This is a genomic window from Luteococcus sp. H101, assembly GCF_038433155.1.
Lineage (GTDB): Bacteria > Actinomycetota > Actinomycetes > Propionibacteriales > Propionibacteriaceae > Luteococcus.
Map to the genome: position 1 here is coordinate 1 of NZ_JBCDMW010000039.1, position 57,671 is coordinate 57,671.

General features: G+C 65.9%; 47 protein-coding genes and 1 pseudogene (1 of these 48 running past the window's edge). 23 read left to right on the forward strand and 25 right to left on the reverse strand.

What is annotated here, in order from left to right; translation table 11 throughout:
* Positions 1 to 120: 120 nt before the first annotated feature.
* Genes AAEX60_RS14980 through AAEX60_RS14990 form a run of 3 tightly spaced genes read right to left on the reverse strand, consistent with a single transcriptional unit; the run spans position 121 to position 2,494 of the window.
* Positions 121 to 702, reverse strand: coding sequence for an arsenate reductase/protein-tyrosine-phosphatase family protein (locus AAEX60_RS14980; protein WP_342104518.1), 582 nt, complete (start codon positions 700 to 702; stop codon positions 121 to 123).
* 26 nt (positions 703 to 728) lie between these two features.
* Positions 729 to 1,328, reverse strand: coding sequence for a sugar transferase (locus AAEX60_RS14985; RefSeq protein WP_342104521.1), 600 nt, complete (start codon positions 1,326 to 1,328; stop codon positions 729 to 731).
* Entirely contained in the window at positions 1,328 to 2,494 is a 1,167-nt protein-coding gene (locus AAEX60_RS14990) for a DegT/DnrJ/EryC1/StrS family aminotransferase (RefSeq protein WP_342104523.1), read from the reverse strand. The genes AAEX60_RS14985 and AAEX60_RS14990 overlap by 1 nt, the downstream gene beginning before the upstream one ends.
* Positions 2,495 to 2,623: 129 nt before the next feature.
* Between AAEX60_RS14990 and AAEX60_RS14995 the strand changes: the two genes are divergently transcribed.
* Genes AAEX60_RS14995 through AAEX60_RS15020 form a run of 6 tightly spaced genes read left to right on the forward strand, consistent with a single transcriptional unit; the run spans position 2,624 to position 8,927 of the window.
* On the forward strand, positions 2,624 to 3,868 hold the full coding sequence (locus AAEX60_RS14995; RefSeq protein WP_342104524.1) for a glycosyltransferase family 4 protein: 1,245 nt from the start codon (positions 2,624 to 2,626) through the stop codon (positions 3,866 to 3,868).
* Positions 3,865 to 4,899: an SDR family NAD(P)-dependent oxidoreductase gene (locus AAEX60_RS15000; protein ID WP_342104526.1), complete on the forward strand. Its 1,035-nt coding sequence runs from the start codon at positions 3,865 to 3,867 to the stop codon at positions 4,897 to 4,899. Before AAEX60_RS14995 ends, AAEX60_RS15000 begins: the two co-directional genes overlap by 4 nt.
* The gene (locus AAEX60_RS15005) at positions 4,896 to 5,993 is read left to right on the forward strand and encodes a polysaccharide biosynthesis C-terminal domain-containing protein (RefSeq protein WP_342104528.1); all 1,098 of its coding nucleotides are present in this window, start codon (positions 4,896 to 4,898) and stop codon (positions 5,991 to 5,993) included. Before AAEX60_RS15000 ends, AAEX60_RS15005 begins: the two co-directional genes overlap by 4 nt.
* Positions 5,990 to 6,589, forward strand: a complete 600-nt coding sequence (locus AAEX60_RS15010) for a GNAT family N-acetyltransferase (protein ID WP_342104532.1) — start codon at positions 5,990 to 5,992, stop codon at positions 6,587 to 6,589. The genes AAEX60_RS15005 and AAEX60_RS15010 overlap by 4 nt, the downstream gene beginning before the upstream one ends.
* Positions 6,589 to 7,731: a non-hydrolyzing UDP-N-acetylglucosamine 2-epimerase gene (gene wecB, locus AAEX60_RS15015; RefSeq protein ID WP_342104535.1), complete on the forward strand. Its 1,143-nt coding sequence runs from the start codon at positions 6,589 to 6,591 to the stop codon at positions 7,729 to 7,731. Before AAEX60_RS15010 ends, wecB begins: the two co-directional genes overlap by 1 nt.
* Positions 7,728 to 8,927: a glycosyltransferase gene (locus tag AAEX60_RS15020; RefSeq protein WP_342104536.1), complete on the forward strand. Its 1,200-nt coding sequence runs from the start codon at positions 7,728 to 7,730 to the stop codon at positions 8,925 to 8,927. Before wecB ends, AAEX60_RS15020 begins: the two co-directional genes overlap by 4 nt.
* Before the next feature lie 1,040 nt (positions 8,928 to 9,967).
* Here AAEX60_RS15020 and AAEX60_RS15025 read toward each other — a convergent pair.
* From AAEX60_RS15025 to AAEX60_RS15035, 3 genes are read right to left on the reverse strand one after another with little or no spacing between them, the layout of a single operon-like run.
* Entirely contained in the window at positions 9,968 to 11,578 is a 1,611-nt protein-coding gene (locus AAEX60_RS15025) for a hypothetical protein (protein ID WP_342104537.1), read from the reverse strand.
* 39 nt (positions 11,579 to 11,617) lie between these two features.
* Positions 11,618 to 12,994, reverse strand: a complete 1,377-nt coding sequence (locus tag AAEX60_RS15030; protein ID WP_342104538.1) for a lipopolysaccharide biosynthesis protein — start codon at positions 12,992 to 12,994, stop codon at positions 11,618 to 11,620.
* Entirely contained in the window at positions 12,984 to 14,159 is a 1,176-nt protein-coding gene (locus AAEX60_RS15035; protein ID WP_342104539.1) for an O-antigen ligase family protein, read from the reverse strand. The genes AAEX60_RS15030 and AAEX60_RS15035 overlap by 11 nt, the downstream gene beginning before the upstream one ends.
* 403 nt (positions 14,160 to 14,562) lie before the next feature.
* On the opposite strand from AAEX60_RS15035, the gene AAEX60_RS15040 reads away from it, so the two are divergent.
* A complete protein-coding gene (locus tag AAEX60_RS15040) occupies positions 14,563 to 16,170 on the forward strand; it encodes a hypothetical protein (protein ID WP_342104541.1) in 1,608 nt (535 codons plus the stop codon).
* 120 nt (positions 16,171 to 16,290) lie between these two features.
* On the opposite strand, the gene AAEX60_RS15045 is transcribed toward AAEX60_RS15040, so the two are convergent.
* Positions 16,291 to 18,315 (reverse strand): acyltransferase family protein, encoded by a 2,025-nt coding sequence (locus tag AAEX60_RS15045; RefSeq protein ID WP_342104543.1) that lies wholly within the window; start codon positions 18,313 to 18,315, stop codon positions 16,291 to 16,293.
* A 219-nt stretch (positions 18,316 to 18,534) separates the two neighbouring features.
* On the opposite strand from AAEX60_RS15045, the gene AAEX60_RS15050 reads away from it, so the two are divergent.
* Positions 18,535 to 19,332: an SGNH/GDSL hydrolase family protein gene (locus tag AAEX60_RS15050; protein WP_342104544.1), complete on the forward strand. Its 798-nt coding sequence runs from the start codon at positions 18,535 to 18,537 to the stop codon at positions 19,330 to 19,332.
* Between the two features lie 195 nt (positions 19,333 to 19,527).
* The gene (locus AAEX60_RS15055; RefSeq protein ID WP_342104546.1) at positions 19,528 to 20,412 is read left to right on the forward strand and encodes a hypothetical protein; all 885 of its coding nucleotides are present in this window, start codon (positions 19,528 to 19,530) and stop codon (positions 20,410 to 20,412) included.
* Between the two features lie 84 nt (positions 20,413 to 20,496).
* On the opposite strand, the gene AAEX60_RS15060 is transcribed toward AAEX60_RS15055, so the two are convergent.
* From AAEX60_RS15060 to AAEX60_RS15075, 4 genes are all read right to left on the reverse strand, one after another.
* Positions 20,497 to 21,744: a HipA domain-containing protein gene (locus tag AAEX60_RS15060; protein ID WP_342104548.1), complete on the reverse strand. Its 1,248-nt coding sequence runs from the start codon at positions 21,742 to 21,744 to the stop codon at positions 20,497 to 20,499.
* A gap of 3 nt (positions 21,745 to 21,747) precedes the next feature.
* Positions 21,748 to 22,011, reverse strand: a complete 264-nt coding sequence (locus AAEX60_RS15065) for a helix-turn-helix domain-containing protein (protein ID WP_342104550.1) — start codon at positions 22,009 to 22,011, stop codon at positions 21,748 to 21,750.
* 210 nt (positions 22,012 to 22,221) lie between these two features.
* Positions 22,222 to 23,490, reverse strand: a complete 1,269-nt coding sequence (locus tag AAEX60_RS15070) for a M18 family aminopeptidase (protein WP_342104552.1) — start codon at positions 23,488 to 23,490, stop codon at positions 22,222 to 22,224.
* Between the two features lie 38 nt (positions 23,491 to 23,528).
* Positions 23,529 to 24,014, reverse strand: a complete 486-nt coding sequence (locus tag AAEX60_RS15075) for a hypothetical protein (protein WP_342104554.1) — start codon at positions 24,012 to 24,014, stop codon at positions 23,529 to 23,531.
* Between the two features lie 209 nt (positions 24,015 to 24,223).
* On the opposite strand from AAEX60_RS15075, the gene rmuC reads away from it, so the two are divergent.
* The gene (rmuC, locus tag AAEX60_RS15080; RefSeq protein WP_342104556.1) at positions 24,224 to 25,948 is read left to right on the forward strand and encodes a DNA recombination protein RmuC; all 1,725 of its coding nucleotides are present in this window, start codon (positions 24,224 to 24,226) and stop codon (positions 25,946 to 25,948) included.
* A 19-nt stretch (positions 25,949 to 25,967) separates the two neighbouring features.
* Positions 25,968 to 27,233, forward strand: coding sequence for a threonine ammonia-lyase IlvA (ilvA, locus tag AAEX60_RS15085; RefSeq protein ID WP_342104558.1), 1,266 nt, complete (start codon positions 25,968 to 25,970; stop codon positions 27,231 to 27,233).
* A gap of 155 nt (positions 27,234 to 27,388) precedes the next feature.
* Here the strand turns inward: ilvA and AAEX60_RS15090 are convergent, their stop codons facing one another.
* A complete protein-coding gene (locus AAEX60_RS15090) occupies positions 27,389 to 28,912 on the reverse strand; it encodes an MFS transporter (RefSeq protein ID WP_342104560.1) in 1,524 nt (507 codons plus the stop codon).
* Positions 28,913 to 29,333: 421 nt separating this feature from the next.
* Positions 29,334 to 30,302: a 4-hydroxy-3-methylbut-2-enyl diphosphate reductase gene (locus AAEX60_RS15095; protein WP_342104562.1), complete on the reverse strand. Its 969-nt coding sequence runs from the start codon at positions 30,300 to 30,302 to the stop codon at positions 29,334 to 29,336.
* A gap of 395 nt (positions 30,303 to 30,697) precedes the next feature.
* Here AAEX60_RS15095 and xseA point away from each other — a divergent pair, with 395 nt between their 5' ends.
* Complete coding sequence (gene xseA / locus AAEX60_RS15100; RefSeq protein WP_342104564.1) at positions 30,698 to 31,975, forward strand: exodeoxyribonuclease VII large subunit; 1,278 nt, start codon at positions 30,698 to 30,700, stop codon at positions 31,973 to 31,975.
* Positions 31,972 to 32,232, forward strand: a complete 261-nt coding sequence (locus tag AAEX60_RS15105; RefSeq protein WP_342104566.1) for an exodeoxyribonuclease VII small subunit — start codon at positions 31,972 to 31,974, stop codon at positions 32,230 to 32,232. The genes xseA and AAEX60_RS15105 overlap by 4 nt, the downstream gene beginning before the upstream one ends.
* Positions 32,233 to 32,445: 213 nt before the next feature.
* Here AAEX60_RS15105 and AAEX60_RS15110 read toward each other — a convergent pair whose 3' ends face one another.
* Positions 32,446 to 32,958, reverse strand: coding sequence for a DUF4245 domain-containing protein (locus tag AAEX60_RS15110; RefSeq protein ID WP_342104569.1), 513 nt, complete (start codon positions 32,956 to 32,958; stop codon positions 32,446 to 32,448).
* Between the two features lie 51 nt (positions 32,959 to 33,009).
* Here AAEX60_RS15110 and AAEX60_RS15115 point away from each other — a divergent pair, with 51 nt between their 5' ends.
* Positions 33,010 to 33,666, forward strand: coding sequence for a spermidine synthase (locus tag AAEX60_RS15115; protein WP_342104571.1), 657 nt, complete (start codon positions 33,010 to 33,012; stop codon positions 33,664 to 33,666).
* A 259-nt stretch (positions 33,667 to 33,925) separates the two neighbouring features.
* Here the strand turns inward: AAEX60_RS15115 and AAEX60_RS15120 are convergent, their stop codons facing one another.
* Complete coding sequence (locus tag AAEX60_RS15120) at positions 33,926 to 34,789, reverse strand: HpcH/HpaI aldolase/citrate lyase family protein (RefSeq protein WP_342104572.1); 864 nt, start codon at positions 34,787 to 34,789, stop codon at positions 33,926 to 33,928.
* A 150-nt stretch (positions 34,790 to 34,939) separates the two neighbouring features.
* Positions 34,940 to 36,277 carry a PhoH family protein gene (locus AAEX60_RS15125; protein WP_342104574.1) on the reverse strand — a complete coding sequence of 446 codons (1,338 nt, stop codon included), beginning with the start codon at positions 36,275 to 36,277 and terminating at the stop codon, positions 34,940 to 34,942.
* A gap of 367 nt (positions 36,278 to 36,644) precedes the next feature.
* Here AAEX60_RS15125 and AAEX60_RS15130 point away from each other — a divergent pair, with 367 nt between their 5' ends.
* Both AAEX60_RS15130 and AAEX60_RS15135 read left to right on the forward strand, forming a co-directional pair.
* Positions 36,645 to 38,981 carry a glycoside hydrolase family 31 protein gene (locus tag AAEX60_RS15130; RefSeq protein WP_342104576.1) on the forward strand — a complete coding sequence of 779 codons (2,337 nt, stop codon included), beginning with the start codon at positions 36,645 to 36,647 and terminating at the stop codon, positions 38,979 to 38,981.
* A 705-nt stretch (positions 38,982 to 39,686) separates the two neighbouring features.
* Positions 39,687 to 41,678: a fructose-specific PTS transporter subunit EIIC gene (locus tag AAEX60_RS15135; RefSeq protein ID WP_342104579.1), complete on the forward strand. Its 1,992-nt coding sequence runs from the start codon at positions 39,687 to 39,689 to the stop codon at positions 41,676 to 41,678.
* Between the two features lie 20 nt (positions 41,679 to 41,698).
* Here AAEX60_RS15135 and AAEX60_RS15140 read toward each other — a convergent pair whose 3' ends face one another.
* Positions 41,699 to 42,457, reverse strand: coding sequence for a DeoR/GlpR family DNA-binding transcription regulator (locus tag AAEX60_RS15140; RefSeq protein WP_342104584.1), 759 nt, complete (start codon positions 42,455 to 42,457; stop codon positions 41,699 to 41,701).
* 81 nt (positions 42,458 to 42,538) lie between these two features.
* Between AAEX60_RS15140 and AAEX60_RS15145 the strand changes: the two genes are divergently transcribed.
* The 5 genes from AAEX60_RS15145 (at position 42,539) to AAEX60_RS15165 (ending at position 48,611) form a co-directional block, all read left to right on the forward strand.
* Positions 42,539 to 43,498 (forward strand): Gfo/Idh/MocA family protein, encoded by a 960-nt coding sequence (locus tag AAEX60_RS15145; RefSeq protein ID WP_342104586.1) that lies wholly within the window; start codon positions 42,539 to 42,541, stop codon positions 43,496 to 43,498.
* Positions 43,499 to 43,525: 27 nt separating this feature from the next.
* On the forward strand, positions 43,526 to 44,194 hold the full coding sequence (locus tag AAEX60_RS15150; protein WP_342104588.1) for a transaldolase family protein: 669 nt from the start codon (positions 43,526 to 43,528) through the stop codon (positions 44,192 to 44,194).
* Positions 44,195 to 44,243: 49 nt separating this feature from the next.
* Positions 44,244 to 45,206 carry a LacI family DNA-binding transcriptional regulator gene (locus AAEX60_RS15155; RefSeq protein WP_342104590.1) on the forward strand — a complete coding sequence of 321 codons (963 nt, stop codon included), beginning with the start codon at positions 44,244 to 44,246 and terminating at the stop codon, positions 45,204 to 45,206.
* A gap of 80 nt (positions 45,207 to 45,286) precedes the next feature.
* Positions 45,287 to 47,659 carry a glycyl radical protein gene (locus tag AAEX60_RS15160; protein ID WP_342104592.1) on the forward strand — a complete coding sequence of 791 codons (2,373 nt, stop codon included), beginning with the start codon at positions 45,287 to 45,289 and terminating at the stop codon, positions 47,657 to 47,659.
* A 4-nt stretch (positions 47,660 to 47,663) separates the two neighbouring features.
* Entirely contained in the window at positions 47,664 to 48,611 is a 948-nt protein-coding gene (locus AAEX60_RS15165) for a glycyl-radical enzyme activating protein (protein ID WP_342104594.1), read from the forward strand.
* Positions 48,612 to 48,709: 98 nt separating this feature from the next.
* On the opposite strand, the gene AAEX60_RS15170 is transcribed toward AAEX60_RS15165, so the two are convergent.
* From AAEX60_RS15170 to AAEX60_RS15180, 3 genes are all read right to left on the reverse strand, one after another.
* A complete protein-coding gene (locus AAEX60_RS15170; protein ID WP_342104596.1) occupies positions 48,710 to 49,867 on the reverse strand; it encodes an FAD-dependent monooxygenase in 1,158 nt (385 codons plus the stop codon).
* 28 nt (positions 49,868 to 49,895) lie between these two features.
* Positions 49,896 to 50,345, reverse strand: coding sequence for a deoxycytidylate deaminase (locus tag AAEX60_RS15175; protein ID WP_342104598.1), 450 nt, complete (start codon positions 50,343 to 50,345; stop codon positions 49,896 to 49,898).
* Positions 50,346 to 50,522: 177 nt separating this feature from the next.
* The gene (locus tag AAEX60_RS15180; RefSeq protein WP_342104644.1) at positions 50,523 to 51,440 is read right to left on the reverse strand and encodes a cation diffusion facilitator family transporter; all 918 of its coding nucleotides are present in this window, start codon (positions 51,438 to 51,440) and stop codon (positions 50,523 to 50,525) included.
* 372 nt (positions 51,441 to 51,812) lie between these two features.
* On the opposite strand from AAEX60_RS15180, the gene AAEX60_RS15185 reads away from it, so the two are divergent.
* Positions 51,813 to 53,333, forward strand: coding sequence for a patatin-like phospholipase family protein (locus AAEX60_RS15185; protein ID WP_342104600.1), 1,521 nt, complete (start codon positions 51,813 to 51,815; stop codon positions 53,331 to 53,333).
* Between the two features lie 88 nt (positions 53,334 to 53,421).
* Here the strand turns inward: AAEX60_RS15185 and AAEX60_RS15190 are convergent, their stop codons facing one another.
* Complete coding sequence (locus AAEX60_RS15190) at positions 53,422 to 54,255, reverse strand: HAD-IIA family hydrolase (RefSeq protein ID WP_342104602.1); 834 nt, start codon at positions 54,253 to 54,255, stop codon at positions 53,422 to 53,424.
* On the opposite strand from AAEX60_RS15190, the gene AAEX60_RS15195 reads away from it, so the two are divergent.
* Positions 54,254 to 55,579, forward strand: a complete 1,326-nt coding sequence (locus tag AAEX60_RS15195; RefSeq protein WP_342104604.1) for a hypothetical protein — start codon at positions 54,254 to 54,256, stop codon at positions 55,577 to 55,579. The two genes, AAEX60_RS15190 and AAEX60_RS15195, sit on opposite strands and share 2 nt — an antisense overlap.
* A 217-nt stretch (positions 55,580 to 55,796) precedes the next feature.
* Here the strand turns inward: AAEX60_RS15195 and AAEX60_RS15200 are convergent, their stop codons facing one another.
* The 4 genes and pseudogenes from AAEX60_RS15200 to AAEX60_RS15210 all read right to left on the reverse strand — a co-directional run.
* Positions 55,797 to 56,369 (reverse strand): hypothetical protein, encoded by a 573-nt coding sequence (locus tag AAEX60_RS15200; RefSeq protein WP_342104605.1) that lies wholly within the window; start codon positions 56,367 to 56,369, stop codon positions 55,797 to 55,799.
* 222 nt (positions 56,370 to 56,591) lie between these two features.
* A pseudogene (locus AAEX60_RS16420) lies at positions 56,592 to 56,744 on the reverse strand (hypothetical protein); the annotation flags it as partial.
* Positions 56,745 to 56,934: 190 nt separating this feature from the next.
* Positions 56,935 to 57,555, reverse strand: coding sequence for a hypothetical protein (locus tag AAEX60_RS15205; RefSeq protein WP_342104607.1), 621 nt, complete (start codon positions 57,553 to 57,555; stop codon positions 56,935 to 56,937).
* A protein-coding gene (locus AAEX60_RS15210) for a hypothetical protein (protein WP_342104609.1) crosses the window boundary here: on the reverse strand, positions 57,555 to 57,671 show its final stretch. It continues 444 nt past the right edge of the window; only the last 117 of its 561 coding nucleotides appear in the window; its start codon lies off the right edge, out of view — the gene reads right to left on this strand; its stop codon occupies positions 57,555 to 57,557. The genes AAEX60_RS15205 and AAEX60_RS15210 overlap by 1 nt, the downstream gene beginning before the upstream one ends.

Consider the following 57,671-nt stretch of genomic DNA (forward strand, 5'->3'; position numbering starts at 1 on the left):
AAGAAAAAAAAAAAAAAAGCACCCAGCTCCCCCCCCCCTGGCCGTCCCCCCCCCACCGCTGTGTTGGCCTTCAACACGCTCAGGCGCACGGCACGGCATGCGCGCCTATGGTGCGGCCGGTCACGCCCCCAGAACGCGCAGAACCGGTGGTAGGGCGGCCTCGATCTGTTCCTGCATCCGGGAGAAGACCTCCGGACCCTGACCGATCGGATCCACCACCTCGGCCTCTGCTGCCGGCCGCGGCAGCTCCAGCCCTCGCTTGGCAGCCAGCACTGGCCCCAGCGCCGCCAGCCATCCGCGGGGTCCAAGCTCCCGGGAAGGAAGCTCGTCGTTGGAGACCTTGCCTGCAAGCTGAGCCAGGTCGATCAGGGTGTGGGTGCGGGCAAGCCCCTTGGGCCACATCCGGGTGACCAGTTTGCGGTGCTCTCGTGAGGCGACGATCACCAGCTGCTGGTCCGCAAGGATTTCTTTGCTGAGCTGGCGGGCAATGAAGTCCGCTCCGCTCCCACCCCGCCCCTCCAGCAGGGCCAAGGACTGCGGCTCCATTCCGGATCCCTCCAGGGCCCCGGTGCCGGCGCTTCGCACCTCGAAGGCCCCGGCGCCCCAGACCCGGTCAAGCTCGCCCTGCAGACGGCGCTCCAGATAGGGCGAGCGGCACACGTTGCCGGTGCAGACGGTGAGGATTCGCGCTGGGGAAGTCATGCCCCCACCCTAGTCGGCTGGCGTGGTCACGCGCGCTTCGTGACTACCGCGCGCACGGTCCCGAGGAGAATCCTCAGGTCTCCCACCAACGATCGGTTCGCCACGTACTCCGCATACCCTTGCGCCTTGCGGGGTAGCAAGACCTCCACGTAGTACCGCTCGGGGTCATCTTGCTGCGCCAGCAGCTCCGACTCGTTGCGGAACTCCACACTCATCGGATCGGTGATTCCCGGGCGGACGGAGAGGATCTGGTCCCGCAGTTCCTCAGGCCACTGGGCAACATACTTGGCCACCTCCGGGCGGGGGCCCACCAGGCTCATCCTGCCTTCCACGACATCAATCAGCTGGGGCAGTTCATCCAGCTTGCTGGCCCTCAGCAGACGTCCCACCCTGGTCACCCGGTTGTCACCAGCCACCGTCACCAACGCCCCACCAGCGGAGGGGCGCATGGTACGAAATTTGCGGATCCGGAAGGTCTCGCCGTGCAGGCCAACGCGCTCCTGGCGGAAGAAGACGCCGCCTCGGGATTCGGCTGCCACTGCGGCGGCTGACACGACCATCACAGGTGCCGTCACGGCCAAGAGCGCCGTGGCACCGCAGAGATCGAAGGCTCGCTTGGCATCCATCAGCCCAGCAACTCCCGGACCGCGCTGATCACCCGGCTGACCTGCTGGTCGGTCATGGTGGAGAAGATCGGCAGACTGACGGCTCGGGTGAAGGCGTCCGCGGCCACCGGGAACTGCTCCGGAGACAGCTTCCCGCTGTCCCGCCAGTAGGGGTGCAGGTGGAGCGGAATGAAGTGCACGCTGCACAAGATCCCGCGGGCGGACATCTGCTCGATGAACTCGTTGCGGGAGATGGGCGCCTCGTCCAACAGCCGCAGCACGAAGAGGTGCCAGGAGTGGCTGGATCCCTCCGCCGCATCCGCGTCCACCGGGAGCTGGACGGGCAGATCTGCAAAGGCCTCCAGGTAGCGCGCAGCGATGGAGGCGCGCGCATCCCGCATCTGCCCTGCCCGACGCAGCTGTACGCGGCCCATGGCTGCCGCGGTGTCGGTCAGGTTGTACTTGAAGCCGGGAGCCACCACTTCGTACTGCCACGAGGGCTTGTCACTGGTGTACCGGTCAAAGACGTCGCGGCTGATGCCATGAAGTCTCATGGTGCGCATCCGCGTGGCCAGATCCGAGTGCCGGGTGACCACCATGCCGCCCTCGCCGGTGGTCATGGTCTTGGTGGCGTAGAAGCTGTAGACAATGCAGTCGCTCTCCCCAAGACCGACCCGGACCCCCTTGTTGGTTGTCGGGTGGGCGTGGGCGGCGTCCTCCACCACCCGGAGCTTGTTGCACCGGGCGAAGTCGGCCAGGGCTTCCCGGTCCACGGCCAGCCCAGCAAAGTGCACCGGCATCACCAGCTTGGTGCGCTCGCTGACTGCCCGTTGGGCTGCCTCAAGGTCAATGTTCAGGCTTTCGGGAAGGACGTCCACCATCACGGGGGTAGCACCGCAGTAGCGCACCACCTCGGCCGTGGACGTGAAGGTCCAGTCCGGCACCAGGACCTCGTCCCCCGGCTGGATCCCCAAGGACTCCAGCGCCAGATGCAGACCGGCGGTAGCGGAGTTGACGGCGATGGCCTGCAGGGAGGGGTCCCCCAACTCCTCCACAAACTCCTTCTCGAAGGAGGCGGAGTTGGGCCCAGTGGTCAACCAGCCTGAGCGAAGGGTCTGCGAGACCGCTTCAATCTCTTCCTCACCGATGTCCGGTACGGCGAACGGAATTCGATCTTCTGCAGTCATTTCCAACCACCTCATCCTGGTCTGTCCCGAAGAACCCCCGTTCTTCTGGCTACACTAGCGATTGCCGACCTGCTGGCAAACACGACATACATAGTCGAGACGGCCCCTTACCCCCCGAGAGGAGGCCAGATGAGGCTTGGCCTGCTCACGCAGTGGTACGACCCCGAACCCGGCCCCGCGGCCCTTCCCGGAACCCTCGCCCGGGGGCTGCGGGAGCGCGGGCATGAGGTGCATGTGCTGACGGGATTTCCGAACTACCCCACCGGCCAGGTCGCGGAGGGTTATCGGATCCGTCCTTGGCAGCGCGAGGAGCTGGATGGTGTCCGGGTGACCCGGGTGCCGCTCTTTCCATCACACAAGGCTTCAGCTGCCTCACGGATGCTCACCTACGGCAGCTTCGGGGCCACCGCGGCTACCCTCGGGTTGCCCAGCCTGCGCGGACTCGACGCCCTCTGGGTGAACTACTCCCCGGTCACGCTGGCGCCGGCAATGCTCTTGGCCACAAAGGCACTGCGGGTACCCAGCGTGTGCCACGTGGCGGACCTGTGGCCCGACACTCTGGCCGCCTCCGGTGTTGACGAGTCTTCCGCCGTGGGCCGGTGGGCCATGAAGGGTAGTGGCGCTGCCGCCGACGCCATGTACCGGGCAGCTAGCTTCGTCAGCTACATCTCCCCAGGGGTCCACCAAGCGCTGCGAGACCGTGGCGTCCCGGAGGGGAAGTTGGCCTACACCCCGATGTGGGCCAATGAAGACCTCTTCCGGCCTGGCGCTGAACCGATGCGAGCGGAGCTCGGGCTGGGTGCAGACCAAACTGTGCTGATCTATGCCGGATCCATCGGAGAAGCCCAAGGTTTGCAGACCTTGGTGGAAGCCTGCGGCCTGGTGGATGATCCCCGCTTCGTCTGTTTGATTGCTGGCTCCGGTACCTCGGAACAGACGTTGAAGGATCGCGCCTCCCAGCTCCCCCGCCGCAACGTGCGCTTCTTGGGGAGAATTGCCCCGGAGCGAATGTCCAACCTGTTGGCCACGGCAGACGCCGCCTACATCGGGTTGAATGAGCACCCGCTGGCGCAGATGACCATGCCGAGCAAGACCCAGGCCACACTGGGCGCTGGCTGCCCCCTGCTGGTGGCTGGCCGTGGTGATGTGGCCCAGGTAGCCCGGGACAGTCAGGCGGGTTGGACCGTTCCCAGCGGGGACGCACGGGCACTGGCCGCCGCCATCCGGGAGATGTGCGCCACCGAGCGCGAGACCCTGACAGACTTGGGCCATCAGGCTCGCCGCTACTACGAAGAGACGTTCGCGGTCCGCGCGGGTGTCGACCGGTTGGAGAAGCTGCTCGTTGCGGCGGCTTCCGGAAGGAAGAATCAGTGAGCACCCTTGACCTGAACCAGAGCACCGTCGCCATCACCGGCGGCACCGGCTCCTTCGGCTCCACCATGGCCAGGCACCTGCTGGCCAATGGCGCGGAGCGCGTGCACATCCTCAGCCGGGATGAGGCCAAGCAAGACCAGATGCGGCGGGACTTCAACGACGAACGGTTGAAGTTCTACGTCGGTGACGTCCGGGATGCCGACTCGGTTCTGGATGCACTGCGCGGCTGCGATTACGTCTTCCACGCGGCGGCCCTGAAGCAGGTTCCCTCCTGCGAGTTCTTCCCCCAGCAGGCGGTCAAGACCAACGTGGTCGGCTCGCACAATGTGATTGAGGCAGCAGCCCGCACTGATGTGAAGTCCGTTGTCTGCCTCTCCACCGACAAGGCCGTCTACCCCGTGAACGCCATGGGCATGTCCAAGGCACTGATGGAGAAGACTGCCCAGGCCTTCGCCCGAAACAACCCGGAGTCCGACCTCACCGTCTCCGTCACCCGCTACGGCAACGTGATGTACTCCCGCGGTTCGGTGATCCCGCTGTTCATCAACCAGCTGCGGGCCGGCAAGCCCCTGACCATCACGGACCCCGAGATGACTCGCTTCCTGATGAGCCTGGACGAGTCGGTTGACCTGGTGCTGCACGCCTTCGAGAATGCCGAGCCCGGTGACCTGTTCGTCCGCAAGGCCCCCGCCTCCACGGTCGAGGTGCTGGCCCGCGCCGTAGCTTCGCTGTTTGGCAACGATGACCCGCAGATCGACGTCATCGGCGTGCGGCACGGCGAGAAGCAGCACGAAACCCTGCTCAGTTTTGAGGAGGTTGTCCGTTCCTCCGACGAGGGTGACTACTTCCGAGTGCCGCTGGACGCGCGTTCCCTGCAGTACGAGAAGTATTTTGATGAGGGCATGGAGACTCGGATGCGCCCCACGGAAGCCTACGACTCCTCCAACACCGATCAGCTCGACGTGGAGGGCACCAAGGAGCTGCTCAAGAAGCTCCCCGAGATCCAGAAGCTGATGGAGACCGGACTGTGAAGATCCTGCTGACCGGCGCCGGGGGCTTCCTCGGCTGGCACACCCGCGTCCGGCTGGACGCGCTGACCGATTACGAGGTGGTGGCCGTCACCCGGGAGAACTGGAGTGAGCTGGCTTCCTTGGCAGAAGGTTGCGAGGCAATCATCCACATCGCCGGCATCAACCGCGCGAGCGATGAAGAGGTGGAAGCGGGCAACCTGGCCCTGGCCCAGGACGTCGCCGCGGCCGCCCGCGAGGCCGGCGTACGCCGGATTGTCTACGCCAACAGCATCCAGGCGGAGAAGGACAACCCCTATGGCCGCGGCAAGGCGGCGGCGGCCACGGCTCTGGCCCAGACACGCGTGGAGCTGGTGGACGTCCTTCTGCCCAACCTGTTCGGCGAGTACGGCCGCCCCGGTTACAACTCCTTCGTCGCCACCTTTGCCCACGCCGTGGCGCAGGACACTCCCCCGTCCGAGGTCAACGACAACCCGATTGGCCTGCTGCACGTCCAGGAAGCTGCCCAGGTGTTGATGGACGGCCTCACGGGCCCCACTGGGCAGGTCCGCCCCGAGGCTCACCAGACCACCGTGGTGGAGGTGCTGGAGAAGCTCAAGAGCTACCGTGAGACCTACCGCACGGGTGACATCCCGGCGCTGCTCACCGACTTTGACGTGAACCTGTTCAACACCCTGCGCGGCGCCCTGTTCCCGCAGGCCTACCCCATTGCCTTGACCCCGCACAGCGATGACCGCGGCCGTCTGGTGGAGACCGTGCGCAGCCACGGCGGGCAGGGCCAGACCTTCGTCAGCACCACCAAGCCCGGCATCACCCGCGGCGAGCACTACCATCTGGGCAAGATCGAGCGTTTCGTGGTGCTGGGCGGCAAGGCCCGGATCAGCCTTCGCAAGGTCTTTGGTGATGACGTGATCGACTTCGACGTCGACGGCGAACAGCCGATGGCCATCGACATGCCCACGCTGTGGATCCACAACATCACCAATACCGGCGACACCGAGCTGCTGACACAGTTCTGGACGCACACCCTGTTTGACCCCGAGAATCCGGACACCTTCTGGCAGAAGGTGCGCCTGCCCGAGGAGGACATCGCGTGACTACCACCGCCGCCCTGCATCCGGCCGACATTGAGTCCGTCGTAGAACTCCACCGACGGGCCTTCCCCGACTTCTTCCTCAGTCAGCTTGGGCCCAATTTCTTGGCCCAGTTCTACAAGGGATTCCTCACCGATCCCACGGCCGTGACCGTGGTGGCTCACGATGAGGCCGGCAAGGTGCTCGGTGCAGTGGTCGGAACCACCCAACCGGCTGGCTTCTTCAGCCGACTCCTGAAGCGCCGTCTGCTCGGCTTTGTGGGGGCGAGCGCCCAGGCCGCTGCGCAGGATCCAAAGCGGATTCCGCGTCTGGCCCGAGGCGTTCTCTACCGCGGTGAGGCTGGCGAACGCGTCGAGGGAGCCCTGCTCTCCTCCATCTGCGTGGATCCCGCCACTCAGGGCTCCGGCGTGGGAAAGCTCTTGATTGAGGCCTGGTGCGCGGAGGCTCGCATGCGCGGGGCTCAGCGCGCCTTCCTCACCACCGATGCTGCAGACAACGAGGCCACCAACGGCTTCTACCAGCGCAATGGCTGGACATTGACCAAGGAGTTCTCGACGCCCGAGGGGCGAGCGATGAACCGCTATGAGAAGGAACTGTGATGGGCAACAAGCTCAAGGTGATGACCGTCGTCGGGACCCGGCCAGAACTGATCCGCCTGTCCCGGGTGCTGGCGCGCCTGGACGAGACGGTCGATCACGTGCTGGTCCACACCGGACAGAACTACGACTACACGCTCAACCAGGTCTTCTTTGATGACCTGGGCATCCGGCAGCCCGACCACATGCTCGGCGTCGACACCTCCTCACTTGGCCACGTGTTGGGCGAAACTCTGATCAAGACCGAGGAGGTTCTGAATCAGGAGAAGCCCGACGCCCTGCTGGTGCTGGGCGACACTAACTCCTGCATCGCCGCCGTGATGGCCAAGCGCAAGCGCATCCCCGTCTACCACATGGAAGCCGGCAACCGGTGCTTCGACGAGAACGTGCCCGAGGAGACGAATCGTCGTCTGGTGGATCACGTGGCCGATTTCAATCTGGTCTACACGGAGCACGCCAGGCGCAATCTGCTCGGTGAGGGCCTACACCCCCGCCGGATCCTGCTCACCGGTTCGCCCATGCGCGAGGTGCTGAACCACTACCGGGCCCAGATTGACGCCAGCGACGTGCTCCAGCGCCTGGAATTGAAGGACCGCGGATACTTCTTGGTGAGCGCCCATCGCGAAGAAAACGTGGACTCACCCGAGCGTCTGCGCCAGTTGGTGGAATGCCTGCAGTGCGTGCATGACGCATTCAACCTGCCGGTCTTTGTCTCCACCCACCCGCGCACCCGCAAGCGGTTGGAAGCTCTGGAAGACTGGGCCGCCCCCGAGGGGATCATCTTCCATGACCCGCTGGGCTTTCATGACTACAACCATCTGCAGCTGCACAGCGCCTGCGTGCTGAGCGATTCCGGCACCATCGCCGAGGAGTCCACCATCTTGGGCTTCCCCGCGATCACGCTTCGGGACTCGATCGAACGGCCAGAGGCCTTGGACACGTCCGGCATCATCATGACCGGCCTCAACCCAGACGACGTCGAGGCCGCCGTCCGAGACGTGATGGACCGACCCAATCCCCCAGCCTCGGCCGAGAGTCGCACCCTTCCGGCCGACTACGGCATCGACAACACGTCGGACCGCACGGTGCGCTTCATCATGTCTACCGCTCGTCGTCACGCCAGCTGGTCGGGGCTGCGAGCATGAGCACCGAGAAGCCGAGAGTCCTCGTCGTTGCGTTCGATGTCTTTGAGAAGTCCACACGCGCCCGGAAGTACTGCCGTGTGTATCGCTCTTCGGAAGCGCACGTTCAATACCTTGGCATGTCCAGCCCGGGTCGGAGTGGCCGATGGGGAGAAGCTGGCAGCCGAATTGATGACGGCGTCGTCATCGAACAGGTGGCGATGCGTCCCCCAAGCGGGGGCACGAGCAAGGGAGTTCAGGCGCGAAACCTCACGCTATCTTACATTCCAGCTTTGTCGCGCATGGCCAAGTTTCTGTGGAGGCATCCCGCTGACGTCGTTCACGTCGTAGGCGCCCCATTGGCCCTACTTGGGATTCTCCACAGGATGCGCCACCGCTCGAGATTCGTTCTGGATGTCCAAGAGCGGCCCGGGGCGGTAGCCACCCCTGGATCACTGAGCTCCCTTTTTGCGCACACCGAAAGCGCAATCCTCCGGCTATCCGCCCAGTTCGCTTCGGCAGCCACTGTTGTCACACCGCCCGACGTGAATGCCCTCCGTCACTACGGATTCTCCAACATCGCGCTGGTGCGCAACGCGCCCTTGACCACGTGGCGGTCGCCTTATCGCCCACCCAACCACCCGCGCCCCGTGACGACCTTTGCGTGCATCGGAACAATCTTTGAGGGTCGCTCGTTTGAAGCGCTGATTGACGCCACCGCTGAGCTCGCAAAGAAGGTGCCAATTAGGGTGGCCATCAGCGGAACTGGCTCAGAAAAATACTTGTCTGAACTTCGCGATAGGGCAGCGAATAACGGCGCAGATGCAAGCATTGATTGGCTGGGATGGGTATCAGCCGACGAGGTTTGCGATCGCTACTTGGACGCTGACGTCGGGATTGCCTTCTATGACACCGCCGTGAGCGGAAACGACGGACTATCCAACAAGATCATGGAATGCGTAGCTGCGGGAAGGCCGGTTCTATGCACCAATGCGCCGCTCAATAGCCAGTTCATCAACGAACTGAAGGTGGGGTGGACGACTGCATCGGACGCGACCTCGATTGCCGCAACCATGGAAGAGATTGCGCGTCAATCATCCCTCGTCGAGATCGCTGGCCATTGCCGAAATGTCGGCGACACTCAACTCAACTGGGAAGCTGAGTTCGCGCCCATCCTCCAGCGGGTGCTGGGTGAAGAAATGCAAGAAGGCCAAGCGTGAACAACCAACTTGCAATTGGCCCGGCGAACTTCGCGGGCCAAGCGACGGCTTGGGCTAGAGCCGCCTCAAGCCAACTAGACCTTCCGGCATGGTCGTTCAGCCGACTCCGCTCCTTTAACTTTCCGAGCGACCGAAGCCTGCCACCACTCTGCAGTCGATTCGAGCCGCGTCAACCGGTCAGCTCGCCTAGCGTGACGGAAGCACTGGCGGACGCCACACATATCGCCCTCGATGGCTTCCTCCCCCTCTCTGGCGGCACGGTCGCTGGCAGCCTACGAAAAGACATCCGGGAACTACAGGGACAAGGATGCCAACTGGCCCTGATCGCCCACGGTTCGGACATCCGGAATCCCATTTCACATCTGCGCCGGGTCCGCCACTCGTGGTGGCGGAGCGCAGGTATCAAATACTTCAGCCAGACACTCCGAGTGGCTGTGGCAAATCAAGCCCTCCTCAAGAGAACTGAGCTCCCTCTCTTTGTGTCGACGCCCGACCTCCTTCACGACATCCCCGCAGCGATCTGGCTTCCGCTTACCATAGACCCCCAGCGGTTTTCCAGAATCCCACGCGCTTTCGAGCACGAGGGTCCCCCCCGCGTCTTGCATCTACCGACCCGCCGACAGCCTGCTATCAAGGGAAGTGACGAAATCATCCCGGTACTCCGCAACCTACACTCCAAGGGGCTCATCGAATTCCAGGAATCCGAGCCCGTACCGCATGATGAGTTTATCCGTCTGATTTCCCACGCAGACATCGTCGTGGACCAAATCTTGTGCGATGCCTATGGAGCTACCGCGGTAGAATCCATGGCGGCAGGACGGCTAACCATCTCCTCACTATTGACCACACGAGAGCTGCTCCCCGAAGACCCGCCAATCATTGATGCCACCCCCGACAACTTTGAACACGTCATCCGAGAAGCGGTGGGCGACACAGAGCACGCCAAGGCCTTGGCCGCGGCTGGACCTGCCTACGTCTCGGCTGTTCACGATGGGCGCAGAGCCGCAGCAGCACTCGCTCATTTCGTAAGCTGAGAATTCTCAGAGCGCCAACCATTCTTCGCCGTCCCAGAAGAATTCCACCGACGTGTTGGGAGGAACATTCCAAGCGCCAACCCCGTTTATCTTGTGCCCACCCTTCGCAATCACTGATCGAGTTAGTCCAGCATCATTGCGATTGAACACCACAACCGACCAGGTTGGATTAATCTCAGAAGCATCGGGCATAACAACGGCACCTTGAGTTGCGGCAGTCCCAGACTGAAGATGAACGAAGTCATCCGAAGCCAGGCACTGGTATCTTTCACTGCCCACCCGCACATAGCCAGCCTTAGAACTCCCATCCACCCGCCCCCAACCGGCTGGCCCCCTCCGATAGTTCTCCACTTCGCTGGACGGGACACCACGCCCGGCGAGGCTATGAAATGACCCTCGTAGGATATTGCAGGTATCCACCAGGATTCTCGTTCCATAGGTTCCTTGGTAGGCGGTGATGGAATTAACACCACCCTGAATCATTAGAATCACTGGATTCTTTGCCGAATATGATCCAAAACGGCACTCTTCGAACCTGTTGCCATGCACCTCAGAACCCTCCCCCAGTACCACCTGGCGAAGCTCTGTACGCCCGTTATAGTTCGCATATCCGTCCTCCATGTATATTCCCATGAAGACATTCCCTACGCAGTTGTCGTCCAGGAAGACAACAGCACCCCGCGTCCTTGTAGCAGCCGGAATTGAGCCCTGATCTGGATAATCTCGAACGAGACTCATATCTACGTTATTCTGCGTAACGCCGCCAATGAATACGTTCGAATGACACTGCACCATCCGAATCGCGAAGTCACGGCATGTCTCAATATCAACACCCACAAAAGTATTGCCATTGAAAGCATACGTTCCTTGCACGCCCACTGCACAAGAAACTATGTGGAGCTGATAAAAGTTTCCCACGGAGCATGATCCACCCAGCCCAACGCCGAACGCAGCGATCGTCACGTCAAGGAGCCTCGGACGAACTGGAAACCCGACACTGGTCTTATCTTCTGTTGATACCTTGCCGAGCGCAATCCCGACCCAGGACTCCAATTCTGACCATTCGGTGGAGTGCAGCCCCAAAGGCCCAAACAGCCCTATCCCAGAGAGGATTGGACCGTCTTCCTTCCCCGGCTGCTTGGATCCGCTTGGGTCCACGACATTGAGCGCAATCTTCTGTTGTGGGGTGTTCTTGTGGGGGCCCGATATCCAAATCCTTGTCCCCGATGAACGATGAGCATAGCTCATCGATCCCATACTCAATCCCCACTGCAAGCGATTGGTAGGAGGAGTCTGAATCCCATCCCCAATCATCCTTAAGTTGAAATCTATATCCGGAAAGGCGGACATCCGATAGACCCCAGTTGGCCAGTAAATCGTCGCATCACGATCCTTGGCATCCGTGATCAATGCGTCACGAGCAGCGCTACAGTCTCTGGTTCCAGTTGGATCACAGTTGTACGGTTCCGCCGTAGCAATCAACATGGGATTTGCAGAGATCTCCGTAGAACCCGTGTCTTGAGCGGCTATCCTGACAGCAGCGAGCGTCGCTATTGATCCACCCGCCGCTGCCAAGAGCCCTCTACGCTTGAATCCAGAATCGTTGTCGTCAACCACGGGGCCTCCTCCGACAGGGAACATGGGGAAACGCGCAGGTTACCACGTTGAGAGAAGCCTGCGGCTGCTTATGGCACCGAGCACACTGGCGCCAACTCCAATAATCAAGCCCGCCATCATTTCCAACAGTGGCCCAGGCAGGAGCGACCTCACGACGGGCGCCAAGAGAACTCCTGTGCTCGCCGCGACAATGGGCACAACCGCAGACAAAGCAGAGCCCATGGTGAGGAGCACCGCCGCGATCGCGGTCAGTGCCATCGACAGCAGGTAGCCCCAAGCAATTAGCTGGGGCTGGCTGCCTGGCATTCGGTAAGCCGCCGCCCAAAGGATCACGCCCAGAACAGTCCCTCCCACGCTAGTCATCGCTGACAGCCTCACCCCGCCGCGGGACTTGGCTGTCAGCAGAGCCACCTGGGGAGCCGCCATGGATGTCGCCAAGATGGCTGTCACCATCGGCGGCACCATCACCGCGGCAGGCACAAACTCTCGACCCCAAACGATGGTCATGAGCTCGGGAGCGAACCAAGAGATCATGAGAAACAGTGGGCACAGCACACTTGCGAGCGCGCTCGAGGCGCGCTGGGCCAAGGTCTGCGCCGCCACTCCCTCACCTGCCCCAACAGAAATTGCCAGTCTCGGATACAAGGCTGACGTGACTGCGCTGGCAATGAAGGACAAGGGGGTACTGATTGAAAAGGCCGAGGCTGCCAACCCAGCCGCCTTCACTCCCCCATCGAGCCTGGCGAACAGGATGGTCCCTTGGAAAACCCCAGAACTCGCCAAGCCGGCAGCCGTCCCAAGTGCAACGAACTCAGATGCTTCGCGCCCGATCGGCATCCATCGCCGCTCGAGCCGTGGGAAGAAGTAGAGTGCATAGAAGATAAGGCCCGCTCCTTGCGGGACGAGCACCCATCCGCCCGTAACACCCAGCAGCGCCAAGCCACAGGCACCAACCACTCCGAGTACCCCAGCAGCCACCTCGATGATTACACCCTCGCTGCTGCGCCGCTGAACGAAGCACCATGGACGCGTGATGGCGTAACCACAGGCGCCCAACGTCATGACCAATGCAGGAATCACCTCGCGCATGCCCAGCGTCAACCCAATCCAGCACGCCACGCCAGATGCCAGCGCCGCGGTCAGCAAGGCCGCTCTCGTGAGCAAGCCCGTAGATATGGCCTGCTCCGCATTCTCATCCTCCCGCCCCTGGGCGTGGGCGACAAACTTGGAGAGCGCGGCGCCTAAGGCGGTTGGCCCCAAAAGGGCCGCAGTGAATGCAACTGCCGAAATGGTCCCAATCTGACCAACTGAGTCAACGCCCCCGATCCGGCCGACTGCCAAGTTCGCAAGCAGTCGTGACATTCCTTGAGCCGCGACGCCCATGATGCTCGACGCAACGATCTGTCTAAGACTCACCTGAAGCCTCGCTGCTGCTCGCCACATCTGCCAGAACGGCAGCCAACGCAAGTTCCAACCACCAACCTGGATCCGCTAAAATGGAGCTCGCTGTCAAGCCTCCCAGCAGGGCGGACCCCAGTGCGAAGAGACTCAATGCAGCAAGACTCGGATGGGTCCCCAAACCCTGCCAAGCAGACTTCAGAACAGTGAAGACCAATAGGAGCAACAAGGCCGCTGGAACAGCCCCATAGGCCACAGCGACCTCCAAGAAGCTGTTGTGGATGTTGGTAATAGTTAGAACGTTTCCGCTCACCGATTGGCTAGCCTCGAACGCACCCGGACCAATACCGAAACCAACGGACTGGATCAAGGCTAGGATCGCACGCTTGGCGATCTCAAGACGCAGCTGGTTACTCTGGCTGCTTCCGTCGAAGTAGACACCCTCAGAAAAGTGGTCCAAGAAGTTCGTTGCCATCGCAGCAATGACAGCCAGCAAGGCGAGAATCACTACCTTCGGGACTATCTCGCTAAACCTTCCTCTTGCTCGCAGCGAGATCAGGACGGTGCCCGTCAAAGCAAGAGCCAACAACGCCGTTCGACTGAAAGTGAGTAAGGACAGCGCGCCTAACAACAATCCTGAGAAAAGCAAGAGCCTCCCCCAACCCGAACGTGCGTGGGCCGTCACCAGCAACACCCCGACGAGAACCACCGTGTGAGCCGCGAAATTGTTTGGATTCACAAACGTGGCACCAAGCGCCGCGCCCGTAGGCCACGGACGGCCCGCCAAGGTCTCAAGATGCAGCCCTGTTCGCCACTCGACGAGAGCCACGGCACTAATCACCAAGGCAGCGAGCACGAGTCCACGCAATAGGTGCACAAGCCGACGCTGAGACCCCGCAATCACTAGAATCACGGAGCTCGCTCCCAGAGCGCCGACGGCTTGAGCGAATGCCCTCCTCGCGTCCGTGGTCTCGGCGGGAAGCCAGAAGATACTCTCCAAGGTTACCAGCATGCACAGCGCCACGGCGATGCGCGAACTCCGCCCCAGATCCTTCCAAACGTCGAAGATCGTCACGGTGGAGACCAGAGCCAGAACGACGGTCAGCGCACGATGCAGGTGCCACTGGCCCGGAACGCCCGGATTCAGCGAGAGCCAAATGGTTCCGTACGCGGCGATCGGCATGAGCGTTAACGCTAACGGGGCCCACCCTACGTCGGGAGCCTGAGCATGCGTCATCGGGGCGTCGGGAGGTGTGCGGCTCGGGTTACGCGTGGTTCGTCTGGGCACCGCGACACCGCCGGAGGATCGCCTTAGAGATGCTGACATACAGAACAGTCTAGAGTGCCAAGCGCGGAGGCCCAGCTCCATACACTCCTTGATCAAGCAGCGTCTGAGCCATGACGCCAGCCCTCTCGGGTAGCATGCCCTTCAGCTCACTTGGCACTTCCGCCCCAAACGGCGCGGCCGCCCGTCCATGACTTCGAGTCTGCTGAGAAGTTCACTTGTCTCATCCTCAGAGTCATCTCGGCGCGTCCAACAGCCCTAAGATTCGAATCCCCTCCCCCGAATCTCAGAGAGTTCAAAGATGAGCGAAGACCAGTTTCCCCAAGCCAATCGGAGAGCGCTGCTCGGCGTTGGCGGCGCGGCAGCCACCCTCGCCGCACTGAGCCTTGCGAGCCCTGCTGCGGCAGCGCCGGCAGGTGGCGTAGGCGCCCTGGATGCCACGGCGAGCCCCTACAACTGCGATCCCAAGGGCGTCACTGATTGCACTACGGCTCGCGACCAATTGTTGGCCGATGCAAAGTCTACGGGAAAGGCCATCTACTGGCCCTCCGGCGTCTATGCAATGTCCGCCTTCCCCAACATCGACTTCAATCTCCGAATGTTCGGGGACGGAATTCAGACTCCGTCCAATAATCGCCCGCATTGGGGTGGAAACTTGCTCTCTTCAAGTTACGCCCACAGGAGCTTCGGGAGTCGACTCCTGATTACCAATCCCCATCCCAGTACCCCCGATCAAAAGATTGGGATCAACGTCATTGACACGACGAAGGCAAATCCACCCGGAAACTTCGATGGTCCGATCATTTCGGGTCTGGGAATCTTCGGCCCTCACCCATACAACTCGACGGATTGGTCCGCCCTGGAGCCTTGGGTTGGGCTAGCTCTCGGAACTGTCTCGACATCCGACAAGTCGAGCATTGGGCACCCCCTTCGCCCCCGGCTGACGGACGTCACAGTCGCCACCTTCGGAATCGGAATGGCGGGTTCTTGCTCGGTCGGAAACTTCGCTCAACTGCACATCGTGGCTTGTTGCACTGGCCTGCAAGGAACCGCCTCCTTCAATGGGAACACATTCACCGGAATCAATATCGAGACATGTCGCGATTACGCGATACGCTTAGTCCAAGGACATTCCAACTCCTTCTGGGGAGGTGTCACCCAGAACAATGTCGACATGACTCGAAAGACCGCGGAAGCAGCATTCGGCGGAATTCCTGCCGCTACGCGAACCACCGGGGCAGCGATCTCGCTGGATGACAGTTGTGTCGGGAATATCTTCTCTGGAATCTACATGGAGGATGGGTACGACAACCAAGACGGCACGACACAGCTGCGTCAGATCGTCTTGGGCCCAAACATCAGCGTCTACGGGAACCACTTTATCGAATGCCGCTTCGGCTCCAACGCGGCAAAGAACCCCGTGGTCTTGATGCAGCGTGGCAACAATAACTACATCTCCGCATATCAGGGAGCCTATTCAACGAAGGTCTACACCGAAGGGGTCAACGTACTCCGTGGCGTCTTTCCGACCTTGGCAGGAAACGGCCTCGCCTACAGCCATGTCGAGAACTACTACCAAGGTGGACAGGGCTGGTACATCATTGAGCCCACGCCACAGAGAAGGCGCTACGTCAACGCCAGCTACTCCCCGTACACCTGTCGCTTGACCGATCAGATCGTCTACACGCGCACAGTCGCGTCAACCGCTGGGAACGCCATTACGCTCGTGGACTCGGCCTCAGTTATCCCCACTTGGTCCGTGGTGATCTACAACGAGAGTACTGACGGGACGTCCAAGACCGTCCAGACTGCGGATGGCACCAGGATCAACTCGGCAACCTCATGGAAAATCCCTGCCAACTCTTCGATCGAGTTCCTATGGAATGGAACACAGTGGTTGACCATGTAGGAGACAAACCCGGCACCGGCTGGTGACGAGGGCAAGGCGCCTGAGTGTGGAGACCTAATCTCGACACCTCAGGCACTCGCTTTTCCACCTCAGGACAATAGGAGGAGCAAGGGTTACTCGCTAACGCTGCGCTAAGGCTCGATCGAGCAGAGCGTTGGAGACTTCTGAGCCGACCAACTCAGTATCCCAATGACTTCCATCAGGACGAGCAAGCTTCTCACCTTCGACAGTGTCATCGCAAAGATCTGAACCGAATCCTGTAGGCGTGGGCTCCGTCAACTTTCGACAAGCAACATCATCCATGGAAATCGTGCGGATTCGATCGTCTCGGCGAGCACGCTCCGTGATCAACTTGTTCCAGTGCACCCGTAGTTCATCCTGCTCAACCATGCGACGCAAGAACGGGTGGCAGTCTTCGGGCGTGCATCGACTGAGCATCCCAACTCCCGGCGGCTCGGTTTGCACCACCACAACAGCGGCCCCTTCCACGGTCAAGCGATCAATCGCATCGTCGAAGTCAGCAAGTTGGGCCTGCCAAAACGCATCGTCCCCTGCCCGCAGCAGCTTGCCATCCTGGTATCGGTCCGCGATCTCGTAGCGCGACCACCAGATGACAGTTCTAGGGTGCATGCTCGCCAGCCCTTGGGCTTGAGTGCGCCGCACATCCGAGCACTTTGCACCCTCGCGGTCATCTTCGGAGACCACCTGGTGGACTCCTAGCGGGGAGCACCCTCCGGCTGTCGCTGAGCCCACGATGATTCCTCGCTCCTTAGCCGTGGCCGCGAGAACGGGCAGGAGCCGTAGAGGTACCGAGTCGCCAACCATCATGACCTCAACGGGCTTAGGGAGGAGAGACGTGGGAAGCACAAGCCGCGCGACTGGCGCCAAGGGGGTCCCCCCTAGGGGCGAAACCATGAGCGATAGCGTCGCCATGGAGATGCCGGCGACCACGAAGGTCCCTGGTGAGCGACCATCCCGCGGGGTGCTCTTGAGAATCGGCTGCTCAAACAGGCGGTAACTCAGGGATGCCAACATTACCGTCGCGACAATTACGACCAAAGCCCTCGCAGGGCTAAACGCCGCATGAGTCTCGAACCAGACAGCCAAGGGCCAATGCCAGAGGTAGATTCCATACGAGATCCTCCCGAGGTACGCGATGGGCCCCCAAGCGAGAATCTTGGAGAGTGCCCAGGCCGGCGCCCGAGTCACACCAATCATCAGTGCAGCCACCGCAATACTGAAGAAAACCGCGCCACCGTTGAAGTAGAAGGAGGATGGCCCGACCATCCGCATGAAAAGAATCGGACCGACAATCAAACCAAACCACCCAAATAGCTTTGCGTTTTTCTTGAAGAAATTCTCAACTGAAGCCCAAGACGAAAGCATCGCTACACCGGCCCCCAACAATGGCTCGAATGCCTTCGAATCCGTCCCCATATAAGCTCGATCAGGGGATTCGGACGATTGATATAGCACCGCAAGAAGCGTTGCGGAGGCAATCAGAATCAGGACGCAAACCACCAAAACTTCCCCGATAAACCCTTGGCGATCTCGATGCATCCCAGTCCGATCACGGAGCCACACTATGGGCTTCGCTTCCAACTTCCAGACGAGGCCAGCGAGCAGCGAAGTAGCCAACAATATGAGGGGCCAAAGCAAATAAAATTGCTCCTCCACGGCTAGGGACCACATATGCAGCAGCGGAGATTGAGTCCCATCGGAACTGAAGTAGCTCCCCGCTTGCATGAAGCGCCAGTTTGCTACGTAAAACAAGGTCGCGAATGTGTCCCCTGCCAACATGGGGCGCCGATAATCGAGCGCAGCTGTCCACGTCCACACGACAACCACCAAGAGGATTAGCATCGCGGCCGGCATGAGTCGTCGAACGCGCCGCGTCCAGAACCGAATCAAATTGATGCGGCCGTTCTTCTGCAGTTCACGAACCAAGCCCGATGTGATCAAGTACCCTGACAAAACAAAGAACACATCGACGCCCAAGAATCCAGCTGCCATACCGGGCACTGAAACATGGAACAAGACCACCAAGAATACTGCGATAGTGCGTAGCCCGTCGAGGGCGTCGATTCGAGCCACCGCTGCGGACGGGGGTGTCGGGGCATCATCCACAGGATTGGCATGCTTCATCGTGGCTCCAGACGGGACGCGGGGAGAGATTGGGTGTAGCCAAGCCTAGACGAATTGCTCGCGAGCCGATTGGTGTCCTTCCGCTCCGGAGTGTGCCCATCTCCCGCGCTTCCTCCAGTGCGCGGGTGCGCCGAAGGTCAGTGATCCCCTCGCCTGGCCCAGATCGTCCGACTGCTGGCAGCAGGTGACTGGACGCCCCCCATAGGGCAAACTGAACCTATGAGTCGCATCATAGGAGCCGACGTAGCCCTGGCATCCGTCGCAGTCGCAACGGTGGCTCTAGCTGCAATCGCTAGTACGGGCTATTCCGTCCGCGCCTACCCAACAAGTACCGTCAGCGTCGCTGCCGCCGACACAGAGCCCACCCCGACGTCTTCCACCACCCCGAGTGGGGGCTCGGCATCCCGAAAGCCCCCGAAGCTTCCAGCAGACAGCGTCGCAACGCTGGGCGTACTTGGTGACAGCACCAGCAACAGCACCAGTGAGTGGGTCAACGAGCTAGGGTCCTACTTCGGCATGAAGCGGAGAACAGAAGTCCGTCGAATCAACCAAGGCGACCCGAACAGTTACAACGATCCGATGCGCTACGGCGATGTCGATCCGCCATTGGCCATTTGGAATGCTTCTACGGAGGCACATCTTGACCTGACGACCGACACCGCAAAGCGCAAGTTCCCGTCGCCCCCCACCTTGATCCTTATCAGCCAAGGGCGTGACTCGGAACTGAGCACGGCTCCTGAGAGGCTCTCCACCGAGGTTGCCGTCCTTCAGCGAACGTTCCCGAAGGCGTCCATCGCCGTCGTGCTTCAGCCCGTCGGCACAGACGATCCAAAGAAGGATGTCCTGACCGCGGTCCGCTCGTGGGCGACGGAGCAGGGGCTCCCCACCATTGACGTAGACAAGGCCTTCAAGGCCTCCGGCAAGGGTGAAGCCATCTTGGAGCCCGATGGCACTATCACGGCCGATGGACAGGTTTTCTGGGCGTCCACGGTGTACAAGGCAATCTCTGCAGGGTGACTTGGGGAGGCTCTTCCCCTTCGCCAAGCTCGGGGAGCACCGCACGGCCATGGACAGCTCGGGGATCCGGGGATCCACTCGGGGATCGTCTGTAGTTCCTGAGAGCGCGCTGGGAAAACGTTCGGGGGGTGAACCTTTGCGCGACTAGCTTCACACCTGAACTACACCGCGTAGTTCTGACGGAAGGAAGTGCGCATGGTGGAGCCGAGCCCCGGCCAGGATCCGTCGGTGGTCAGCAATCCATTTGCCGAGCGCCTCTCAGCGGCAATCGCTGAGCGACGGTTGTCCCTCGCGCGTGTGCAGGCCAAGCTGGAGGCGCTGGATCACCACATCTCCGTAGCCTCGCTCAGCTACTGGTCCACCGGACGGTCCATGCCCACCCGCTCCCGCTCCTACGGAATCGTCCAGGCGCTGGAGGGCATCCTGCAGGTGGAGGACGGCCACTTGACCGAGGCCATCGTCGCAGGCCCTCAGGAGTATGCGATGGCAGCCATCATGAACCGTCAGGAGTTGCTGACAGACCTCCTGCAGGAGCACGACCTGCCCAACGCCAACATGTTTGAGAAGGACGTCATCTCCCACTCCGTGACGATTGATCGGGACGGCTGCGAGCGCAGCATGGTCACGCGGATGGTGCTGCGGGCCAGGAACTCCGGCGCGCAGCGGTGGGCCATCATCGTGGAGCGGGTCGGCCCGCGGGACATCGAAGCCTCCGGGGACGCGACGGCACCGCTACTGCGACAGATCCGGATAGCCCCTGACCTGACCGCCCTGGAGTTCGGGCTGGACCACCCTCTGGAGCGTGGCGAGGCCCTGCTGGCTCAGCACGAGATCCACTTCCCGGCCGGCAACCCGCCCGTGGATTCCTCGGGCTTCTCGCTGCGGGCTCCCCTGAAGACCTTGTCCTTGCGCGTGGAGTTCCTGGACCAGTTGCCTCCGCGGCTCTTCCGCACCTTCCAGGCCCCTGGAGCGGACGAGCCGGTCCGGTTGGAACAGTCCCTGCTGATCCGGGCTCGCGTGGCACACTGCGTGATCCACGACGCAACCCCCGGAACACACGCCATCGGCTGGGAGTGGTGACCTGCTCCTTCGACGGCTCGGGGGTCGCGATGGGGCTATGGGGCCTCGACAAGCTGGGGCCATGTCCGGGACCACGACCGCCTTTCAGCTGACGGTGAGGGCGCACATCCGCTCGACTGCCGGCAGCACTCTGGCCAACAGCTCTCGCGTTCCGGGAATCCCGTCCTGCTGGGCCTTCACCTGTTCCACGGCTTGAGGTAGCCGAGCGGCAAGGTCTTCCACCCTGGCCAGACCTCGGTCCACACCCAATGAGTTGATCTCGAAGAAGCGTCGCCACTGAGCTTGCCTCACCATCCCGAACTGACGCTCACCCCCGATGGACATGGCTGCCTTGCGCTGGTGCATGATCCCCTCGCCGTCGACGTCATAGGGCAAGGAACTGGCAATGTCATACAGCGGAGCCAGCTGTGCCGCCCCACCAGAGAGCAGCACCGAGTAGTTCCGTGCGTGCCCATCAGGTGCCCCCAACAGATAGGTTGCCACCAAGGCATCCACAAACCTGTCACGCGACGCCTCATCCGCCCGAGTGGCCAGGGCTTCCACCACGTCCTTGGCATGGGGCCCGCCGTCCCTCTCGTAGGGGTAGAGGTTCCCCAAGGCCTGGCACATGTCCTCCGCATGCAGCCGGCGGACCTCGCCCCCAGCCCCCAGCCGATCAAACCGTCGCTCCACGATGGCGCCACGGCCCTCGAACTCCAGGTACTGCGACGCGGCCACCGGCAGCCCCGCCGCGGCCAAGATGCGCAGGCACAGATGCTCATTGAGCGCTTGGTGCTTCACTCCGGAGACCCCGGGTTTCACGATGTGGGTGGAGGCAGCACTTCCGCGTGGGTCCGCCCAACCCGCCGCGGTGCGGGTCAACGTGAACTTGGACTGGCCCCCGCCGATGCTCCACCGCTCATCGGCAATCTGCCAGGACGCCTCATCGTGGACAAAGCGAGCCAGGCGCTCAGCGATCCAGCCGTCGTCCACCGGCACCAGCTCGGCTGTCTGCCCTTGGATACGGTCCACCTCATCTGCCCAACAAGCCCGCACGGCCCCCGGACAGTCCAACCCCACCACGGACAGCAGAGCCACCGGATTGCGGGGGTTCACGCCACCTCGCTGGGCAATCCGGAGCCGAACCGTCCGGTCCGCCGGTAGCAGTCCCACCAGCCAACTGGTGACGATTCGATTGGTGTAGGGCCGCTCAGACAGGGGCATCGACAGGCTGAGCGGTGTGGCTTCCTCCGACGCCAAGTACTCGTCGGCATACCGGAACTCCAGCCCGGGTCCTTGGTGGATGGTCCCGGCGCGCTGCTCCCCCAAGAAGATGGCCAAGTCCTTCGCCATGGTTCACCACTCCTGGTTCTCCACCAGCGCCAACAGTTCCTGCGAACCAGCCGGCGCCTGGTGCTCAATGAGGTCGACGTGCACGGACAAGGCACGCAACACGGCGAAGAGCTTGTCCACCTGCGCGCCCGGGTGGCCGGATTCAACCTGGATGAGCCAACGACGGGACACGTGCGCCTGTGCCGCCAGCTCCGCCTGGGTGAGCCCGCGCGCAGCGCGCAGCCGAGCAACCTCCCGCCCCAGCTCGATATGGTTCCGGATATCCATGTGACCGCTCCGTGACATTGCCAGATGTGAACGTACGATTACATTAGCAGATGTCAGGGAACGGTCACTCCTGCGCCTCACGACAGCCAGCGGCCACGCTGAACCCATCCTCACGGCAGGGTGCACGTCCGACTCGCACGGGCCCGTGCTGCGCCACATGCCCGTGGTAGCCCGACGTGCACCGTCGCACTCAGGACCCAGGGACGCCCCTCAGGCACCCGCCCAGTAGGCCTCCAGCGCCCGCTTCAGGAACCACGGGTCCTCCACCCCACACAGTTCCCGGGCGGAGTGCATGCTGAGCAGCGGGATGCCAACGTCGACGGTCAGGATCCCCAGCCGGGTGGCAGTCAGCGGGCCGATCGTCGAGCCGCAGGGCACCGCATTGCTGCCGACGAAGGCCTGGGTGGGCACGTCGGCCTGCTCACACGCGCGCTTCCACAGCGCTCCCCCGGACCCGTCTGTGGCGTAGCGCTGGTTGCCGTTGATCTTGAGCAGCGGGCCGGCGTTGAGCTGCGGATGGTTGTTGGGGTCATGCATGTGCACGTAGTTGGGGTGCACGGCATGGCCGGCGTCGGCGCTCAGGCACGACGAGCGGGCCAGCATCGCGCGGTAGTCGGCGCCCTCCACGCCCAGGCCCGACGCCAGCCGCACCAGCACGTCCTCCAGGAAGGGGCCGCAGGCCCCGGAGCGGGTGGAGCTGCCCACCTCCTCATGGTCAAAGGCCGCCAGCACCACCACGTCGTCGCCGGGGGCGACGTCCAGCAACGCCTGCAGGCTGGCGTAGACGCTGGACAGGTTGTCCATCCGCGACGACGCGAAGAACTCCTCGTCGGGGCCGAAGACGGCCGGTGCCTCGGTGGGGAAGGCCAACACGTCGTGGTGGGCCAGTTCGCTGACGTCGATCCGGGCCACCCGGCAGAGGTACTCCTCGATGTCCAGGGTGGGATCCAGCGAGTAGAAGGGCATCAGGTGCTGCTGGCGGTCCAGGTGCAGGTTGTCATTGACCGTGCGGTCCAGGTGCGGCGCCAGCTGCGGGATCCGGGCAATGGGGCCGGTCCTGACCAGGGTGACGGTGCCGTCGATGGTGACCAGCCGGCCGGCCAACCCCAGCTCCCGATCCAACCAGGAATTGTTCAACGGGCCGCCGTAGACCTCCATCCCGCACTGCTGCCAGCCCGCGGAATTGCTGGTGGGATTGGGCTTCAGCTTGAAACTGGGGGAATCGGTGTGGCTGCCGACAATCCGGAAGCCGGAGGTGTCCGTGAGTGCGTCGGGCACCAGCCAGGCGATCAACGCGCCGTCGCGGATGGTGAACTGCGCATTGCCGACGCTGTCCCAGGGTTGCTTCTCGTCCAGCTCGGTGAAACCAGCACCACGCAACTGCTCAGCCATGGTGGCGACGGCGTGGTAACTGGTGGGCGAGGCGGAGATGAAGTCAGCGAAGGTTCCGATGAAGTCGAGGGCAGCGTCACTGGGCATGGGCCCAGTATCTCAGGCGGCATCGCTCCCCACCATGCTCAGCGACCTGCCCTCGTACGCGCTCGCAGGGCTTGCGTGCTGCACTCATCCTCGAAGCAGTTGGCACCCGAGACGACGATGGCGCTGCCCTGGTCCGGGCGGTCCACCAGGAAGCAACGGTGCCCGACGTCTGCAACCTGACGGATGGTGGCCGGCCGGAAGGAGGTGGCGCACCGGTCGGTGGTGGTGGGCAGGGCGGCGAGATTCTGGTCGATCCCTTCGCAGGTGCTGGCGTCATTCGGGATGGTCACGGCCGTACCCAGGACGCGGACCGCGATGGTTGGCACGGACTGCAGGTACAGGTCATTGTCCCCGTGGAAGCCGGGGTCACTCTGGTGGACTTCACTGACCGCGGCGTCCGGATCGATGGTGATTCCGCACCAGCCCTCCAGCTTCTGGGCCGGCCAGCCCGGGCCCGATGAACAGGCCGTCAGGGCCAGCGTCACTGCCCCCGCGGCGATGAGGGCTGCTGCTCGTCGGGTCATGGGCCCATGATGGCCCGTCGCCGGCTCGACGGACATCTGCCCGTGGACCCAATCGGGTACCTCCCCGGGATGCGGCCACTCCTGCAGGACGCCGAGGCCGCAGGGTCCGCAGGTCCGCACAGGCAGAACGGCGCCCTCAGGCGAGCAGTCCGGGGCCGGACGGACCCGCCTCGCAAAAATTGTCAGAGGCGTCGTGCAGAGTGGAAGCCATGAACACCACCGCCGTCATCATGCTGCTCGCCGGGCTCGCCCTGGGTCTGCTGGTGGGTGCCCTCGCCGCCCTCCAGGTGGCCCGCGCCCGGCAGTCCGCGCTGGAATCCGCCGGGCAGGCCGCCCTGGCTGAGGCTCGTACGGAGGCCGCCGGCGCCCGCGCCGAAGTGGCCAATGTGCGCGCCGACGCTGCCAAGGCGTGGAACCAGATGTCCGAGGTCCGGGCGGACCTGGAACGCGCCAAGGCGGAGACCGAACGCGCCCGCACGGAGGCTGCCATCGTCCGGGCCGAGGTGAGCGACGCCGAGACGCAGGTGGCCCAGGCCCATGCGCTCACCGCGCAGGCGCTGAGCGAGAAGGCCGACGTGCAGGCCCAGTTGACCGGCATGACCGCGGAACGCGACGCCGCGATCAAGCGGGCGGAGGAACTGGCGGCAGACCGGGAGTCCATCGAGAACCGGTTCAAGGTTCTCTCCAACGAGACCCTGGAGAAGCAGGGCAAGCAGGCCGAGGCGGTGGCCGATGCCCGGTTCAAGGCGACGGCGGAGCTGATGACTCCCGTCGCGGAGAGCCTGAAGCTGATGAATGACCGGATCAACCAGGTGGAGCGGGAACGGGCCAGCGCCACCGCGGAGATGCGGGAACAGATCAAGAGCGTGCTGGTCACCAGCGAGAACCTGCGCCGGGAGACCAACTCGCTGGTCAGCGCGCTGCGCAAGCCGCAGGTGCGCGGCACCTGGGGCGAGACCCAGCTGAAGCGGGTCGCGGAGCTGGCCGGCATGGTGGAGCGCTGCGACTTTGACCTGCAGACCTCCACCACCACCGATGACGGGACGCTGCGCCCGGACATGAAGGTGAACCTGGCCGACGGCAAGTGCCTGTTCGTCGATTCCAAGGTGCCGCTGAGCGCCTTCCTGGATGCCTATGAGGCCGCCGACGATTCGCTGCGCGACGCCCACCTGGCCACCTTCGCCCGGCACGTGCGCAGCCACATCGACCAGCTCTCCAGCAAGCAGTACTGGAAGCTGGAGAAGAACACCCCGGAGTTCACCATCCTGTTCATGCCCAGCGAGGCCTTCCTGCAGGCCGCCCACGAGCAGATGCCGGACCTGCACGAGTACGCCGCCCGCCGCAACATCACCCTGGCCACACCCAGCATCCTGATCCCGCTGCTGCGGGCCGTCGCGCACGGCTGGCAGCAGGCCGCGCTGGCGGAGAGCGCCGCGCAGGTGGCCGAGCTGGGCCGTGAACTGTACGAGCGGCTGGGCAAGATGGGCCAGCACTTCGACGGGGTGGGCCGCGGCCTGACTCAGGCGGTGAAGGCCTACAACTCCACGCTGGGTTCGCTGGAGAGCCGGGTGATGGTGACCGCCCGCAAGTTCAACGAGCTGGAGGTGACCCACGTCGAGCTCCCGCAGGGCAAGCCGGTCAAGGAAACCCCGCGCCAGCTGACGGCGACGGAACTCACCCGCGCAGTCGAGGAGGACAGCGCGAGCCCGGAATTGGAGGCAGCCCCCGAAGTGGCCTCGACAGGCTCGGCCGCAGTGGCCGGCACCCTGCCCACCGACGCAACCCCGGCCCCCGAGCCTGTCGAGGGGACTTCGGTCGAGCCCAAGGGCCTCCCCGAACGGGACGAGCTCACCCGGCAGCAGCCGTCGCTGGATGAGCTGATGGAGGTCCAGCCCACCGTCCTGCCGGTGGAACGACGCCGCCGCACGAGCTGAGGGTGGCACCATTGGGCGGGTGACTTCCCTTGCCGAGCTCTCCGCCCTCGTCGACGACGCCGCCACCCGCCTCTACGGCGTGGCCAACCGCACCCCGCTGCAGCGCAATGACCGGCTCAGCGAGGCCACCGGCGCCGAGGTCTGGCTCAAGCGGGAAGACCTGCAACCGGTGCGCTCCTACAAGCTGCGCGGCGCGTACAACCTGATCAGCACCCTGTCCGAGGCCGAACGCACCGCGGGGGTGGTGTGCGCGTCGGCCGGCAACCACGGGCAGGGCGTGGCGTGGAGCTGCGCCAAACTGGGCATCCGCGGCAAGATCTTCGTCCCCTCCACCACCCCGCGGCAGAAGCGGGACCGGATGATCGCGCTGGGCGGTGAGTGGGTGGAGCTGGTGGTCACCGGCGACACCTACGACGAGGCCGCGGCCGCCGCCCGGGAGACCGTCGAGGCCACCGGCGCCACCATGGTTCCCGCCTTCAACGACCCGCGCACCGCCGCCGGCCAGGGCACCGTCGCCCGGGAGATCGTCGAGCAGCTGGGCCACACCCCCGACGTGCTGCTGGTGCCGGTGGGCGGCGGCGGCATGCTGGCCGGCTGTGCCGCCTGGCTGAGCAACCGCCCCGGCACCACCATCATCGGCGTCGAGCCGGCGGGTGCGGCCTGCATGGCGGCCGCCGTCGCCGCCGGAGAGCCGGTGGAACTGCCGTCGATCGACACCTTCGTCGACGGCGCCGCGGTGCGCCAGGCCGGTGACTTCACCTATCCCCTGGTCCGCGAGGCCGGCCTCGAACTGGTCACGGTTCCCGAGGGCGAGATCTGCACCGAGATGCTGGCCATGTACCAGACCGACGGCATCATCGCCGAACCCGCCGGCGCCCTGGCGGCCGCCGCCCTGCGCTCAGCCACCGGCACCCCGGCGGTTACGGTGAAGCCGGGGATGAGCGTCGTCGCCATAGTCAGCGGCGGCAACAACGACGTCTCCCGCTATGCCGAGATCGTGGAACGCTCCCTGATCCAGGAGGGGCGCAAGCACTACCTGCTGGTCAACTTCCCGCAGGAGCCGGGCGCGCTGCGCCGCTTCCTGGACGAGGTGCTGGGCAGCGACGATGACATCACCTACTTCGAGTACGTCAAGCGCTCCAACCGGGAGATCGGCCCTGCCCTGGTGGGGATCGAGCTGGGCGACCCCAGCACCTACCAGGCGCTGCTGCAGCGGATGGAGGCCTCCGGGATCAAGGCCGAGGTGGTCTCCCCCGATTCCCCCTTCTACCGCTTCCTGATCTGACACCGCCACCGCGCCGGCGCCACCACCGTGGTGCCCCAGCGGGATCAGCCCTGCGAGGGGTGCGCATCACCGCAGCCGAAGACAGCAGACCGCCCCGGCCGAGCGAGGCCGGGGCGGTCTTGGATTCTTGTTGCGCAACCCTCGCAGGGTTGGGGTCAGCGAGCGGTGGGCACCGTGGCGCCCTCCCCCTCGCGGATCTGCTCGGTCAGGGCCTCGTGCTCCTCGAAGGGCAGCTCCTCGTGCACGATGTCCGGGTTCTCGTCCTGAGTGGCCACCAGCTCGTGCGCCTCTTCCTCACTGGCGACGGTGGGCATGGAACCCGGCAGCGGCTTGCGCGCGCTCTCCTTCATGCACAGCAGGGCAATACCGCCCAGGGCCGCGAAGAACATGGTGTAGAAGGCCGGGGCGATGGTGATCCCGGTGGCCTTCACCAGCAGCTCCCCGAACATCGGTGCGGTGCCACCGAACAGGGAGGCGGACAGGTTGTAGGCAATCGCCATCGCGCCGTAGCGGGAGGCCGTCGGGAACAGGGCCGGCAGGGCGGAGGCGGAGATGCTGATGTAGAACAGCACACTGAAGGCCAGCAACATCATGGCCACGAAGACCAGCTGTCGGTTGGCCATCATCAGGTAGGCCGGGACGGTCAGCACCAGGGTGGAGATGATGGCGATGGCGTAGACCGGCTTGCGGCCGATCCGGTCGGACAGCTTGCCCACGAAGGGCACGCCGGCAGACAGCGCCAGCAGCGCCGGGATGGTGGCCAGCGCGGCCTGCGTCGCGGTGTAGCCGTGGTTGGTTTCCAGATAGGACGGCATGTACGACGTCAGGGAGTAGCCGGCGGTGTTGGTGGCACCCACCAGCGCCATCGCGATCAGGATGGGGCGCCAGTGGTGGCGGATGATCCCCAGCACGCCCAGCGGGGCGTTGTCCGGGGTGGATTCGGCGGCGGCCTCCATCGCCTGGTTCTGTTCGAAGGCGGGAGACTCCTCGATCTGCAGCCGGAACCAGAGCGAGATCAGGCCCAGCGGCAGCGCGATCAGGAAGGGGATCCGCCAACCCCAGGAGAGCATGGTCTGTTCGCCCAGCAGCAGCTGGCAGGCAACCACCGTCGCGGCACCGAAGGCGAAGCCCAGGTAGGAGCCGACGTCGAGGATGCTCGCCAGGAAGCCCCGCTGCTTGTCAGGCGCGTATTCGGCGACGAAGGTGGTGGCCCCGGCGTACTCGCCACCGGTGGAGAAACCCTGCACCATCCGGCACAGCAGGAGCAGCACCAGCGCCCAGTTGCCGATGGTGGCGCTGGTGGGCAGCATGCCGATGGCCGCCGTGGCCACCGACATCATGATCATGGTCAGGGCCAACACCTTCTGCCGGCCGATCCGGTCACCCAGCGGGCCCAGCACCAGGCCACCGATGGGACGCACCACGAAGCTCACCGCGAAGCCGGCCAGCACGACGGCCATCCGCCACTGCTCCGGCACGTCCGGGACGAAGAGCACGGCCATGGTTGCCGTGAGGTAGCCGTAGATCCCGAAGTCGTACCACTCCATCCCGTTGCCCACCAGGGCGCCGGCTATGGCCTTGCGCATTGGTTGGCGATCCACGACGGTGACGTGATCGACGGTGAGTCGCCGCTCGCGCTTCTTGCGACGGCCGGGAATGATGCGGTGAGACCGCTCCATGCGATTGTCCTCCAAGAGTTGTCAGACTGGACTGTCCAGTCCACAAACCCGCAGAACATTTCCACACTTGCAGGTTCACTTCCCACCCATTCGGGCGCATTAAGCGTTGAGTGAACCGATTTGGCGGAGCCTCAGTGATTCAATAATTTCATCATGCTGGGTGCCGTCGCCGCTTGCATGGCGGCCGTTCGAGGTTCTGATCGGCTCCCACCGGAGTTGCGTGCGGCTGCCACGCTGCGGCACGTGGCCCACCCGGTGCCACGGGTGGAACGAGCTGAGCGGGGTGCCGGCCGTAGACCCGCGGCCAGCATGCCGTCCTGCCAGCCAGCGGCCACGAAAACAGATGCAGGACGAGGGGCCCAACGCAATAGTTGCGTTCGACCCCTCGTCCTGCATCTGATTTCGGCGGAGCCTGGCGGGCTCAGTGCCGGGCGGCGTGCTTCGGCAGGTCCTTGCGCAGCTCCGGCGGCAGGGCGAAGGTCAGCGACTCCTCAATCAGGCGCTCCTCGACAGCCTTCGGGAATCCCTTGCCCTCCAGGTATTCCAGCACCCCGTCGACCAGCACCTCGGGCACCGACGCACCGCTGGTGACGCCGACATTGTTCACGCCCTCGAGCCAGGCCTCGTCGATCTCGCTGGCATTGTCCACCCGGTAGGCCGCCTTGGCGCCGGCCTCCAGCGCCACCTCCACCAGCCGCACGGAGTTGGAGGAGTTGCGGGAGCCGACGACGATCATCAGGTCCGAGTGCGCCGCGATCTGCTTGACCGCCAGCTGCCGGTTCTGGGTGGCGTAGCAGATGTCGTCGCTGGGCGGGCTCTCCAGCAGCGGGAACTTGGTCTTGAGCCGCTCGACGGTCTCCATCGTCTCGTCGACGCTCAGGGTGGTCTGGCTGAGCCACACGACGGGCTTGTCCGTGGGCAGGTCAACCGTGTCCACATCGTCGGGGGTCTCGACGAGGGTCATGTGCTCGGGCGCCTCGCCCATGGTGCCCTCCACCTCCTCGTGCCCGGCGTGGCCGATCAAGACAATCGGGAGCTCCTGCTTGGCGAAGCGCTTGGCCTCGTGGTGCACCTTGGTGACCAGCGGGCAGGTGGCGTCGATGGTCTTCAGGCCACGCTCGGCCGCCTCGTCGTGCACCATGGGGCTGACGCCGTGCGCGCTGAAGACGACGGTGGCGCCCTCCGGCACCTCGCTGAGCTCCTCGACGAAGATGGCGCCGCGCTGCTCCAGAGTCTCCACCACGTGCTTGTTGTGCACAATCTGCTTGCGCACGTAGACCGGTGCGCCATAGGTGTCCAGGGCCTTCTCGACGGTGATCACCGCGCGGTCCACCCCGGCGCAGTATCCCCGGGGAGCCGCGACGACGACGTGCTTGGCAGTTTCGCTCATGCGCCCAGTCTAGGGGCGCGCCTGATTGGGGCACCTCCCCTCGGCCTGCCAGCCCTCCCCTCGGCCCGTCAGCCTGCCAGCCGTCCCCCGCACCTCGGAGCGCCACTCCGCACCCCGGAACGGCACCCTGCACGCCAGCCACCCCGACCCCGCACCCCAACGAGCACCCTGCACCCGCTCCAGCGGGTGCACAGCCAGGCTGCATGGACACCGGGGGCTACGCGCACTCCGCGCCCATCGTGGGAACAGCATGCGCGGCCGGGATGCAGAGCCCTGACGGGGTATCCGGGGGTATCCGGCACAGCCTGAACCGCGAAGATCGGTCTGAGCCAGCAGCGCGCCTACTGGGAGCGGCCACCCGGGAATTGTCGGTGGGCCCCGCTATCGTCAAGGACATGGCAATGGAGAGCTCCCCCGAACACCCGGTGGCACTGGGCCGCGTGGTGCAGGCGGTCAAGGGTTGGGTGGAGCGCTGCGGCGCGGTCTGGGTGGAGGCCCAGGTGATCCAGATCAACCGTCGCGCCGGGTCGTCGACGGTGTTCATGACCATGCGGGACACGCTGGCGCAGACGTCGGCCTCCATCAGCTGCTCGACGGCAGTGGTGGACGCCGCGGGGCCGTTGACCGAGGGCACCACGGTCACGGCCTGGATCAAGCCGACGGTGTGGAGCAAGAACGGCGCCCTGAGTTTTGAGTGCCGGGAGATCCGGATTGCCGGTGAGGGTCGGCTGCTGGCCCAGCTGGAGCAGCGCAAGCGGATGCTGCAGGCGGAGGGGCTCTTTGACCCGGCGCGCAAGAAGCGGTTGCCCTTTCTCCCCCGGGCCATCGGCCTGGTGACCGGAGCCGGATCCGCCGCGGAGCGGGATGTTCTCACCAATGTGGAGTTGCGCTGGCCCGCCGCCCAGGTGGTGGTCCGGCACGCTTTGGTGCAGGGCGACAAGGCCGCGGCCGAAGTGATGCAGGCCCTGGCAAGCCTGGACGCCGAGCCGGACGTGGACGTGATCATCCTGGCGCGCGGCGGGGGCTCGCTGGAGGACCTGCTGCCGTTCAGCGACGAGGGCCTGGTGCGCGCCGTCGCGGCGGCGCGGACACCCGTCGTGACCGCGATTGGGCATGAACCAGACGTCCCGATCGTGGACCTGGCGGCGGACCTGCGCGCTTCCACCCCCACCGACGCCGCCAAGCGGGTGGTCCCCGACGCCCGCGAGCAGGCCGAGCAGGTGCAGCAGGCGCTGGGCCGGATCCGCGGCGCCGTCGTGAACCGGGTGAAGGCGGAGCAGCAGCAGCTGGATGCCCTCAAGTCCCGGCCCGTGCTGCGGGACCCGGCCGGCAGCTTCGAGGTGCACTATGACCGGCTGGAGAACCTGCGGCTGCGGCTGGACCACGCGATTGACCGGACGCTGACCCACCAGGCCACCGGGCTGGCGCACGACCTCAGCCGGGTTCGCGCCATGAGCCCCAAGGCCACCCTGGAACGCGGGTACACCATCCTGGTGGACGGCGAGGGTGCCTCCATCAGTTCCATCCGCGACGTCGACCTGGACGACGACGTGATGGCCTACCTGGCCGACGGCAAGCTGACCCTGGGCGTCACCGGGATCGACGACCCCAGCGGCGAGTTGACCGCCAGCATGGACGACTTCGAGATGACTTTCGACGAGGAGGACCAATGAGCCAGAACGCTGAGAACCCAAGCCCCGAGGGCCCGGCCGACAGCCCGGCAGGGCAGCCGGAGCTGGGCTACGAGCAGGCGCGGGAGGAACTGGGCGAGGTGGTGCGCAAGCTGGAATCCGGCGGCGTCCCCCTGGCCCAGTCGATGGAGCTGTGGGAGCGCGGCGAGAAGCTGGCCGCCATCTGCCAGCAGTGGCTGGACGGCGCCAAGGCCAAGATCGACGCCGCCCGCCAGGCCGCGGACGCCGAGCAGGGCTGACGCAACCTGGGCCCGGATGCCCCCCGACAAGCTCGGGGACCGTGGTGAGGTTCGTCGTCGGGTCCGGAGCCTCGCAGCGCGGTTCCGCGAGGAGACGCGAGCTAGCGAGTGTCAACGAGACGCAGCGCCAGAGGCTGCCGGCCCGACGACGAACCGACCCCTTCGACAAGCTCGGGGACCGGTGGTTGCATCCGCTCGGGGCCGGGGCCGGATTCAGGACAGGGTTGAGGCGAAAGCCTCCACACCCTCGTAGCTGGTGTCGGCGCAGACCACCGTCGTGGTGGGCTTGGGCTTGTCCATCGAGTTGACCAGGCACCGGGTGCGGTCGTCCTCGGTGACCATCCGGGTCCACTTCTTCCCGCCGACGGTGGACTCACCGTCGGGCCGCGCCTCCCGGGTGACCGACTTCACGAATTCCGGCTGGTTGGCGCCCAACCGCTGCTTCACCTCGTGGTACACGGTCTCCGGGCTGAGGAAGCCCAGCTGCAACTCGTCGTTGCCATACCGCGCCCGGATCGGCTTCCACGTCTCGGGCAGGTTGCTGGGGGCCAGGACCTGGAAGGACGCCTCGGTGCGGGCGTCGGCCACCACCGGCTTCCAGTCGGCAGCCGGCACCTGGGGCTCGTCGGGAATGCGGGCAAACCAGTAGTAGATGGCCAACGCGGGCACCAGAATCACGGCAAGGGAGATGATCATGTCGCGGCCCGTGGCCCTCGTGTTACGCACGCGCTGCATCCTACGTCACCGGCGACGACGCGCTGGGTGCATGATTCTGGAATGCAGAACGCGGCCACCCTGGGCTTTGATGACACCGACGGCTTCGACATCGCGCTGCGTCACCGCGAAGACCCGGTGCACGGCGAGGTGCACGAGCTGGTGGTCAACGGCATGTTCGCGATGGACAGTGTCGACGCCTCCAGTGAGGTGCGGCTGGCCGAGCTGGTGGACTCCGCTGCCCGACGGGTTCTGATCGGTGGGCTGGGCTTGGGCTTCACCGCCGGCACCGTGCTGGATCGGCTGCCCGACGCCCGGGTCACCGTCGCGGAACTCTCGTCCGCGTTGATCGGCTGGGCGCGCGACGGCCTGGTGCCCAGCCTGGCGCGCGTAGCCACCGATCCGCGGTGCACCCTGTGGCACGTCGACGTCGCGGAGTCCCTACGCACCACGTCGGGCTGGGACGCGATCCTGCTGGATGTGGACAACGGCCCGGACTTCTTGATCCACGACGCGAATGCCGCGCTCTACGGCAGCAACCTGCTCACAGCCGCCCGCGATGCGCTCGCCCCCGGCGGCCTGTTGGCCATCTGGTGCGAGCAGGAGTCGCCTGCCCTTCACGACGAGCTCGCCAGACTGGGCGACGCGAGTCTGGTCACGATCCCGGTGGATCGCGACGGACACCGGATTGACTACGCCATCCACTGCCTGCGCCGGTAGCTCGGCTGAGCCGCGAAAGCACGCCCGGGGGTCCTGCCAGAACCAGGGCTCCGTCGAGGTGTGTATGGCCGTGTGTATGCACACAGCCTTGGGAGTCTTACGCCAGAACCGGGGCCTCGACGGGCGCTTGCTGGAGCTTGGCGATCGGCGGCCGCCGTAAAGCGTGCGTCGTCCGGGCAAGAAGCCACCCCTCGACCGGCTCAGGCACCGTGGGGCCACCCAGAGACCACGAGGGGCCGGCTCGGGGACCGTGGGAGGACTATCCGCGCGCGGCTTCGTGGTCGGTGATCCCGAAGGCCAGGGCCAGGTCCAGCAGGCGTCGGGCACGGGCGAGCTTCGGGGTGTCGGAGGCGCTACGGATCTGGTTGCCGCCGGCCTCGAAGTCGGCCAGGAACTCGCTGGCCCACTCGATGTCCTCCGTCGACGGCGAGAGCACCTCGTTGACAATCGGGCACTGTTCCGGGGTGAGGCACAACTTGCCGCGCATGCCGAACTTCTGGGTGTTGTCCGCGGAATTGGCCAGCTTGCCACCCGTCGCACCGACGGCCGGCCCGTCGATCGGGCCGGGCAGCCCGGCAGCCCGGGAAGCAATGGTCAGCTGGGAGCGGGTGTAGGCAAGGGCCATCTGGTCGTCGTCGATGCCGGTGTCCCGGCGGAAGTCTCCCAGCCCGAAGGCGATCCGGAAGGTGGCGCGGGACTGGGCGATCCGGTCCAGCAACATCATGGCGCGGGCGGTCTCGATCATCGCCACCACCTTCTGGTGGGACTGCAGCTTCTCCGCCGTCTTCTGCACGTGCTCGCTGGTCTCCACCATGGCCAGCATCACGCCGTGCATGCCCTCGAATCCGGCCAGGGCGTCCAGATCCCCCTCCCACCAGGCGGTGCCAAAGCCGTTGATCCGCACCCAGGCCTCGCCGCCGGCCTGGAAGAAGTCGACGACATTGCGCCGGGCCTGCTCCTTCTGCGCGGCCGCCACCGAGTCTTCGATGTCCAGCACCACCGCGTCGGCCTGGCTGTTGACGGCGGCCTGGAAGAGCTCCGGCTTGGCGGCGTTCACCAGCAGCCAGCTGCGGGCGATGTCCGGGGAAATTCGGCTGGTGGGGGTGGGCAGCTGATCAGTCATGGCGCCTCCTGGGCGGTGGGTCGGCTGAACTGGACGGCACGTGGGGCAGGCACGAGGGGGTGTGCCGGTTGAAGGGACGGGTGACCCACCCATTGTGCGGGCAGGCCACCCGTCCCGTCCGGCAGCAATCGCCGGAGGGTCAGCGGGAGTTCAGATCCCGCCCTCCAGCATCTCGGTGACCAGGGCCGCAATCGGGGAGCGCTCGGAGCGGGTCAGGGTGACGTGCGCGAACAGCGGGTTGCCCTTCAGCTTCTCCACCACCGCGGCAATCCCGTCGTGCCGGCCGACCCGCAGGTTGTCCCGCTGGGCGACGTCGTGGGTGAGCACCACCCGGGAGTTCTGGCCGATCCGGCTGAGCACGGTGAGCAGCACATTGCGCTCCAGGCTCTGCGCCTCGTCGACGATCACGAAGGCGTCGTGCAGGCTGCGCCCGCGGATGTGGGTCAGCGGCAGCACCTCCAGCATGTCCTGGGCAATCACCTCGTCGATCACGTACTTGTTGGTCACCGCACCCAGGGTGTCGAAGACCGCCTGACCCCACGGGGCCATCTTCTCGTTCTCCGTGCCGGGCAGGTAACCCAGCTCCTGGCCACCCACGGCATAGAGCGGCCGGAAGACGACGACCTTCTGGTAGAGCCGCTGCTCCAGCACGGCCTCCAACCCGGCGCACAAGGCCAGCGCGGACTTGCCGGTGCCGGCGCGGCCGCCCAGGGAAACGATCCCGATCTCCTGGTCCAGCAGGATGTCCAGCGCGACCCGCTGCTCGGCGGAGCGGCCGTGCAGGCCGAAGGCGTCGCGCTCGGACCGGATCAGCTTCACCGTGCCGTTGGGCATCTTGCGGCCCAGGGCGGTGCCGCCCGACGGGCAGTGCAACTTCAGCCCGGTGTGCACCGGCAACTCGTCGGCCTCCAGCACCTCGGTCTCGCCGTGCTCGTAGAGACCCTCGACGACGTGCGTGGGCACCTCCACCTCCCGCATGCCGGTCCAGCCGCTGTCGACGCCCTGCTCGGCGCGGTATTCCTGCGCCTCCAGACCGACGACCGACGCCTTGACCCGCATCGGGAGGTCCTTGCTGACCACCACGACGTCATTGCCCTCAGCGGCCAGGTTGATGGCCACCGCCAGGATTCGGGAGTCGTTGTCCCCCAGCCGGAAGCCGGCCGGCAACCGTTCGGGATTGGTGTGGTTCAGCTCGATGTGCAGGGTCCCGCCGGTCTCGTTGACGGTCACGGGCTCGTCCAGCCGGCCATTGTCCAGCCGCAGGTCATCCAGCAGACGCAGCGCGGTGCGGGCGAAGTAGCCCAGCTCGGGGTGGTGCCGCTTGGCCTCCAGCTCCGCGATCACGACGATTGGCAGCACCACATGGTGCTCGGCAAAACGCAGCAGGGCGCGCGGATCGCTCAGCAGCACGGAGGTGTCCACCACATAGGTCTTGAGGCCGGTGCCCGTCGTCGAGGAGGCGAGGGTCTGCTCGGAAGGCTTGAGCACAAGGAGCTCCTTCATCGGTGAAGGGGCCGGTTGCTCGGCAGCCGACCCCATTCGTCATCAGGGTGTCGGTGGTGCCGGGGGACGCGCCGCATGCCGTCCGGAGCGCTGTGCTCCCGGGCCAGTCGTCGGTCCGTCCATGTCCCCCAAGCTACGACGCTCCCGGCCGCGGGGACGACGTCACGCGTCCAACTTCACACACTGTTCACCGCATCGTCAGGTGCCCCGGGCCATCCGCGACCGGGGGCCACAAGGGGCCAACGGCCAGAACAGGTACAAGAGCTGACTTCTTGGCCCCGCCGCCTGGCGCCCCAGCTGCGGACCCCCGGCGCCCACAGAAATGTCGGACCGGATGCCTAGTGTGGGTGTCATGACGATCCTGCCCGAACACCTGCGGCTCAGTGCTGCACCCGTCGCGCCCCAGACCTCCGTCGTGGCCGGGGAGCACTACCGGTTCACCGTCCTGACCGAACAGCTGGTGCGGTGTGAGTACTCGCCCACCGGCGTCTTCGAGGACCGGGCGACGCAGACGGTGCTGCACCGGGACCTGCCGACCCCGAACTTCCGGGTGCATCGCGACGGGAACCGGGTGCAGATCATCACCCGCGCCTTCCACCTGGACTACTCGGGCGGCGAGTTCACCCCGCAGAGCATCAGCGTGAAGGAGCTGACCGGCGGCTACCACTCGGTGTGGCGGCCGGGTGAGGAGCCGGACAGCAAGTTCGCCCAGTACGTCGGGGTGCGCACCCAGCTGGGCGGCACCGCGCGCACCCTGGACACCGTCGATGGCGCATGTGAACTGGAGAACGGGCTGGCCAACTCCTTGGGCATCACCAGCCTGGACGATTCCCACACCCTGGCGCTGACCGACGACGGGTGGGTGGCCCAACGGCCCGAAGGGAATGTGGACGTCTACGTCTTTGCCCACGGGCAGGCCTACGCCGACGCGGTGGCTGACTTCTACCGGATCAGTGGGCCGCAGCCGGTGCTTCCCCGCTACGCGCTGGGCAACTGGTGGAGCCGCTACCACGCCTACACCCAGGCCGAATACCAGGCGCTGGTGGAGCGCTTCGAGGCCGAGCGGCTGCCGTTCAGCGTCGCGGTGGTGGACATGGACTGGCACCTGACCGAGATCGACGCGAAGTACGGTGCCGGCTGGACCGGCTACACCTGGAACCGGGAGCTCTTTCCGGATCACGTCGGATTCCTTTCCTGGCTGCACGAACACGGGTTTAAGGTGTCGCTGAATGTGCATCCGGCGGAGGGGGTGCGGGCCTTCGAGGAGGCCTACCCCCGGATGGCCCGGGCGTTGGGCATCGATCCGTCGACGGAGCTTTCCGCCACCTTCGACTTCGCGGACCCGGCCTTCATCAATGCCTACTTCGAGCAGCTGCACCACCCGCTGGAGGACGAGGGGGTGGACTTCTGGTGGCTGGACTGGCAGCAGGGCAGCCACTCCCGGATCCCGGGGCTGGACCCCTTGTGGATGCTGAACCACCTGCACTTCCTGGACTCCGGGCGTGACGGGCGTCGGCCGCTGACCTTCAGCCGCTATGCCGGGCCGGGTTCCCACCGCTACCCCGTCGGATTCAGCGGGGACACGGTGATCAGCTGGGCCTCGCTGGCCTTCCAGCCCTACTTCACGGCGACCGCCTCCAACATCGGCTACGGCTGGTGGAGCCATGACATCGGCGGGCACATGTTCGGCGTCAAGGATGACGAGCTGGCCACCCGGTGGGTACAGCTGGGTGTCTTCTCACCGGTGAACCGGCTGCATTCGTCGAATGGCATCTTCAACGGCAAGGAGCCGTGGCGGTTCAATCCCGTCGCGGAGCGGGTGATGGGAGACTTCCTGCGCCTGCGACACCGGCTGGTGCCATGGCTGTTCACGGAGAATGTGGTGGGCCATGAGGAGCTGCGGCCGCTGGTGCGGCCGATGTACTGGACCGACCCCCGGGAGCAGGTGGCCTACGCCGCGCGGAACCAGTACTGGTTTGGCCGGGACCTGTTGGTGGCACCCTTGACGACGCCCGTCTCCCCCGCGACGCAGTGCGCCGCGGAGCGGCTGTGGCTGCCGGAGGGCCACTGGGTGGACTTCTTCACCGGGCTGGCCTACCGGGGTGGCCGCGCGGTGACGATGCACCGGCCGATCAGCCAGCTGCCGGTGCTGGCCCGGGCGGGTGCCATCATCCCGCTGAGCGGGGATGAGGACCTGCGGGTGGAGAATCCCGCCGCGCTGGAGTTGCGGGTCTTCGCCGGGGCCGACGGCTGCTACACCCTGGTGGAGGACGACGACCGGGCCGAGCCCCGCACCGTGCGGACCCGCTTCGACTATTGCCACGCGACGGGTTGCGTGACGATCCACCCGGCTGCCGGAGACCTGAGCGTGGTGCCGGAGCGCCGCAACTACCGCTTGGTGTTGGTGGGCGCCGGGGCGGAGCAGGTGGTGGAGCTGGGGCAGGTGGCGACGGCTGCCGGTGCGACGGCCCACTTTGCCGTGCCCCTGGCCTTTGACAACCGCGTCGAGGAGCGGATCTTCGACTTCCTGGACCGGGCCCAGATGCCGATCTTCACCAAGGAGCGGGCGATGCAGCTGGTCAAGGAGCATGCGACGCCGGGCGCGCGGATCGCCGCCCTGAGCGAGCTGGAGGGGCTGGACGACGAGGTACTGGCGGTGCTCCGGGAGCTGGTGCTCGCCCTGGAATGAGCGACGACCCCTCGACCTGCCACAACGACCCAGCCCGTCCAGACTCACCAGCCAACCCCCAACGACCGAGCCTGTCGAGGCCCAGCCAACCCCGCCGGCCGAGCCTGCCGAGGCCCAGCCAACCCCCAACGACCGAGCCTGCCGAGGCCCCTCCGGTGGAAACTTCCCCCAAACGGACTTCGGCCCCGCAGGCGGTGCCTGCGGGGCCAGGGGGTCCGCACCCGGTAAGGGATCACGTTCATCCACCGGGCGCAGCTGCGCGCTGGGCCTTTCCCCCGAAGGGCCCATTCGGCCACCGGATCAATGATGAATTCCGGTAACCCCGTCCACCCCGACCCGTCGGCCGGTCGAACGGTGCCGCCGACGAATCCCCCGAAAGCGTCGGCAACACGATCCATCCTGTGATGAATTGGTGGCGCGTTCAAGCCAACCCGGCCCTGCGAGCAATTCGTTCAGACGGCAGACAGTTTGCGCGCCGATTTGTCCCGTGAATGGGGGACAACACGCTGATTCATCCCGCGGCAGTGGCTTCGGACGGCAGATTCCGTGCGGATTCGCGGGGCGCGGGGCCATCAGAAGGCCACCAGGGTCCCCACTCCGAGCCCTTGTGCATCGATACACCATGGGTCTACAGTTCTGCCATCGGTCTTCTTTCGAATGAACTTCACTCGAAAGTTTTTCAAAACTCTCCCAAGGACGACGACGATGTCAGAAGGCAAGCATCTGGTGGGGATCACCGCCTGCCCGTCAGGCGTGGCACACACCTACCTGGCTGCGGAACAGCTGCAGCAGACCGCCCTCAGCATGGGCTACACCATGGACGTGGAGACCCACGGTTCCATCGGTGTCGAGAACCGCCTCACCCAGGAATCCATCGATCGCGCCGAAGCCGTCGTGATCGCCGCGGACAAGACTGTCGAGCTGGACCGTTTCGCTGGCAAGCGCGTAGTGGTCAGCGGGGCCAGCGACGGCGTCCACAAGTCGGAGGAGCTGATCCGCAAGGCCTTGGCAGCCTCGCCCCTGGAGCTCAAGGGCTCCGGCTCACACCCGACGGGTGTCGGCGACTCGCCAATCCACGGCGACGGCATCGGCAAGGCCATCTACAAGAACCTGATGAACGGCGTCTCCCACATGATCCCGTTCGTGGTGGTCGGCGGCCTCTTCCTGGCCTTCGCTCTGTCCCTGACAGGGGAAGCCGGCGTCCCCAAGGGCGGTTTGGCGAAGACCATCTGGGATGTCGGTGTCTTGGGCTTCACCCTGATGGTGCCCATCCTGTCGGGCTACATCGCCTACGCCATTGCCGACCGTCCGGGTCTGGCGCCGGGCATGATCACCGGCATGCTGGCCACTTCACCGGCCATCTACCATTCCGAGGCGAGCGCAGGCTTCCTCGGCGGCCTGATCACTGGCTTCGCCTCCGGATACCTGGCCTTGGCCATCAAGAAGATCCCCGTCGGTCGGTACATCCAGCCCATCATGCCGATCATCGTCATCCCCGTGGTCACCACGCTGACCGTCGGCGGGATGTTCGTCTACGTCCTGGGCGGCCCGATCGGTCACATCTACACCAGCCTCACCAGCTGGATGGCGGGCATGACCGGCGCCAGCGCCATCGTGCTGGGCATCATCCTGGGTCTACTCACCGGTTTCGACCTGGGGGGCCCGGTGAACAAGGTGGCCTACGTCACCATGGGCGCCTGCATCACCGCCGGCAACTTCGGCCCCGGCGCCATGAACGGCGTCGCCGTGGCGGTTCCCCCGATCGGTCTGGCCATCGCTGCCTTCGTTGCTCGCCGCTACTTCACCGACGCCGAGCGCCAAAACGGCATCGCGGCCCTGTTCATGGGCTGCTTCGGAATCACCGAGGGCGCAATCCCCTTCGCCGCGGCCCGACCGCTGCAGATCATCCCGGCCAACATGATCGGCGCCGCCACTGGTGGCGCGCTGGCCGCGCTGCTGGGCCTGACCAACCGGATCTGGTGGGGTGGCCCGATCGTCGCCCTGTTGGGCGGCACCAACAACCCGCTGCTCTTCCTGCTGTGTGTCCTGGTGGGCTCCTGCGTCACCGCGGCCATCGCCATCGGTCTCTTGGCCGTGACCCACCGCCGCACCAAGAGCACCCAGCCCGAGCTGGCCATGTCCACGGCCGCCGCTGCCCCGCTGGCCAGTGCTCCGGCCTCCACCAACGCCCCGGTGGTCACTGGCGCCAGCGCCACCACCACGCTGACCAAGCCCGCCGTCGTGATCACCGATTACCTGGATGTCCGCACGGTGGAGCTGAACGCTGCACCCACCAGCCGCGACGAGGCCATCCGGATGCTGGTGGAGGTGGCCGGCCGCTCCGGCAAGGTGACCGACCCTGAGGCCGTGGCCGCCGAAGCGATCCGGCGCGAGGGACAGTTCTCCACCGCCGTCGGAAACCAGATTGCCATCCCGCACGCCAAGACCGACGGGGTGAGCAGCCCGGTGGTGGCATTCGCCCGCTCCGCCAATGGGATCGACTGGGCCTCCCCCAGCGGTGACCTGGCCGAGCTGATGTTTCTGATTGCCGTCCCGGCCGCAGCCGCTGGCAAGGAGCATCTCCAGATCCTGGCCAAGCTCTCCCGAGCCCTGGCCAAGGCACCCTTCCGAGAGGGGCTGAAGGCTGCCACCACGGACCAGGAAGTCGTCGACCTGATCCACGAGTACACGAAGTGAAGTTCCGTGCCCCGGGTGGATCAGACCACCATCACCCGGGGCACGGACTGCTTCAGCTGAGTCCGTGCCTCGGCGGACAGGGCATCGTCGGTGATGATCCCGTCCAGATCCTCCAGGCCAAGTACCCGCACGAAGCCCGCCCGGCCGCACTTGCTGGCGTCGGCCACCAGCCAGGTGGAGTCCGCCTGCTCCCGCATGGCCACGATCACCTCCGCACCCTCAGCAAAGGGCGTGGTCAGCCCCCGACGGGTGGTGAACCCGTCGGTCCCCACGAAAGCGTGCTGCACATGGAATTCGCGGATCGCCCTCAGCGCCACCGGCCCCACCAAGGACTCGGTCTGGCGGTGCAGGGTGCCGCCGGTGAGGATCACGGTGAGCTCGGGATTGTTGCGCGCGGCCGCGAAGACCAGCGTGGAATTGGTGACGATCTGGATCCCGCGACGGTTGGCCAGGTGCCGGACGATGGCCGAAGTGGTGGTGCCGGCCTCGATCATCAGGCTGTCGCCATCCTTGACCAGAGCGGCCGCGGCGCGTGCGATCCGTTCCTTGGCCTCCACATTGAGCCGCTCCCGCTCCAGAACATTGCGCACCGAGGTGGACTGCGCACCACCGTGGGTCCGCGCCAGCAGGCCGCGGTTCTCCAGATCCCTGAGCTGGCCCCGGATGGTCACCTCGGAGACCCCCAGGTCACGTGCCAAGCGCCCCACCGACAGGCTTCCATCCCGGGCCAGGAGGTCCAGCATGTGGGCCTCACGCTGCTGCCGGTTCATCGAAACCATGTCGGTCACCTTTCGTGTCAGCAGCGATCGTAACCAGAAACAACAGATCCAATCGCTTCAATCCTAAACACAGGAGCACTCATGACCATTCGTTGGGCCATCGCTGGCCCCGGCGCCCAGGCCACGGTGATGGCAGAGGAATTCGCCCACGCCGGTGACGGCATCGAGCTGATGGCCGTCGGCGCCCGGCCCGAGGACCACGGCGAGGCTTTCGCCGAGCGCTTCGGCCTGCGCCTCATGGACTACGACAAGCTGTTCGCCGCTGAGGACGTCGACGTGGTCTACCTCGCGACGCCGCACGCCTTCCACACCGATCTGGCGCTGCGGGCCATCGAGGCCGGCAAGGCGCTGGTGGTGGAAAAGTCCTTCACCACCACCCTGACCGACACCCAGCGGATCATCGACGCCGCCCGGGAGTGCGACGTCTTCTGCATGGAGGCCATGTGGACCCGCTTCCTGCCCGCCTACGACACCCTGCGCCGGCTCATGAGCGACGGTGTGCTGGGCGAGGTGCGCAGCGTGCAGGGCGACCTGACAGCACACCGCGACTTCGATGACCGCAACCGGCTGTTCAATGCCGCGATGGGCGGTGGCGCGATGCTGGACCTAGGGGTCTACTGCCTGCACATGGCCACCGACCTGCTGGGGCTCCCCGAGCGATTGGCCGTCACCGGCGGCACCATGCCCAATGGCGTCGACGGTGAGGCCGGGATGCTGCTCGGCTATCCGAACGGTCGTTTCGCCACCCTCGGGATCTCCTTCAAGACCTACGGTCCGGGACGGATGGCCGTGATGGGCACCGAGGCCTGGGTGGACATCCCGCCGCGATTCCACCGGATGGACAAGCTGGTGCTGTACCGGCCCGGCACCGAGGCCCAGCAGATCGATTGCCCGCGCGTCGGTCTGGGCTATTCCTACGAACTACGCCATGTCAGCGAATGCCTGCGATTGGGCCTCACCGAGTCCCCGCTGATGCCGCTGACCGAGACCCTGGAAGTCCAGAAGTTGATGCAGCAGGCCCTCGAAAGCCTGCGCAACTGACCACCAACCCCCACGAAAGGAACCGTCATGACCACCCTTGCCCCCCTGGGCTTCTACATCGACTGCGCCGAGCAGACCGTGAGCGAGCAGTGGCTGCCCACCGGCATCTTCTCCGGTGTGACCTCCAACCCGACCCTGCTGCGGGACGCCGGAGTGCGACTGGACGACGTCGCCCCGCTCTACCAGCGCCTGCACGAGCTGGGTGCCCAGGAGATCTTCTTCCAGACCTGGGGTACCGATGCCGAGGCCCTCTACGGCAATGCCCACCGGCTGCGCGAGGCAGCTCCCGAGGCAGTGATCAAGGTGCCCGCCACCGCGATCGGTGCGCAGGCCACCGCCCGGCTGCACGCCGAACAGATCCCGGTACTGATGACCGCTGTCTACTCCGCCAAGCAGGCCCTGATCGCGGCCGCCCTGGAGGTGGAGTACATCGCGCCCTACTTCAACCGGATGTTCATGGCCGGGCGCGACGCCGCTGCCGAGATCGCGCACATGACCCGCGCCATCCCGCAGGACGGCACCGGCCCCCTGGTGGTGGCGGCCTCGATCAAGTCTGCCGAGCACATGATCACCATGACCGACCTCGGCGTGCGCCGCTTCACCATCTCTCCCGACGTGATTTCCGACCTCTTCGGTGACCCGCTGGCAGCCCGGGCCGTCGACGTCTTCGAGGAGCACATGGCAGGCCTGCTCTGAGCCCTGCCATTACAGTGAGGGCCCAACCACCACGGACAGGGGCCCTGCAATGAAGCGCGCCACCATCACCGACGTCGCTGCCCATGCCGGCGTCTCGCGCACCACCGTCTCCCTGGTGTTGCGCGACGCGGATCGGATTCCTGCGGCCACGAAGGCGAAGGTCAGGGCGTCGATGGACGAGCTGGGCTATGTCTACAACCGGGCCGGAGCCGCGGTCCGGGCCGGCCAGTCCTCGCTGCTGGGCCTGTTGCTGACCGACATCCGCAATCCCTTCTTCGCGGAGGTGACCATGGCGGTTGACCGAGCGGTGGCGGCCCAGGGAATGTCGGTCCTGCAGAGCTTTTCCTTTGGCGACCCCGAGCACGAGGCCCGCAGTGCCCGCTCCTTGGCGGAACAGTTCCTCGGCGGGCTGATCCTGCTCCCCACCGCCGAGGCGACGGCCGAACGCCTGCACTTCCTGGCGGCCGCCCAGCCGCTGGTGCAGTTGCTGCGCGAGGTGCCGGGGCTGGACTGCGACTTCGTCGGGGTGGACAACCGGGAGTCGGGCCGATTGCTGGGCATCCATCTGGCGCGACAGGGTCTGCGGCGGGTGGTTCTGGTGGGCGGCACTCAGTCGGCCCAACTGGCGGATCGTCGCAGCGGCCTCTCCGAAGGCCTGGGCGGGCCGGTGCAGCTGGCACTGGGCGGCGTCGGCGGGCTGACCACCGATCAGTCCGCACAGGCCGACTGCCTGGTCACCTACAACGACACCCATCTGCTCTCCGCCCTGGGCGCGCTGCGGGCCGCGGGACGCACCCCTGGCGTGGACGTGGCAGTGGCCAGTTTCGACGACACCGCGATCGCCGCCTCGACCCACCCGACGGTGACTTCGGTGGACCATCACGTCGCCCAGCTCGCGGAGCAGGCGGTTCGTCTGGTACTGGCCCGATCGGCCGAGCCTCACCGTCCCTTGGAACGGATCCTGGTGCCCCCGACGCTGGTGGTGCGAGACTCCACCTGCCTGCGCCGCTGACCACCTTGGTTGATCCTCCACGACGCGCGGTAGTACCGTTGGTGTATCGATACACTTACTCGATGGCCAAGGAGTCGTTGATGTCGCTCGAAACCACCCACCAGCCCCTCTCCGACGTGCCGTCGAGCCCGCGAATTGACCGGCTCCGCCTCGAGATGCTCGCCGAGGAGCGCGTCGTCTCCGTCGACCAAGCCGTGATCACCACCCGGATCTACCGCGACCACGCCGACGAGCCGGTGATCGTGCGCCGCGCCCTGGCGCTGGCCGCCGCGCTGACCGAACTGCCGATTGCCATCACGCCCGGTGAACTGGTGGTCGGCAATCGCACCCCCAGCGTCCGGGCTGGCGTGATCACCCCCGAAGCCGGCGCCTCCTGGGTGGACCGTGAGATCGAGACCCTGCCCACCCGCCCGCAGGATCGCTTCGAGGTGGACGGGCAGACCATCCGTACCTTCCGTGAGGACATCTACCCGGTCTGGAAGGGAAAGAGCCTGGAAGACGTCATCGCCCAGCGCCACGGCCGCGAGATCAAGGAGATGGGCAAGGTCGTCAAGATCAACCAGACCGACCACTCCCAGGGCCACATCTGCCCGAATGTGCCCCGCTGGCTGGCCGAGGGACCTGCGGCGATCGCGCAGGAGGCAGCGGTGCGCGGCGCGACCGCCACAGGTCAGCAAGCCGACTTCTACCGCTCCGTCGAGATCGCGATGGCCGGTGTGCAGACCTTCATGACCCGCTACGCGGACCTGGCCGATGAGATGGCCACCACCGCCACCGACGAGGACGCGGCGGACCTCCGCAGGGTGTCGAGCACCATGCGTGCCTTGGCCGAACGCCCCGCGCAGGGATTCCACGAGGCAGTCCAGAGCCTGTGGGTGCTGTTCGTGGTGCTGCACACCGAGTCGAATGCCTCCTCCTTCTCCCCCGGCCGGCTCGATCTGGCACTGCTGCCCTACTACCAGGCGAGCCTGGCCGACGGAATGACCAAGGAGGAAGCCCTCGAGGTGATCGAGTGCCTCTTCCTCAAGTTCAACCAGATCGTCTACCTGCGCAATGCCAGCAGCGCCAAGTACTTCGCCGGTTTCCCGATCGGCTTCAACATCGCACTGGGTGGCCAAGACAGCCAGGGCAATGACGTCGCCAATGACCTGTCCTTCCTGTTCCTCGCCGCTCAGAAGCACCTCGGACTGCCACAGCCCAACCTCTCCGTGCGGCTGCATGAGCGCACCAACGAGGACCTGCTCAAGGAGTCGGTCCGGGTCGTCGCGAAGGGCTCGGGCATGCCGCAGTTCTTCAATGACGCTTCCGTCATCCCCGCGCTGGAGCAGGTGGGGATCAGCCACACCGATGCCTTGGACTACGCCATCGTCGGCTGCGTCGAGCTGACCACCCAGGGTAACAACCTGGGCTGGAGCGATGCCGCCATGTTCAACCTGAACAAGGCGCTGGAGCTCACCCTCACCGGTGGCGTTGACCTGCTCACCGGGGAGAAGATCGGCCCGGACTTCGGCAACCTGACCGGGTACGCCAGCTGGGCGGATCTTGAAACCGCCTTCGCCAAGACCATCGAGCACTATGTCGCCAAGATGATCGCCGCCTGCGAGGTCGTCGAGCACGCCCACATCGACGTGCTGCCCACTGCCTTCCTGTCCGCGGTGATCGACGACTGCCTGTCGCAAGGAATCGACGTGACCGCTGGCGGTGCCAAGTACAACCTGTCCGGGATCCAGATGATCCAGGTGGCCTCGCTGGCCGACAGTCTGGCGGCGTTGAAGAAGTTGGTCTTCGACGACCGCACCATCAGCCGCGAGACCATGCTGGAGGCCCTGCGCCAGGACTTCGTCGGATACGAGGTGGAGCAGGCGCTGATGCTGAACAAGGCGCCCAAGTACGGCAATGACATTGCCTACGTGGACGAGCTGGGCAGCAAGTGGGCCGGCTTCTTCGCCGACCAACTCAAGGGTTACACCAACATCCGCGGCGGCCGCTATCACACCGGCATGTACACCGTCAGCGCGCACGTGCCGATGGGTCAGAATGTCGGCGCTTCCCCCGACGGTCGTAAGGCCGCCACCCCGCTGGCCGACGGCGGTCTGTCCCCCGTCTACGGCCGGGACATGGCCGGCCCCACCGCCGTGCTGCAGTCCGTCGCTTCCATGGACAATTCCTGGACCAGCAATGGCGGCCTGCTCAACCTGAAGTTCCTGCCGAGCTTCTTCGACACCGAGACCAATGTGGACAAGTTCGCCCAGTTCCTGCGCTCCTTCGTGCAGCTGGAGATTCCGCACGTCCAGTTCAACGTCGTCCGCCGGGAGGATCTGATCGCTGCCAAGGCCAATCCGGACCAGTACCGCAGCCTGACCATCCGTGTCGCCGGCTACACCGCGTACTTCACCGAGCTCTCTGGTGATCTGCAGGACGAGATCATCGCCCGCACCACCCAGGAGCTCTGAGCCGATGCCCGCGCCCGACGCGTCCCAGTTGGCGGCCAATGTCGTCGACATCCGTCGCTTCTCGACGCATGACGGCGCGGGCATCCGCACCACCGTCTTCCTCAAGGGCTGCAGCCTCGCCTGCCAGTGGTGCCAGAACCCGGAGACGATGGAGCCCCGGATGGGGCCAGTCTTCTTCCGCAAGAAGTGCATCGACTGCATGCTGTGCGTGACCAATGCCACCCATGGGGAGGCCACGGTGGACGACGACGGGCACGTGGAGGTGGACATCACCGTCCACGAGGCCGACTGGCTGGCGCAGGTGAACCGCTGCCCCACCGGCGCCATCACCTTCAATGCCACCCGGCACACCGTGGCCGAGCTGGTCGAGATCCTCAAGCGGGACGAGGTCTTCTTCGGCAATGGCGGTGGTGTCACCTTGTCCGGCGGGGAGCCGCTGTTCATGCCGCACTTCGCGGCGGCGCTGCTCCAGGCGCTCAAGGCCGAGGGGATCAACACCGCCATCGAGACCGCGCTGAATGTGCGCACCGAATTCCTGCTGGAGGCCCTGCCCTACACCGACCACGTCTTCGCCGATTGCAAGCTGATCGACCCAGTGCAGCACAAGCGTTGGATCGGTCACGACAATGAGCTGATCCTGAAGAATCTGGCGGTGCTGCTCACCGGGGATCGGCGCGACGACGTCACGGTCCGCACCCCGATGATCCCGACCGTCACCGACACCGTGGAGAACATCGAGGGAATCGCCCGCCATATCAGCGGCCTGTACCCCGACGTGCGCTATGAGCTGCTGAACTACAACCCGATGGCGGCGGCGAAGTACGACGTGCTGCCCACCAGGACCTTCCTGTTCGAGCGGGAACGCAATCCGACGATGTACTCCGCCCTGCAGATGGATTCCTTCCGGCAGCAGGCCCGACGGGCCGGCGTGCGGAATCTGGTGGAGGTCTGAGGCCCGATTCCCGAGCCTCTCCGAAACCACGATCCCCGAGCTTGCCAAGGGCCGAGCGCCCCGCCGCACGACCCCCCCAAGCTTGCCGAGGGGCCAGTTCAGCCCGTCGGAGGCTCCCACCCGAAGATCCGCTGGGCCCGCTTCAGGCTGCGGCCCGGGGTCACCCCCGCGGCCTGCATCCAGCCGACTATCGACCGCCCACCGCCACCAGCACCGCGCTCGGTGACCGCCCGGGCCCAGTGCGCCACCTTCTGGGTGCGCTCCCGCCGCTGGGCGTCGTACTCGGCCAGCGCCCGGCCCAGCTCAAGCCCACGGGACAGGCAGTGCCCCAGCACCACGGCATCTTCCAGTGCCTGGTTGGCACCCTGGAAGAGGGTCGGCAGCATGGCATGCGCGGCATCCCCCAACAGCACGGCCCGGCCCGTGACGAAAGTCTGGGCATCAGGGCGGACCTCGAACAGGTCATGGCGCACCAGCATCCCATCGGCCGTGGCGGCCACCAGATCCTGGACCGTCTCCGGCCAGTCCCGGAAGCGTTCCCGGGCGGCCGATCGGTCATCGCCGAAACCCCGTCCAGCGTCGTGTCGGAAGGTGGCCTGCCAGCAGGCCTTGCCGCCGCCAATTGCCTGCGCGCTGAACTCGGCTCCGGGGCCCCACCAGGTCTGGGCCGTCGCCTCCGGCCACACGGCATCGTCCACCACCGCCCGCCAACTGGAGAAGCCACTGGACACGGTCGGGGCGGAATCCACCGTCCGTCGCAGGGCGCTCTGAGCACCGTCGGCAATCACCAACAGGTCGGCATGACCGACGCGTGTCTCGCCATCCTCCAACCAGACAACCGTGGCTTGCGCTCCCCTGTCCTGGCCCGGAGCGGCGTCGATCACCCGACAGCCGGGCAAGAGTGTGATCCGTTCCTGCGCCGCGGCGCACTCCAGCAAGGCGGAATGCAGGGCGCGCCGGTGCACCCCAATGGCCTGCAGGTCTGGGCCGTCCGCGAACTGGAGCACCCAGCCACCGTCAAGGTCCCGCACACCCAGGTTGCGCACCACAGCCCCGTCCGCAATCACCGCGTCTGCCGCACCAATACGTTCCAGGCAGCGCCAGCCGTTGCGGGTCACCAGCAGACCGGCTCCTGCCTCCCAGAAGACCGCTGCCTGCTCCAGTACGGTCACGTGCCAACCCGTCCTGGCCAGAGAGACGGCGGCAGCCAACCCGCCGATTCCCCCACCGCTGACGATGGCCCTCTGTTCTGTCATCGGCTTCCCGCCCCGCCTGTCCTCGGCACTACCAGGCCACCAGCTGATCCCCGTCCAGCCCCCCCTCGGGCCAGACGGCCCGCACGATCCCGGCTGCCGCCAGGGCCTTGCGACAACCGGGGCAGGGCTCGTCGGTGATGTAGGCGGTGGCGCCCTTGGTGTCCCGGGTGGCGAAGAGCAGGGCATTCACCTCCGCGTGGATGGCGATGCAGAAGCCCGGGGTTCCGGGCCGGTCGTAGTCGCCCAGCCCGGGCACCTGGTCATAGCCCAGTTGGCCGCGGGGGCAGGCGCCCTCCAGGCAGTCGGGGCGGCCGGGCGCGGCCCCGTTGTAGCCGGTGGCGATGATCCGGCGCTCCAGCACCAGCAGGGCGCCCACCCGGCGTCGGGTGCACTTGGCACGGGCCGAGACCGCCGTCGCGATACCCAGGAAGTAGTCGTCCCAGCCGGGGACGGCGGCGGTCGGCGCCTGTTCAGTCATGGCGACATCCTAGGGAACGATGCCGCGCGCCGGTTCCCACCCTGCTTCTTGGACGGTTGCCCTGCCCACCCAACCGTCGGCTTGCCAGGGTTCTACCCCTCGGAGGCCGACGGTTCCACGCGCGGGGCGGCCCGACCGCGAGCACGGCGCCCCTTCGACGAGCAGGTCCGCCGGAGCTCAGCTGATCCCGAAGTCGTAGTCGTCGTAGGACCGCGGATCCTCTATCGGCTCGGCGTGGATCATCACGTGCAGATCCGGGTAGTCGGCCAGCAACGCATCGGTGATGTCCTCCACCAGGTCATGCGCCTGCTGCACGCTCCAGGCGCCGGGCACCAGCAGGTGCATGTCCATGAAGCGCCGGTTTCCGGATTCCCGGGTGCGCACACCATGGAACATCACGTGCTCGCCGGTGAAGCTCTCCAGGATCTCGCGGATCCGCTTGTTGTCCTCCTTGGGCAGGCTGACGTCCATCAGGCCCATCCCGGACTCGTGCATCAGCTTGCCGCCGGTGAACAGGATGTTGATGCCGACGGCCAGGGCCACCAGGGCGTCCAGCCGCGGCCAGTGCGTCAACCAGACCAGGCCGACGCCCAGCACCACGCCGACGGAGGTCCACACGTCGGTGAGCAGGTGCTTGCCGTCGGCCACCAGGGTCATGGAGCGATGCTTCTTGCCAGCCCGCAGCAGCACCCACGCGACGGTGCCGTTCAGCACCGACGCCACGACGGAGACCAGCAGGCCGATCCCGACATTCTCCAGTGGCTGCGGGTGGAGGAAGCGCTGCACGGCGGTCAGCACGATCACGCCGGCGGCGACGAAGATCATCGCCCCCTCGATGGCGGCGGAGAAGTATTCGGCCTTGCTGTGGCCGAAGTTGTGGTCCTTGTCCGGCGGCTTGATGGCCACCTTCAGCGCCACCAGGGCGACGACGGCGGCCACCAGGTTGACCACCGATTCCGCGGCATCGGAGAGCAGGCCGACGGATCCGGTGATCCGCCAGGCGACGGTCTTCAGGGCGATGGTGGCGACGGCGGCGGCAATCGAGAGCCACGCGAAACGGGTCAGGTCCGTGGGGGCGGTGGCGCGCGTGTTCACCGGGGCGCCGCCGGGGGTCTGGGCCGCGGCCGTGGGGGCAGGCGCCAGACCGGAATCAAGCTCGGGAGTCACGGCTCAATTCTGGACCACCCCCGCTGTGAGCCCGCTGGGCCCCCTCCCTCGCCGCCCCCACGTCCCGGCCCGGACATCGCCCGCCCCGAGTCCCGGCCGCTCGGGTTTCGTTTTCCCGCTACGGATATTTCCGTAGCGGGAAAATGAAACCCGAGCGGCTGTTGCGGGACCCCCGTCGATGCAGATCTGGCGACCGACCGTCGGGCCAGTTCCACGCAGTAGTCCTGCGGATAGGCCGGTTGACGCACACCGATGAGGCAGACACGGTCGCCCGCCCCGGGCCGCCAGTAGTCTGGGGCCATGGCTCGACGACCCTGGCTCGGCATCGGCGCCGTGATGCACCCGTCGCGCGAGGAACGCCAAGGGCTGGTGCTCTCCGGCGGCGGCTCCAAGGCCAGTTTTCAGCTGGGGGCGCTGCGCTACCTCTACGACGAAGTGGGCATCAACCCCAGCGTGGTGGTGGGCACCTCGGCCGGCTCCATCCTGGCCGCCCTGATTGCCCAGTCCAGCGACCCGCGGGAGCAGGCGGCCAGCATCCGCGCCCTGGAGGAACTGTGGCTGTCCATGACCCGGCAGAGCGACATGTTCACCGAGCGCGCCTGGTTCCGCCGCTTCCGCGCCCGCGGGCCGGAGCTGATGGCCCTGCTGCAGCGGGAGAACCGCGGCGGCACCTGGCTGGGCAGCACTGCGCGCACCCTGCCCCGGATCCAACTGCCCTTCACCCGGGGCTTCCAGATTGATCCCGACGACGAGCAGCAGGAGGACCTGGACAGCCCGGAGCAGGCCCAGGCCGAACTCACCGGGCAGCTGGAGACCCTGGCGCTGGCCACCCTGGACCCGGCGGTCAGCTCACCCGACCTGTCCCCCAGCCAGGTGATGACGATCATCGCCGGCCTGAGCCGGATGAAGGGCGTCGGCAATGACCTGGGCGTGATCCTCACCGGGGCGGAGAAGACCCGCTCCATGTACATCCCGGGCCCGATCCTGCGGGCGCTGTTGGGCGAGGGTGGGCTGTTCGACTCGGCCCGGGTGTCCACCTCCGGGCTGACGACGCGGATCGCGCTGGTCAGCCTGGAGACCGGCGAGCTGCGCTTCATGCGCGAGGACGGCCATCTGGTGGACCGCTACGACGTCGAGGTGCCGGGCGCGGTGCACGACTTCTCCCGCGGGGTGCTGGCGTCGTGTTCCATCCCGACGGTCTTCACCCCGGTGCCGATCGACGAGGAGCACTTCGTCGACGGCGGGGTGCGGGAGAACCTTCCGGCCGAGATGGCGATTGGCCCGCTGGGATGCACCACCAGCTACGTCGTCACCTCCAACGCGCCCGGGGTCAGGCCCTCGGAATCCTTTGCGGACAAGGACATGTTCGCCATCATGCTGCGGGCCACGGAGATCCAGTCCGACGAGACGGAGCGGGACGAGGTGGCCTATGCCCGCAGCGCCGGGGCAATCGTGATCGAGCCCGAGTTCGACGTGCACGACGCGCTGACCATTGACCCCGGGCTGATCCGGATCAACCGGGACTACGGCTGGATCCGGGCCGCGGAGCACCATCTGGGAGCGACGGCGGCCGAGCAGGCCCTGGGCCGCAGCATCATCGCGGCGCGTCGCCGGATCTGGGAGTTGGAACGCGACTATCTGGACGACAACCGAACGCACGACGAGCGGGACCTGCTGCTGCTGGCCCGGTTGAAGTACGACCTGCGGGAGCAGGTGCCCCGGCTGCGCGACGGGATTGCGCCCGAGGGCGCCGAGAACTGGTGGCAGCACTGGGAGGCCCACTCCTTCGAGCCCCAGATCGACCCACCCTGGATGGTCTGACCACCGAGGCGTTGCCCCTGGGACCTCCACGCTCCCCGAGCCTGACTCCACGCTCTCCGAGCCTGTCGAGAGGCCGGAGACCCAGGGCTCAGATCATGTCCCGCAGCTCGGCCACGCTCTCCACGATCAGGTCCGGGCGGTAGGGGAAGCGCTCCAGGTCCAACCGGCCGGTGATCCCGGTGAGCACCAGCACCGTGAACAGGCCGGCCTCCATCCCGGCGACGATGTCGGTGTCCATCCGGTCCCCGATCATCGCCGTCGTCTCGGCATGCGCGTCGATCTTGTTCATGGCGGAGCGGAACATCATCGGGTTGGGCTTGCCCACCACGTAGGGCTTGCGGTTGGTGGCGGCGGTGATCATCGCGGCGGCCGCGCCCGTGGCCGGCAGCAGGCCCTGGGCGCTGGGCCCGGTGGTGTCCGGGTTGGTGGTGATGAACTTGGCGCCGCCCACCACCAGCCGGATGGCCTGGGTGATCGACTCGAAGGAGTAGGTGCGGGTCTCGCCCAGCACCACATAGTCGGGCTCGGTGCTGGTCAGGATGAAGCCGGCCTGGTGCAGCGCCGTGGTCAGCCCCGCCTCACCGATGGCATAGACCCGGGCGCCGGGCTTCTGCCGCTGCAGGAAGGCGGCGGTGGCCAGGGCGGAGGTCCACAGGTTCTCCTCGGGCACCGTCAGGCCGGAGCGATCCAGCCGGGCACTCAGGTCCCGCGGGGTCATCGACGAGTCATTGGTGAGCACCAGGAAGCGGTGCGAGGTGTCAACCCAGCGTTGGATCAGCTCGGCGGCTCCGTTGATCGGCTGGTCCTCGTGGACCAGGACGCCGTCCTTGTCGGTCAGCCAGCATTCGATGTCTCGTGGGGTACGCACCCCTTCACCGTAGCCCGGGAAGATCAACGGATGGTGAACAATCCTTGGGCGCATGTCCCAGAAGTTCGTCCAAAGAGCACCCGCCGGCTTCTACCATGAGCCCGTGAAGTTCCTCACCGAGGCGCTGGGTGCGCTGCGCGAAGTGATCGTCGATGGGCTGCAGCTGTTGGCCCGGCACTGGCCCGCGCTGCTGGGTTGGTTCCTGCTGGGCGCCGCGGGCCGTCGCGGCTTCATGTGGTTGGCCGTCGCCACCGCCGACGTGAACCGCACCCTGGGCGCCCTGATCCTGCCGCTGGCGCCGATCAGCACCCTGCTCAGCCTGGTGATGATGCTGCGCAGCACCGCGGCGTCACTGCCCGCCTTCGCCGGTTTCACCCAGGCCCACCAGGGCCGCAACGAGCGCCTGCGCGGGCACCTGGTGGTGGCCACCGAGGTGCTGATCCCCTTCCTGGCGGTCTATTCGGCCCAGGGCCTGTTGCGCACCGACGTGACCACCTACATCCACTCCAACACCGCCGACGAGTGGCTCAACGAGGGACTCGCAGCGGACTTCGCCCGCTCCACCGTCGCGCCGGAATGGCTGCTGCTCACGCTGGTGGTGGTGGCCCTGGTGCTGCGCAAGACCATCGTGGGCTTCGAGCTGCCGCGTCGGCATCTGGGCTGGGCCGCCTTGAACGGCTATCTGGAGGCCCTGTGGATGGTCACCCTGGGCGCGGTGCTGACCCACCGACTGGGCGCCATCCAGGAGTGGGTGACCACCCGGGCGGTGATCGTCGGGATCATCGAGCAGTACCAGCGCTTCGTGGCGTGGGCCGGGGCGATCGGTACCGCCTTCCAGAGCCTGGTGGACGCCATCTCCACGCTCTTGGGCAATCTGTCAGCCATCGTCGTGCTGCCGGTGGCCTGGCTGGCGATCGGTGCCGCGGTCTACGGGGCCCAGCTGCGGGAGGGGACCCTGAGCGCCCCGGAGATCCGCACCCAGCAGTTGCGGCGGATTCCCAGCCCCGTGCGACGGGTGGTGGCCCAGAGCGTGGAGCCGGTGACCACCCCGGTCAAGGAGACCGCCGCCGCGATCGGCCGGGTGGCCGCCGCCGGCATCATCCCGATGGTGCTGTTCTGCCTGGTCTTCGTCGCCGCCGGCGAGCTCCAGGTGGGCGTCGCCTGGCTGCAGCGTTGGCTGGTGGGGCCGCAGGAAGGGCTGGCCCGGGTGGCCACCGAACCCTTCCTCCAACTGGGTCAGCAGGCGGTCTACTTCGTGGTGGCGATGGCGCTGCTGGCGGCCGCGGTCAACCGCGTCGTCGGCGCCCAGACCACTCTGACAAGCCCGGAGGGATCCACCGACGCCGGGACCCCCACGCCCCAGCACGCCGGCGCCTGAGGCCGTTCCGAGCCCAGTCATCGGCGGCCGAGACACCACCCCAACCACGGCGGCCGAGCCTGTCGAGGCCCCTCCCTGCAGGCACCGAAGGCGTCCGCCGAGCCCTGATCCGGGCCACGCACCGCCTCAAGAACACTGGACACCTGTCCTGTGGAACTTTGTGCTGTGAAGTCAACACGCAAGGTTCCACAGGACAAGCGACCTACTTGCCTACGTCTCACCTGCTCCGGTCAAGAAGCGCCTCCGACTCCACGCAGCCGCGGCGACAGGATCGGAAGTCAACTGGCTGGCCCAGCATTCGCAGGCCCGCCACAACCATCGCCGCGCAGGCGCACGGCCTCTGATCGGTGTCCGCAAAGCCGAAACGCATTGTCGTCTCACCTTGCAGGACGTGAAGATTGTCCCTGTCCATGTCTCGGAAGACAGCCGAACCGGTGTGGCCAAGGCGTCCATCCAGCTCAACCAGCAGGGGCCCATAGCGGATGTCGCGAAATCCCGCCCTGCTGCGTGTCTGGCGCACTCCGGCCGGCAGGCCGTGGGGACGCTCCACGTCCTGGAGCCACATCACCTCCAGCACGCTCAGTGCGCCCTGCCCCACATCACCCAACGCCCCGCGCACGACCTCCCGCCGCGGGAAGATGTCGAACTTCTCCAGCTCCGCCAGGATGCGCTTGGCCGTGGTCTTTCGGGAGTTCACGGCATCGGCCAGAATCGCCACCGTCTTGTCCGGGTGCTGTCGGACCAGGTCCAGCGCCGTACGTTCCACGGTGGTCCGGGGCGGCTCGCCCACCGACTTGAAGGGGATCCTGGTCCGCATCACCTCCCATGGCCCGGCTTGCACCGACCGGTGGCTGCTTGGAACCAGGAGCATGATCCGGTCGGAAGCTCGGTACCAGCCCTGCAACGCACCGGCGGTGTCCCGGGCCAGGGCGGCCCCCTCCCCCGCGGCCAGCAGCGCCAGCCATTGGCGGGTTCCTGCGCTCCACTCCCCAGTGTGGGCGACGTACAACCCGCGCCCCGCTCGCACCCAATGACCCTCCCGGATCAGCCGAGCCACCGCGCTACGGGGAAAGCCCACCATCCTGCATTGAGCTGCGCTGACTGCGCAGGCCTGAGCCGTGATCAGGTCACGCAGGGGTTCTGGAAGGGGAATCCGGGGCCGCATGCTTTCGAGCCTGCTGTCCCCGGGAGACCAGCGGAAGGGCCCGGCGCCGACGGACAACAAATGGACAACACCCTGTGAATCGGGCACAAGACCCTGGACAGCTGTCCCGAGGAAGTTTGTGTCGTGACTTCGGCACCCAAAGTTCCACAGGACAAGCGCCCCAGTCCGTCGATCCCCGGAAACCCGGGTTTCAGGAGACCGGCAAGGCCGCGTAGTGGGGCGGGCTCCACGCGATCCGCAGTTCGCCGGGCTCCGCCCCGTCGGGCAGCGCCCACAACCTGGTGCTCTCCCAGCTCGGCGGGCGCTCCTCCCCCTCATTGGGCGGCAGCACCTTGCCCGCGATCACCGCCGGCCCGCTGTGATCCCTGGGCACACACTCGTTCTCCACCGCGCCGCGGGCGGCGGCGCCCGCCTTCATGCCGACGCCGGGCACGAACCTGCGCCCCTGACGGTCCAGCAGGCTGACCCTGCAGCCGTTGAGCAGCGCTTCCGGGTCGGCCTCGAAGCGCACCACGCTGCGCCAGAGCGTCTGCCCGGGGGGCACGCTCCAGGAGCCGTCGGTCACCTTCTCGACCCTGACCAGGTGCATCGTGACGTCGATGGTGTAGTCAAAGCCCGTGTCCCGGGTGGGATGCACCAGGTGCACGGTGCCGTCGGTGGCGCGATGCGCCTGGTGGTACTGCTGCGTCCGGTAGAGCCGGAAGTAGGCCCACGACGACGAGGCGACGGCCAGCGCCAGCAGCGGCAGGAGCAGGGCCAGCCAGAGCCGGTTGCGTCGCCACCAGGACGTCGGGGCGGTAGTGAGTGCCATCAGGAGTTCTCCTGCTCCGCGTCAAAGGTGGCCGTGCTGGCCTCCAGCTTCTGGGCCCTGGCCTGGTCAATCTGCAGGTCGATCACGGCGACGTCATCGCCCTGCTGCCCACCGGC

What these genes read in the sequence shown, in the direction of transcription:
- AAEX60_RS15160 (WP_342104592.1), top strand. Translation starts at nt 45,287, where the DNA reads ATGTCGCTCGAAACCACCCACCAGCCCCTCTCCGACGTGCCGTCGAGC.
- AAEX60_RS15195 (WP_342104604.1), top strand. Translation starts at nt 54,254, where the DNA reads ATGTCCCAGAAGTTCGTCCAAAGAGCACCCGCCGGCTTCTACCATGAG.
- AAEX60_RS15020 (WP_342104536.1), top strand. Translation starts at nt 7,728, where the DNA reads ATGAGCACCGAGAAGCCGAGAGTCCTCGTCGTTGCGTTCGATGTCTTT.
- AAEX60_RS15115 (WP_342104571.1), top strand. Translation starts at nt 33,010, where the DNA reads ATGCAGAACGCGGCCACCCTGGGCTTTGATGACACCGACGGCTTCGAC.
- AAEX60_RS14985 (WP_342104521.1), bottom strand. Translation starts at nt 1,328, where the DNA reads ATGGATGCCAAGCGAGCCTTCGATCTCTGCGGTGCCACGGCGCTCTTG.
- AAEX60_RS15135 (WP_342104579.1), top strand. Translation starts at nt 39,687, where the DNA reads ATGTCAGAAGGCAAGCATCTGGTGGGGATCACCGCCTGCCCGTCAGGC.
- AAEX60_RS15145 (WP_342104586.1), top strand. Translation starts at nt 42,539, where the DNA reads ATGACCATTCGTTGGGCCATCGCTGGCCCCGGCGCCCAGGCCACGGTG.
- AAEX60_RS15120 (WP_342104572.1), bottom strand. Translation starts at nt 34,789, where the DNA reads ATGACTGATCAGCTGCCCACCCCCACCAGCCGAATTTCCCCGGACATC.
- AAEX60_RS15165 (WP_342104594.1), top strand. Translation starts at nt 47,664, where the DNA reads ATGCCCGCGCCCGACGCGTCCCAGTTGGCGGCCAATGTCGTCGACATC.
- rmuC (WP_342104556.1), top strand. Translation starts at nt 24,224, where the DNA reads ATGAACACCACCGCCGTCATCATGCTGCTCGCCGGGCTCGCCCTGGGT.
- AAEX60_RS14990 (WP_342104523.1), bottom strand. Translation starts at nt 2,494, where the DNA reads ATGACTGCAGAAGATCGAATTCCGTTCGCCGTACCGGACATCGGTGAG.
- AAEX60_RS15065 (WP_342104550.1), bottom strand. Translation starts at nt 22,011, where the DNA reads ATGGATATCCGGAACCATATCGAGCTGGGGCGGGAGGTTGCTCGGCTG.
- AAEX60_RS15035 (WP_342104539.1), bottom strand. Translation starts at nt 14,159, where the DNA reads ATGCCGATCGCCGCGTACGGAACCATTTGGCTCTCGCTGAATCCGGGC.
- AAEX60_RS15185 (WP_342104600.1), top strand. Translation starts at nt 51,813, where the DNA reads ATGGCTCGACGACCCTGGCTCGGCATCGGCGCCGTGATGCACCCGTCG.
- AAEX60_RS15140 (WP_342104584.1), bottom strand. Translation starts at nt 42,457, where the DNA reads ATGGTTTCGATGAACCGGCAGCAGCGTGAGGCCCACATGCTGGACCTC.
- AAEX60_RS15130 (WP_342104576.1), top strand. Translation starts at nt 36,645, where the DNA reads ATGACGATCCTGCCCGAACACCTGCGGCTCAGTGCTGCACCCGTCGCG.
- AAEX60_RS15050 (WP_342104544.1), top strand. Translation starts at nt 18,535, where the DNA reads ATGAGTCGCATCATAGGAGCCGACGTAGCCCTGGCATCCGTCGCAGTC.
- AAEX60_RS15105 (WP_342104566.1), top strand. Translation starts at nt 31,972, where the DNA reads ATGAGCCAGAACGCTGAGAACCCAAGCCCCGAGGGCCCGGCCGACAGC.
- AAEX60_RS15060 (WP_342104548.1), bottom strand. Translation starts at nt 21,744, where the DNA reads ATGGCGAAGGACTTGGCCATCTTCTTGGGGGAGCAGCGCGCCGGGACC.
- AAEX60_RS15070 (WP_342104552.1), bottom strand. Translation starts at nt 23,490, where the DNA reads ATGCCCAGTGACGCTGCCCTCGACTTCATCGGAACCTTCGCTGACTTC.
- AAEX60_RS15175 (WP_342104598.1), bottom strand. Translation starts at nt 50,345, where the DNA reads ATGACTGAACAGGCGCCGACCGCCGCCGTCCCCGGCTGGGACGACTAC.
- wecB (WP_342104535.1), top strand. Translation starts at nt 6,589, where the DNA reads ATGGGCAACAAGCTCAAGGTGATGACCGTCGTCGGGACCCGGCCAGAA.
- AAEX60_RS15190 (WP_342104602.1), bottom strand. Translation starts at nt 54,255, where the DNA reads ATGCGCCCAAGGATTGTTCACCATCCGTTGATCTTCCCGGGCTACGGT.
- AAEX60_RS15040 (WP_342104541.1), top strand. Translation starts at nt 14,563, where the DNA reads ATGAGCGAAGACCAGTTTCCCCAAGCCAATCGGAGAGCGCTGCTCGGC.
- AAEX60_RS15170 (WP_342104596.1), bottom strand. Translation starts at nt 49,867, where the DNA reads ATGACAGAACAGAGGGCCATCGTCAGCGGTGGGGGAATCGGCGGGTTG.
- AAEX60_RS15055 (WP_342104546.1), top strand. Translation starts at nt 19,528, where the DNA reads ATGGTGGAGCCGAGCCCCGGCCAGGATCCGTCGGTGGTCAGCAATCCA.
- AAEX60_RS15150 (WP_342104588.1), top strand. Translation starts at nt 43,526, where the DNA reads ATGACCACCCTTGCCCCCCTGGGCTTCTACATCGACTGCGCCGAGCAG.
- AAEX60_RS15075 (WP_342104554.1), bottom strand. Translation starts at nt 24,014, where the DNA reads ATGACCCGACGAGCAGCAGCCCTCATCGCCGCGGGGGCAGTGACGCTG.
- AAEX60_RS15045 (WP_342104543.1), bottom strand. Translation starts at nt 18,315, where the DNA reads ATGAAGCATGCCAATCCTGTGGATGATGCCCCGACACCCCCGTCCGCA.
- AAEX60_RS15205 (WP_342104607.1), bottom strand. Translation starts at nt 57,555, where the DNA reads ATGGCACTCACTACCGCCCCGACGTCCTGGTGGCGACGCAACCGGCTC.
- AAEX60_RS15095 (WP_342104562.1), bottom strand. Translation starts at nt 30,302, where the DNA reads ATGAGCGAAACTGCCAAGCACGTCGTCGTCGCGGCTCCCCGGGGATAC.
- AAEX60_RS14980 (WP_342104518.1), bottom strand. Translation starts at nt 702, where the DNA reads ATGACTTCCCCAGCGCGAATCCTCACCGTCTGCACCGGCAACGTGTGC.
- AAEX60_RS15155 (WP_342104590.1), top strand. Translation starts at nt 44,244, where the DNA reads ATGAAGCGCGCCACCATCACCGACGTCGCTGCCCATGCCGGCGTCTCG.
- xseA (WP_342104564.1), top strand. Translation starts at nt 30,698, where the DNA reads ATGGCAATGGAGAGCTCCCCCGAACACCCGGTGGCACTGGGCCGCGTG.
- AAEX60_RS15090 (WP_342104560.1), bottom strand. Translation starts at nt 28,912, where the DNA reads ATGGAGCGGTCTCACCGCATCATTCCCGGCCGTCGCAAGAAGCGCGAG.
- AAEX60_RS14995 (WP_342104524.1), top strand. Translation starts at nt 2,624, where the DNA reads ATGAGGCTTGGCCTGCTCACGCAGTGGTACGACCCCGAACCCGGCCCC.